This window comes from Serratia sp. (in: enterobacteria), assembly GCF_052400455.1.
Lineage (GTDB): Bacteria > Pseudomonadota > Gammaproteobacteria > Enterobacterales > Enterobacteriaceae > Serratia > Serratia ureilytica.
On sequence record NZ_CP185812.1, the window covers coordinates 3,293,966 to 3,350,222 of the forward strand.

Genomic DNA, 56,257 nt, shown 5'->3' on the forward strand with positions numbered 1-56,257 from the left:
TTTTCACCACCGCCACCCAGCTGGAAGCGGCATTTTGGCAAATGGGGCTGAACGCCTCATGACCTCCCCGCGCCTCCCGCCCGGCATCCAGGTGCGGGATCTCACTCTGCGCTTCGGTCAACAGACGATCTTTGAGCGGCTGAGCTTCGATATCGCCGGCGGCAGCTTCGTCTCCCTGCTCGGCGCCAGCGGCGCCGGCAAAACCAGCCTGCTGAAGATCATCGCCGGGCTGGCGCAGGCCAGCTCGGGCACGGTGAGCGGCAGCGACGGCCTGCCGATCGCCGGGCGCATCGCCTACATGGGGCAAAAAGACCTGCTCTATCCGTGGCTGAGCGTCGAAGACAATGTCGCCCTCGGCTCGCGGCTGCGCGGCGAAGCGCCGGATCGGGCATGGACCGCGCACCTGCTCGAACGCGTAGGCCTGGCCGCGCATAGCCGCAGCCTGCCCGCCGCGCTGTCCGGCGGCATGCGCCAGCGCGCCGCCATCGCCCGCACGCTCTACGAACGCCAGCCAATCGTGCTGATGGACGAACCCTTTTCCGCGCTGGACGCCATTACCCGCGCAGAGATCCAGAGCCTGGCCGCCGAGCTGCTGGCGCAAAACACCGTGCTGCTGATCACTCACGATCCGATGGAGGCTTGCCGCCTGAGCCACCGGCTGCTGGTGCTGTCGCCCTGGCCGCTGGGCCTCGACGATACCCACCGCATCAGCGGGCAACCGCCGCGCGCGCCGGATGACGCCGACCTGCTGAAAAGCCAGGCCGAGCTGCTGCTGCAAATGGTGAGGGCAGCGCAATGAATATCGCCAAAGAGCGCGGCTTCACCCGCCTGCGGCGTGGGTTGACGGTCTTCATCGGCCTGCTGCTGCTGTGGTGGCTGGCGGCGCAAAGCGGCATTCCGGCCTTTCTGCTGCCCACGCCGGGCGCGGTGGCGCAGGCGCTGTGGGACGGACGCGGCTATCTCGCCTGGCACACGCTGGTCACGGCTTCGGAGATCGTCAGCGGTCTCGCGCTCGGCGTGTTGCTCGGCGCGGCGCTGGCGCTGTGCATGATCTTCTCGCCGCGCCTGCAGCGCTGGCTGATGCCACTGGTGGTCACCAGCCAGGCGATACCGGTGTTCGCCCTGGCCCCATTGCTGGTGCTGTGGTTCGGCTTCGGCATGAGCGCCAAAGTGGCGATGGCGGTGCTGGTGATCTTCTTCCCGGTGGTGTCGGCCTTTTTCGACGGGCTGCGCCAGGTCAACAACGACTACCTCGATCTGGCGCGCACGATGCGCGCTTCGCGCTGGGCGCAGCTGCGGCACGTGCGGCTGATGGCGGCGCTACCGGCCTTCGGCTCCGGCCTGCGCATGGCCGCCGCCGTCGCGCCGATCGGCGCCATTATCGGCGAATGGGTCGGCTCGGCCGAAGGGCTGGGCTACGTGATGCTGAACGCCAACGCGCGCATGCAGACCGACGTCTGCTTCGCCGCGCTGTTTATTTTGGTGCTGATGACCGTGCTGCTGTGGGCCGCGGTGGATGCGCTGCTGCGGCGCCTGATCGCCTGGGCGCCGGAAAACGACTGATGATTGCAACCATAACCAGGGATAAAGGAACGACCATGATCAAACAAACCGTTTGCGGGCTGCTGCTCGGCGCCGCCCTCACCGGCCAGGCCGGCGCGGCCGACAAGCTGACGCTGGTGCTCGACTGGTACATCAACCCCGATCACGCGCCGATTATGGTGGCCGAGCAGATCGGCGCCTTCAAGGCCGCAGGGCTGGACGTCAAGATCGTGCCGCCGTCCGATCCGGCGCTGCCGCCGCGGCTGGTGGCCGCCAAACAGGCCGACCTCGCCATCACCTATCAGCCGCAGCTGCATTTCTTCGCCGATCAGGGCCTGCCGCTGATGCGCGTCGGCACGCTGATCAACACGCCGCTGAATACGGTGATCGCGCTGGACAAAAACATCACGTCGCCGGCGGATCTCAAGGGCAAAACGGTGGGCTACTCGGTCAGCGGCATCGAACAGGCGACGCTGGCCACCATGGTCGAGCACGAGCACCTCAAGCCGCAGGACATCAAGCTCATCAACGTCAACTTCCAGCTGACCAGCGCCCTGCTGGCGGGCCAGGTCGATGCGGTGATCGGCGGCTATCGCAATATCGAAGCGCTGGAGCTGAAGCTGCAGGGCAAAAAGCCGGTGGTGTTCAACGTCGAAGACTACGGCGTGCCGGCCTACGACGAGCTGATTATCGTCGCCAACCGCGATGCGGTGAACGAGCCGAAAATCCGCAAATTCCTCGCCGCGCTGAAGCAAGGCAGCGACTACCTGCATGCACACCCGCAGGACACCTGGCTGGCGTTCGCCAAGGCGCACCCGGAGCTGAATACCGAGCTGAACAAACAGGCGTGGCAAGCCAGCCTGCCGCTGTTCGCGCGCGATCCGGCCAAGTTGGATCGGGCCCGCTATGAGGCTTACGAGCAATTCCTGTTCGACAACAAGCTGATCAAGAAAATCACCCCGGTAGACCAGTATGCGGTGGAGCTGAACTGATCACGCCGAGGCGGCCGGCGGCGCCACCGTCACCTCGCCCTGGCCGCTGCGCTGCAAGGCCGCCTTCACCAGCCCGTTGGCCTTGCAGCGTTCGATAAACGCGTTCACGTAGGCGGCGCCCTGCGTTTTTTGCCTCGGCACCGCCATCGCCTGGCGAATGGCGGTGAAATGCCCATCCAGCACTCGGTAGCCGGGATGGGCGGCCGCGGCGGCCAGCAGCGGTTGACGCACGCCGGCCGCCGCCTCCAGCCCGCGTTCGAAAAACAGCGCGATCGCCTCGGCGGAAGTAGCCGCTCGCACCAGCTGCGCCTGCTGCAGCGTGCGCGACAAAAACAGATCGTACGCGGCGCCCTGGCCGACCGCAATGCGCACCTCCGGCCTGTCGAGCTGCGCCACCTCAAAGTAAGGCGCGTCGTTCGCCACCAGGTAAGTCCCCTCAATGATCACGTAGGGTTCGCTGAAGGCAATTTGCGCCGCGCGCACCGGTTCGATGGCCATAAACGCCAGGTTCCAGGCGCCGCTGTCCAGGTCGGCGAACACCTTGCCGGCCGCGTCATAGGTCACCAGCTCCAGCGCCACGTCCAGTTCGCGAGCCAGCGCGGCGGCCAGCTCCACCGAAGCGCCTTGCGGTTTACCGCCGGGCCCGGCCTGCGCCAGCACCGGATTGCCGAGATTGATCGCCGCGCGCAACACGCCTTGCGGGGCCAGATCGTCGAGTACCGCTGCGGAAACCGTCTGCATACTTCCTCCTGAATGGCTGATGGACGCGCCGTCGTGGCGCTCATTAAGCGTAGAGCGAAACCTCCGACCAGCAAGATTTCGCCGCCGCGGCCGCCGCCGACGTGATTAACGTCACACTATTGTCATAAAAATGTACAATAGCCGCCGACCGTCGGCCGGAGCGGGACATCGCGCGTTGTTCCGCCGCCGACAATAGGCTATACCCTTCACTTTTCGCGCCGCGGCACGGTCGGCGGCGCAGACCAGGGCAGCAACGTTTTTTTCCAATCAGACAAGGTTTGGCGGATGGTTCTCGCAGTCGTTTCGTTTGTTCTTTTTTTGGCGTCGATTTTGATTTATCGCACCCGGGCCGCCGCCAACCGCTGGTGGTTCGCCATTCTGCTGACGCTGCTCGGCAGCTATCTGGTGCTGAACGTCATTCTGATCGCCAGCAACTACTTCACCGGCGACGGCATCACCGATGCGGTGATCTACACCGTCACCAGCAGCCTCAAAGGCGCGGGCATCAGCAAATACGTGCTGCCGTTCATCGGCCTGCTGGCGGCGCTGGGGCTTATCTTCGCGGTGCTGGCCCGCAGCCTGCTGCGCCGCAAGGCCAAAGGCAGCAGCGTGGCCTACAGCCTCGTCGCCGTGCTGCTGGCGCTGTTCTCGGTCGGCACCACCCCGGCGTTTCAGGACATCTCGCTGCTGGTCAAGAGCCAGATCGTCGGCGATACCGCCGATTTCACCACCTACTACAAGGCGCCGAAAAAGACCGTGCAGGGCAAACGGCCGAACCTGGTGTACATCTATGCCGAGAGCCTGGAGCGCACCTACTTCGATACCGAGCTGTTTCCCGGCCTGGCCGACGAGCTGAACGCCCTGCGCGCAGACAGCATCGATTTCAGCAACACCCAGCAGCTGCCGGGCACCGGTTACACCATCGCCGGCATGGTCGCCTCACAGTGCGGCATTCCGCTGTTCGCACCCTTCGACGGCAACGCCTCCAGCGCGGTCTCCACCTTCTACCCGGAGAACGTCTGCCTGGGCGACGTGCTGAAGGCCGCCGGCTACAGCAACTTTTTCTATCAGGGCGCCGAGCTGGCGTTCGCCGGTAAAGACACCTTCCTGAAATCCCACGGCTTCGACCACGTTTACGGTTTCAAAGAGCTGCGCGAACAGGTCGCCGATCCGAGCTACAAAAACGACTGGGGCTGGTACGACGACAGTGTGCTGGACGTGGTGTACGGCAAGTTCGTCGAGCTGTCCAAACAGCGCCAGCCGTTCTCGCTGTTTACCCTGACCGTCGATACCCATCACCCGGACGGTTTTATCTCCGCCGGCTGCAGCAAGAAAAGCTACGCCTGGCAGAACAAGGAAAACCGCTCGCTGAGCGCGGTAGCCTGCAGCCAGCAACACATCGCCGCGCTGATCGACAAAATCAAACGCTCGCCCTATTTCAGCAACACCGTGATCGTGGTGTCCTCCGATCATCTGGCGATGAACAACACCGCCTACGACATCCTGACCAAACAGAAGCGCCGCAACCTGTTCTTTATCATCGACGGCACCCGGCCGCAGGCGGAGCAGCGCAACGAGAAACGCAGCACGCTGGATAACGGCGCCACGGTGCTGGACGTGATGGGCGGTGACAACTATATCGGCCTCGGCCGCAGCAGCCTGTCGGCGCCGTCGCTGTCTACGGTGTTCCTGAATATCGAAGAGAAAATCAACGGCTGGAAACCGGCGGTGATCAATCAGTGGGGCCTGCCGAACCACATCAGCGACTACAGCGTGGACACGCGCCAGCGCAGCTTCAGCTTCTCCGGCGTCACCTACAAGGTGCCGTTCATTCTGCGGGTGGGCGACAACCGCATCGAACCGATGTTCAACGTCTACCTCTCCACCCCGCTGCGCAAGCAGCTGGCCGGGCTGGGGGCGGGGGAGAAATTCGTCTGGGTCGATAAATGCTACGAGATCGGCCGGGTCTGGGCGCCGCAGCTGGCGCTGAGCACCGACATCTGCGTGGCCGCCGGCACCCTGGCCTCGCCGCCGCAGATCGTGCAGGCCAGCGGCGAGCGCTTCCGCGGCAAGGTGAACTTTACCGGCCCGGCGGCGGACAGCGTCGCCGATTACCAAAACGCCGTCGCCCGCCTGCAGGTGGACGACGCGGCGATGAAGTACCGGGCGGACGCCATCGAGTTCATGCTGCCCGGCATGCCGGAACAGGTGAAAGCCATTACCGGCGTCTCCGCCGTCGAGGAGTGGGGCCGCTGGTCCGACGCCAACCTGGCGCCGGCGGTCGACATCGATTATGTCGATCCGCTGCCGAGAACCTTCGATCTGGTGCTGCGCGCCCGCGCTTACGGCAACAACATCGGCGAACCGATTTCGGTGCGCGTCGGCGACGAAGAGCGCTTCGTGTCGCTCGGCGAGCAGGACAGCACCGTCACCCTGCGCTTCGACAACCCGCGCGGCGCGCAGAAGATCAGCATTACCCCGCCGGCACCGACCGAGCCGAAAGAGAGCGCCAGCGGCGGCTTCACGCCGAAGAAGCTGGGCATCGGCCTGGTATCGCTGAAGGTCGAAGCGGCCGCTCCCGCCTCCTGATCCCCCCGCCTTCACGGGCGCGGTAATTTCTTTGCCGCGCCCGTCATTTCGACCAAGCTTTTACGCCCTGCTTCGGCTAACCTGTGACGGTGAAACGCCGCCAATCCCGCCACAGAGCCGGGACATCGAAGGAGAAAGTATGAGCTATGCCCCACCTCGCAGCGGCCTCAGCGCCGATCAGGCACTCGATCAACTGGAAGCCCTGTATGACGCCGCGGTAGATGCGCTGCGTCAGGCGGTCAGTGACTTTATCAGCCTCGGCACCCTGCCGGACCCGCAGGCGCGCGCCGCCGGGCTGTTCGTGTATCCCGAGCTGCGCGTCAGCTGGGACGGGCAGCAGTCCGGCCCGAACAAAACCCGCGCCTTCGGCCGCTTTACCCATCCCGGCAGCTACAGCACCACCGTGACCCGGCCGCAGCTGTTCCGCCACTATCTGGCCGAACAGCTGGCGATGCTGGAACACGACTACGCCGCCCATATCGAAGTGGCGCCGTCGCAGCAGGAGATCCCGTTCCCTTATGTGATCGACGGCTCCAGCCTGGCGCTCGACCGCTCAATGAGCGCCGGTATCGCGCAGCATTTCCCCACCACCGAGCTGGCGCAGATCGGTGACGAGACTGCCGACGGCCTGTATCACACCACCGACAACCATTTCCCGCTGTCGCATTTCGATGCGCTGCGCGCGGATTTCTCGCTGGCGCGTCTGCGGCACTACACCGGCACCCCGGTGGAGCATTTCCAGCCGTTCGTGCTGTTCACCAACTACACCCGCTATGTGGACGAGTTCGTGCGCTGGGCCTGCGCGCAGATCGCCGATCCGGCCAGCCCGTACATCGCGCTCTCCAGCGCCGGCGGTACCTACATCACGCCGGAAACCAGCGCGCCCGAACAGGCGGTGTCCGATCTGGCGTGGAAAAACCACCAGATGCCGGCCTATCACCTGATCTCGCGTACCGGCCAAGGGATCACGCTGATCAACATCGGCGTCGGCCCGTCCAACGCCAAAACCATCTGCGATCACCTGGCGGTGCTGCGCCCGAGCGCCTGGCTGATGATCGGCCACTGCGGCGGCCTGCGCGAAAGCCAGAAGATCGGCGATTACGTGCTGGCCCACGCCTATCTGCGCGACGATCACGTGCTGGATGCGGTGCTGCCGCCGGATATCCCGATCCCGAGCATCGCCGAGGTGCAGCGCGCCCTGTACGACGCCACCAAGATGGTCAGCGGCATGCCCGGTGAAGAGGTCAAACAGCGTTTGCGCACCGGCACGGTGGTCACCACCGACGATCGCAACTGGGAGCTGCGTTACTCCGCTTCGGCGCGGCGCTTCAACCTCAGCCGCGCGGTGGCGGTCGACATGGAGAGCGCCACCATCGCCGCTCAGGGTTACCGCTTCCGGGTGCCGTACGGCACGCTGCTGTGCGTCTCCGACAAACCGCTGCACGGTGAAATAAAACTGCCGGGCCAGGCCAACCGCTTCTATGAAGGGGCAATCTCCGAGCACCTGCAGATCGGCATCTGCGCCATCGATCTGTTGCGCGCCGAGGGCGATCGCCTGCACTCGCGCAAGCTGCGCACCTTCAACGAACCGCCGTTCCGATAACGGTGCTCAGGCCCGCTGCGGCGGGCCGTTTTTTCCTCAACGCACCAGCGCCAGCGCGCGCTTCTCCTGGCTGCGGCCGCCGGCGATCGACAGCAGCAGGTCTTTCACCAGCAGCGCCGGGGCGGACAGCGACTGTTGGCTCGACATGCACAGCGACAGCGGCACCGACATCGTCGGCGCATTGATGCGCGCCATCCAGGCCTTGGCCGGGCCGATCATCGCGCGCGCCACCGACTCCGGCAATACGGTCGCCCCCAACCCGCCGGCGATCGCAGCGCTCAGCGCGCCCGAGGATTCAATCTCCCCCACCACGTTGACAGCCAGCTTGCGCAGCGCCATCGCCTCCTCCAGTTGGTTGCGCACCGCATCCCCCTCGCGCGGCAGGAACAGGTTCAGCCGCGCCACGTCCAGCAGCTCGACGCTGTTGCCGGGATGCGGCACCGCGCGCGTCGCCACCAGATAGAGATCCTCCCGCATCAGCGCGACGGTGTGCAGACCGGCGGGCATTTTGGCGCCGTAGACCATCGCCATGTCCAGCGTCTGGTTGGCCACCTGTCCGGCCAGCGCCGCGCCGCTGTTTTCATGCAGGCTGAGCAAAATGCCTGGCTGCTGATCGCGCAGGGTTTGCAGCAGCGGCAGCGCCAGCTGCGCTGCGGTGCTCCCCGACGCCAACCCGAGAGACACCTGGCCGCTCATCGCCTGCCCGGCGCTGTTGACCGCGCTCTGCGCCTGCTCGCACTGGCGCAAAATGGTTTGCGCGTGGGCATACAGAATGTTGCCGGCCTCGGTCGGCTGCACCCCGCGCTTGGTGCGGATCAGCAGCTGTTGCTTCAGCTCCCCCTCCAGCGTCGCCAACTGCTGGCTGAGCGCCGGCTGGGCGATATGCAACACCTCCGCCGCCTGGGTCAGGCTGCCGACATCGACGATTTTCACGAAGTACTTCAGACGTCTGAGATTCATAGTGCCTCCAGCGAGCCGCTAAATTGAGAATGCCGAAATCCGGTCATGCAACCGCAGCAAGATCCAGGCCAGAGTCGTCAAAAGGCCAAAAACGGCGGCAAATGGCCGATTATCGGGCGAGGCGCGCCACAACGCAGGGCACGCGTTGCACCACCGGCAGGCAACGGCGCCGCCTCAGCGGGCAATCCGGCGGCGCTGCGCGTGAGATAAGCGATAAAAGCGAGAAAAAGCAGCAGGTTGGGCAATCTTACAGCAAACGCGCGCGCCGGGCGTTTTCGCGCTTTACAAGCCGCAACCGCCCCGCTATTATTCGCCCCGTTCACACGATTCCTCTGTAGTTCAGTCGGTAGAACGGCGGACTGTTAATCCGTATGTCACTGGTTCGAGTCCAGTCAGAGGAGCCATATTTAGAGAAGCCCGCTCAGGGAAACCCGAGCGGGCTTTTTGCCTTTCAGCCGCCGTCAAAAGCTGCGCTTCGCCACCAGATAGGCGCCCGCCACCAGCAACAAGGCGCCGAACAGCGCCGGCAGATTCTCGCGCAGCGCCGCCGGGCCGGCGCGGTAGACGTCCACCAACAGCCCCATGCACAGCTGGCTGGCGACCAGGATCGAGATGGTGGCCGCCGCGCCCAGTTTTTGGTAGCCCAGGATGCCGGCGAACACGAACAGCGATCCCAGCAGCCCTGGCAACAGCATCCACCATTTGGCGGCGCCGGTCACTTTCGCCACCGCGCCGAGGCCATTTTTGGCCAGCAGCAACCCCACCAGCAGCAGCAAACCGACGCTGGAGTTGATCACCAGCGTAATGAGGATGGTCGAGACGCTTTCGGTGATGCGCACCATCAGCAGATTCTGCACCACCAGCCCCATCCCGGCCGCGATCAGCAGTAACAGCATATTCATCGCCCTGTCTCCCGGGATCAGCGCGCGGGCGGCGTCGCCCGTTCGTCGAGCCTCAGTTGCAGGAACGTCAGATCCAGCCATTGGCCGAATTTAGCGCCCACCTGTTCCATGCGCCCCACGTCGCGGAAACCCAGCGCCAGATGCAGCTTAATCGAGGCCCGATTGCCGGATTCGATGCCGGCCACCATCACATGTTTGCCGATTTCCCGCGCCCGTGCGATCAGCGCCAGCAGCAGCGCCTTGCCAATCCCTGCGCCGCGATGCGCCTGATGGACATACACCGAATGTTCCACGGTGTGGCGATAGCCGTCCCAGGCGCGCCAGTCGCCGAACGACGCGTAGCCGATCGCTTCGTCCTCGGCGTTCACCGCCACCAGCACCGGGTAACCCGCCGCCTGCCGTTCGCCGATCCACGCCGCGCGATTGGCCGCATCCACGGTTTGTTCATTCCAGATGGCGGTGCTGTTCAACACCGCGTCGTTATAGATAGCGGCAATCGCCGCGCTATCGTTGAACGTCGCATTTCGTATAATCATGGTTTACCCCGGCCAATTGTCCACTATAATACTACGATATGAATATTAAATTAGACAATCTAAATCAGCTGATCGGCGCACGCATTCGCATTGAACGCGAGGCGCGCCACTGGTCGCTGTCCGATTTGGCCGAACGGGCGGGCGTCTCACGGGCGATGGTTCATAAGATCGAGCGCGGCGAGAGCAGCCCGACGGCGATGCTGTTGGGCAGACTGGCGGGCGCGTTCGGCCTCAGCATGTCCAAGCTGATCGCCCGAGCGGAAACGCAGGAAGGCCGGCTGCTGCGCCGGGAAGATCAACCGGTCTGGGTCGATCCCGAGAGCGGTTACGTGCGGCGCCACGTGTCGCCCCGCACCGATTTGCCGCTCGATCTGGTGCGCATCGAACTGCCGGCCGGCGCGGCTATCCCGATGCCGGCTTCGGTGTACGCGTTCAAACGTCAGCTGATCTGGGTCTTATCCGGCGCACTGGTCTTTATCGAGGGTGACGCGCGCCATGAGATGGCCGAGGGAGACTGCCTTGAGCTCGGCCCGCCGGCGGACTGCCGATTTGAAAATCAGAGCGACCAACCGTGCGTGTATATGGTGGCGGTGCTGAGCGCCGCCTGACGGCCGTCTGTCCTAACCCTGCGCCGGGCGGTTATAGCCGGCGCGGAAAAACTTCTCCGCCAACCGGCTGTCGCCGCCGGAGAAGAACTCGCTCATCGGCTCGCTGCCAAGCCCATAGGCGCGGCTGAGCTGCCCGGCCTCGAACGCCGCCCGGTTCTCGTCGCCGCAGCGCTGCGCCAAATGGTGCGCATAGCCGAGCACGAAACCGCGCTTGTAGTCGGAGCAAAAGCGCGACAGCTCCGCCTCCGGTTTCAGGTTGTCCGCTTTTAATCCCGCCAACAGCCCTTTGCCAAAATGATCCCCCATCGGTTCCTCCTTATCACGCAATCGCTATATAACAAAATATACAGCGAATAGGCGAACGCGAACATACTCCCAAAGTTTTACTCGCAGCATAAAAAAGGCCCGCCAAGCGGGCCTCGGCGAGAACGCGCGATCACAGCGTGAAATTCAGCCCTTCGCTGACGGTGTTGCCCAGCGGCAGGCGGCCCGACGGCGCCTCTTTTTCCTGCAGGAAATCCGGCAGGCGGGATTTGTCGCCCGGTTTGCCGATCGCCACCATGGCGTGCACCGCATAGTCGTCCGGCAGCTGCAGCGCCGCTTTGATCTTGTCGTGGTGAATGCCGCTCATGCAGTGGGTCAGCCAGCCTTTCAGGTGCGCCTGATGCGCCAGGTTGGCCCAGGCGGCGCCGGTGTCGAACGCGTGGGTCGGGTTGTCCACCAGCCGCTCGCCGTTCAGGCTGGTGGTTTTGGAGACGATCACCACCAGCGCCGAGGCGTGTTGCGCCCAGCCGCGGTTGAAGTCGATCAGGAACTCCAGGTAGTTCTCCCAGCTGTCGGAGCCATGCTTGCTGTAGGCAAAACGCCACGGCTGAATGTTGTAGGCCGAAGGCGACCAGCGCGCCGCTTCAAAGAAGCTCAGCAGCGTTTGATCGTCGATGGCGTCGTTGGTCATCGCGCGCGGCGACCAGCGCTCGATAAATTGCGCGTCAATCGGGTAATCGGAGATTCTTGGCTGGCTCATGATAGGTTCTCGCAGTGAAGTAAAAACAAAAGTTCGCTGATATTCCCACAGCTTAGGACGGTAAAACTTTTATTTCGTGCCATTGTCCTGCGGCAATTCCTGCTGCAGCCAGGCCAGAAACGCCCTGACCGGCGGATGCCGCTCGCGCCCCGGCGCGCACAGTACGCTGTATGCGGCGCCCGGTACGCGCACCTCGGGCCGGTACGCCGCCAGCAGGCCGTTGTCCACCATCTCGGACACCATCACCGAGCTGGCGAGCACCCACCCTTGCCCGGCCACCGCCGCCTGCAGGGCGTAATGCTCCTCGTGATAGCTGCGCATCGCCGCATGGCGCCGCCACCAATCGACCCCGGCGGCCCGGCACCAGTCATGCCAGCCGCTGTCGTACAGCGCCGAATCCCCCCACTTGACGGTGATCAGCACCGGATTTTCCGGCTCGGCAGCGGCCAGCCCCGGCGCGGCGTAGACGCCAAAGCTTTCCTCCAGCCGCGCCGCCTGATGCAGCGCGGGATAGTGCGCGCGGCTGTAGCGCACCGCCACGTCCACGCTGGCGTCTTGCTGCAGATCGATCACCTCGGCGCAGGCCTCCAGGCGCACCAGATAGTGCGGATACGCCTGATAGAAGCGCCCCAGGCGCGGCACCAGCCACAGCGCCGCGAACGAGTGCGTCACCGAAACGCACAGCGATCCTGCGCTGTGCTGCGGCCGCAGGCCTTCGAGCGTGGCGGCGACGTCCAGCAGCGCGCCGTGCACCCCGGCAAACAGCGTTTCCCCCTTCGGTGTCAGCCGCACGCCGCGCGGTACCCGCTCGAACAGCGCAAACCCCAACTGCTGCTCCAGCGCTTTGATCTGGTGTGATATCGCCGTCGGCGTCACCGCCAGTTCGGCCGCCGCCAGTTTGAAGCTGCGCAGGCGAGCGGCGGATTCGAAGGTGCGTAATGCGTTGACGGGCAGCGTAGCGAACATGGTGAAGCCTCTCCAGATGAGTTGAATTCATCCTGGCAGAAAAGCCGTCATTTGTCGCCCGCCGGGATTTGTTTCTAGAGTAAGGCTGAATTCATTTCACACAGAGGAATATGACATGAATGCAACTCATCAACCCAAGCGTTTGGCGGTGCTGGTCGGCAGCCCGCGCCGCGACGGCAACAGCGCCACGCTGGCACAGGCGATCATGGCGGGCGCCGCCGAAGCCGGCACCGTCGCCAGCCTGCATTTTCTCGACGATTACCTGAGCGGTTTTCTGAGCGATGAACGCCATACGCCTCCGCCGGCCGATCGCTACGCCGAGTTGTTCCTGGAGCACTTCCTGCCGGCCGACGGCGCGGTATTTTGCACGCCGATTTACTGGTACGGCATGTCGGCGCAAACCAAGGCCTTTTTCGATCGCTCATTCAGCTTCTATTCCAATGCCTACCCTCAGGCGGCGGACGTGCACCAACGCATGAGCGGCAAGCGCATCGGGCTGGCGGTGGCGTCGGAAGAGACCTACCCCGGCGCGGCGTTGGGCATCGTGCATCAGATCCAGGAGTTCAGCCGTTACACCCATTCCGCCTTCGTTGGGCTGGTGCACGGCGCCGGCAACCAGCGCGGCGAGATCGCCCGCGATCCGCGCAACCCGCTGCGGGCCGCCCGCGAGTTGGGGCGCGAGTTCTTCACCCGCCCCTATTCGGATTATCAGATGGACAGCCCGCGCAGCACGCAGGTGTGGGCGGACTGACGCTTGAGTCTGCCGGTAAATCGCACTGTCACCCTCCGGCGGCGATCGCCGCCAGCAGATGACGCGCGACGCTTTCGGCGTGTTCCGCCACCTGCGGCAGCCCCATCAGTTCGCCAAAGCGGCCGCGCGCCGCCGGGCCGGCCACCAGCAGGCGCGGGTTGGCCAGGCCGTCGCCGCCGATCGCCTGGCTGTCGGCATTGACCCACAGCCCCAGCCCCAGCGGATCGGCGCGCAGCGCCCCCTGCTCCGCCAGTGAACGGAGCAAGGGGCTGGCGGCGATCAGCCCGGCATGGGCCGGGCCCGTGGTGATCAGCAGCCGCTGCGCCTGCAGCGCCCGCTCTGCGCCTTGGCGCGGCAAAATCGTCAACCTTACGCCCTGCGGCGTTCGCTCCGCCCGCCGCAAACGAGCGGCCAATACCTGCAGCGTGCCCGCCGCCTGTTGCTCCGCCAGCAACGTGCTCACCTGCGGCGCAAGGCGATAGCGATGCACGTCCCAATAGGCGCGCAAATGCCGCAGAAAGCGCTGCTGTTCGGTCGGCGTCAACGCTTGCCACAGGCGCTGCCCCTGGGCGCGCACCGCGTCCAACACCGCCTGCCACGGCACCCGTTGCCGAGCGGCGCGCGCCACCTCAAGGCGCACCTGCCGCACCCCAGCGCGCAGTCCGGCGGACGGGGCAAACGACCATGTCGGGTACTCCCCTTCGGCATTGGGGCGCGGCAGCAGGCCGTGACGAGAGAAGGCGGTAATCGGCCCGCGATGCCCGCGGCGGTGCAACGCCGCCACCGTATCGGCCATCGTCAGCCCAGTGCCGACGATCGCCAACGCCTCACCGGGTTCAACTTCGTCCAGCGCCTCCGCCGCCCAGGGATTGGCGATCAGACGCGCATCGCGCGCCAGCTCCGGGGCGATCTGCCGCGGCAGCGCGGGCGGCGGATGGCTGGTCGCCAACACCACATAGTCGCCCCACAGCCGTTCGCCGCCGGCGGTGATGACGGTCGCGCCCTGCGCCTGCGGCTGCAGGTGCAGCGCCCGATCGCGCAGGTGCCGCAAGCGGGCCCGGCCCGACTGCGCCGCCTGATGGAAACGTTCCTCGACATAGCGGCCGAAGGCGCCGCGCTGCGGATAGGCTTTACCGTCGCGCCACAACGCCTGTGGATCGGCCACCAATCCGCCGCCCAGGCGATACCAGCGGTCAAAATCCCCCGCCGGCTCATCCGCCAGCTGCATCCGATCGGCCGGGACGTTGATGCGGTGGGTCGGTTCAGTGGTCGAGTAGGCCACGCCATAGCCCGGCGCCGCGCGCGGTTCGATCACCGTGACATCCACCGCTCCGCGCGCCAGCTGGATCGCCAGCGCCGCGCCGGTGAAACCGCCGCCGATAACGATAATATGGGCACGCTTCGCCATCAGCCCTCCCGCTGTACCGGGCCGGGACGACGATCGCCGCCGATGGTTTCGCCGAACGGGCCGGTATTGATCGTGCGGGCCGTCTGATGGGCCGGCTGCGCCAGCGGCAACAGCGGCATCACCAGTTCGGCGAAGCGGTGGGCCTCTTCCAGATGCGGATAGCCGGAAAGGATGAAATTGTCGATGCCCAGCGCCTGATACTCGCGTATGCGCGCCGCCACCTGCTGCGGATTGCCCACCAACGCGGTGCCGGCGCCGCCGCGCACCAGGCCGACGCCGGCCCACAGGTTGGGGCCGATGCGCAGACTCTCGCGCGAGCCGCCATGCAGCTCGCTCATGCGGCGCTGGCCGGTGGAGTCCATGCGCGCAAAGATCTGCTGCGCCGCCGCGATGGTGTCGTCATCCAGATGCGCGATCAGGCGCTCAGCCGCCGCCCAGGCTTCGTCTTCGGTTTCGCGCACGATAACGTGCAGGCGAATGCCGTAGCTGAGTTTACGTCCCTGCCGCTCGGCGCGCTGGCGCACCGCCGCCAGCTTTTCCGCCACCTGAGCCAGCGGCTCGCCCCAGGTCAGGTAGGTGTCGATCTGCCCGGCGGCGATGTCGATCGCTTCCGGCGAGGAGCCGCCGAAATAGAGCGGCGGGCCGTTTTCCTGCACCGGCGGGAACAGCAACTCGGCGCCTTCGACGCGAATATGCTTACCGCTGAAATCCACCTTCTCCCCTTGCAGCAGCCGTTGATACACCGTGAGAAATTCCTGTGTCACCTCGTAGCGTTCGGCATGGCTGAGGAAGATGCCATCCCCTTTGTTTTCCACCGGATCGCCGCCGGTCACCACGTTGATCAGCAGGCGCCCGTCCGACAACCGGTCCAGCGTCGCGGCCATGCGCGCCGCCAGGCTCGGCGGCTGCAGGCCGGGGCGCACCGCCACCAGATAGCGCAACCGACGGGTGAGCGGTGCCAGCGCCGCCGCCACCAACCAGGAATCCTCGCAGCTTTTACCGGTTGGGATCAGCACGCCGTAATAGCCGAGGTTATCGGCGGCCAGCGCCACTTGCTGCAAGTAAGGCAAGTCTACCGGGCGCCCGCCCTGCGCCGTGCCCAGATAGCGGCCATCGCCGTGGGTCGGCAGAAACCAGAAAACGTTGATGCGTTCTTTCGCTGACTCAGTCATTTATGCTTTTCCTATATAACTATTCTCAATATTTATCGATAGAAAAATCTTGCTTGGTTATAAAACGAAAAGCAGGATGCATGCCACAGTGGCGGATTTTAAAAATCAATATATATCAATACGTTGAAAAGATATCACCGCCCAAACGCTGCTGCATTGGCAGCAGGCGGCGGCGAAAAGCTGTTGCCAATGCAGCACCGTGCGCCTTTTACCCTCTCGCGGCCGCTCATGGGCTGGGATAAGATTTTTTTCCCCCTTCGCCGTCAGCCAGGAGACGCCCATGTACGATCCCCAACCGTTCGCCGCCGACAAACCGGTGCTGATCGATCCGGCGTCGCTCGCTCTGCAAAGCGTGCTCGATCGGCTGGCCCCCACCGATGCCACCGTACTGATCGTCGGCGAAACCGGCACCGGCAAAGAGGTGGTGGCGCGCTATCTGCACCACCACAGCGCGCGCCGCCATCGCCCTTTTTTGGCGGTCAACTGCGGCGCGCTGACGGAAAGCCTGGCGGAAGCCGAATTGTTCGGCCATGAGAAAGGCGCCTTCACCGGCGCCGTCGGCACCCATCAGGGCTGGTTCGAAGCGGCGGAAGGCGGCACCCTGCTGCTGGACGAGATCGGCGAACTCAACCTGTCGCTGCAGGTCAAGCTGCTGCGCGTGTTGCAGGAACGAGAAATCACCCGCGTCGGTTCGCGCAAACCGCTGAAGATCGATGTGCGGGTCATCGCCGCCACCCACGTCGATCTGGCCGGCGCAATCCGCCAACGGCGCTTCCGCGAAGATCTCTATTACCGGCTGAACGTCGCGGCGGTGACCTTACCCCCGTTGCGCCAGCGGCCGGAGGACATTCCGGCGCTGACCAGACACTTTCTTGCGCTGTACGCCCGCCGGCTGGGACGGCCGCCGCTGCAGTTGACGGTGGAGGCGCAGCAGGCGCTGCTGGACTACCCCTGGCCCGGCAACGTGCGCGAGCTGGAGAACACGCTGCATAATGCGGTCTTGCTGAGCCAGGAGGGGCCGATCGCCCCGCAGCAACTGCGGCTCACGCAACGCCTGACGGATCACGGCGGCGGCGGTGACGACGCCATCGATCGCTTCGTGCAGCAGCAGTTACAAGGCGACAGTACCCAGCTCTACCAACGGGTGCTGGATGCGCTGGTGCGCAACGCCTTCGAACGCAGCGGCGGCAACCAGCTGCAGGCGGCGGCCTTGCTCGGCGTCAGCCGCAATACCCTGCGCACCCATTTGGCGCATCTTGGCCTGATCAAACCGCGCCGCCGCAGCGCCCGCGCGCCCGCGCATTCGCCGGCCATCAGAGCAGCGCCGCTGCCCGAACGCGAACTGCGCATCGGCTATCAAAAATTTGGCAACCTCGGCGTGCTCAAGGCGCGGCAAAGCCTGGAACAGCACTTCGCCGCACAGCGCATCAGCGTACTGTGGAGCGAGTTTCCCGCCGGGCCGCAGCTGCTGCACGCGCTCGACGGCGATGAGATAGACTTCGGCACCACCGGCGAAGTGCCGCCGATCTTCGCGCAGGCGCAGGGCAACGCGCTGGTGTATGTCGGGTTTGAGCCGCCGGCGCCGCAAAGCGTGGCGATGGTGGTGCCGCAAGACAGCCCGATACGCAGCGCCGCCGATCTGCGCGGCAAACGCATCGCGCTCAACAAAGGCTCCAACGTGCACTATTTATTGCTGCAGATGTTGGACGAACAGGGACTGACGTTGAACGATGTGCGCATCGTCTATGCGCCGCCGAAGTATCCGCTGTCGGCGACCGACCTGCAGGCGGTGGACGCCTGGATGATGTGGGATCCGCTGCTCAGCGACGCGCAGCGCAGCGGGGAACTGCGCGTGATCGCCGACGGCACCCAACGGGTGCTCAATCAGCAATTCTATCTGGCGCGCCGCGAGTTCGCCGAACGCTCGGGCGATCTGTTGCAGCCGCTGATGCAAGCATTGCAGCACACCGGCCGCTACATTGCCGCGCAGCCGAGAGAAGCCGCTCGTCACCTTTCCGACGAACTGGGGCTGGCGAGCGCCTCGCTGGAACTCGCGCTGTCGCGCCGCAGCCACGAGATCCGCGCCATGGATTTGCAGGTGATCCGCCAGCAGCAAAGCATCGCCGACCGCTTCTACGCCCTGGGGCTGTTGCCCAAAGCGATCGCCGTGCGCGAGGCGGTTTGGCCGCTGGGATCTTAGCCTGGCTTCGGAGGGCGCAGCATCGGCCGCCCTTTCTCCTCTGCGCACAAACTCATATCGCCGTCGGAGCCGGGCGGTAATGCCAATGCCGCAAAGACATTTTTAGGTAAAATATACCGCCGATGTCAGTGCTAGGATTAATTCGCTATCATTTTATGTGCACTTTCAATTAACGTTACCCTGTTATTTTCGCATTCGCCGGTCGTCACGACCGGCTTTTTTATTTCCCCGCTTCCCTGCCAAAAATATCGTTTTTTGGTAAAAAAAAGCGCGCCAGGTAGGATTACATAGCAACTGCATGGCCTTATTTCCCGTGTAGGGCCGTGCATCTCAGAGAGATTGTCGATGTTTCATTGGCCGGCGTTAATCGCCGGCTTTTTTTATCTTCATTTCATGACGCCTGCGCGTCGCAGGCCTCACGTCTTATTGCCAAAGAGGATGCGCGCATGCCGAGTCCATTGTTCCGTGAGATAACACTTTTCGGTAAAGACAAAACCTCAACGCGCGCTATTATTTAATTGTAGTGTTGTCATACCTATTGAATACCCCATGCTTACCGACCCTCGCGGTCGGTTTTTTTTCTTCTTCACCAACCGTTCCGTTGGCGGCAACAGGCTTATGGGGCGTTGACGGGAGGGCGCCATCAAAATATCGATGGCATAACCCAAGCTTTCCGTTGTGATCAGGCAACCTGCTGCCGCGCGCGATAAACAGAGCTCATTTTATCGGGATGAAATACCACATGCTGACGTTTTCCTTTTCACCGGGGCAGTGATCGTGAATTTTAAAGATTACGCTTTGCGTGATGAAGATATCCAGGGAAGCCAACACCCCCTCATAGAGCGATAGGATGAACTCGTTTTCGCTCATCTTTTTTTCATTGCGTCTGATCGCAATGTACTTTGCCGATGCGTTGTACAGGCTACAGGTTATTGGATTCTTTACGTTTACCTTCATCTGCCCCCGGCTGATTACCGGCGAAAGCAGTTGCACGATCCTTTTATTCTCGTAATACTCATGCAAATTCAAATACACGATGCTGCTGGGGAAAGGCTCTTTATCGAAGCCAATAATCGGTTGATAATTGAGAAAAGGCCAATCGCGCAGGGTTCTGAATGTTCTCGGCGGGCAACCGAATTGATTTGAAAACGCACGGCTAAATGATTGCTGAGAACTAAACCCGGAGAGCAACGCGATTTCATAGATCTTCATATCGGTACATTTCAGCAATAACGTCGCGCGGCTTAGTCTGCGCTTTCTGATATAGGTCCCTATCTTCATCCCTTCGTACAAATAGAACATCCGCTGTAAATGCCCGATGGAATACCCTGACTTAATGGATAGCGCCCTTATTGATACATGGCTTTGTGTATCAATGGCTTTTTCAATGATAGCGATTATCTCATCTAAAATATTGCGTCTGAACTTGTTAGAACAATCCATAGTAAAGCCTGTCATCTTGCTATTTTTATTATTGAATGCATCTCTCTTCTTGCGGAACCAAAAGCTGTCCGGCTTGCTTTCTTTCGAAGAATGGCATTCCCATATCCGTTCAAATATATCCACGCATCACGTTGCACAAAAATCATTTCCAAGGCGAAAGATGCCGATTCCCCTCTCGCACAAGATGAGATTCACAAAGAAGTCGTGTGGAAAAACGCTGATAAACCACGGACGCCAAGACAGAAAACGCTCAGCGTTTATTCTGCCTCAAAAAACGCAGGCCACAGCCAGAAGATAAATAGCAAGCGATATTTTTCGTGAAAATACCCCCTCATACTCCTCCCTGAATGTCATTATCCTTGATACCCCCTTGGATTAACCATTATTTAATTTCGCAATCCCCTGCCTGGCCTATTTGCCGCTTAACCACCCACTCTTAAACATAGAATAGTTAATTATTTCGATTCGAAAAGATGTTACTGTCAATAAATTGACAGCCATATAGAGTTTTTATCTATCAATGAGCAAAAAATGTGCTCCCACCACCTTGATTCATTCATACAAACTCATGAAAATCAATAAATTAATACACTTAAAATGTATCCCTGCACTTTCTCCTTCTTCGCCATACGCTGCTATTTGGTAAATGACACTTTTAAGTACATTTTTTTTAATTTACCGCGTTAATATTGCAAGCGTTCTATACTCAGGATATTTCCTAAAAGAACGGATAAATTGGGGGCTTATCGCTGAATACCGATAACGCGTTATTTTACCCAACGCAACCATTAGGCAGATAACTAAAAGGGAGCTCCTGCATGTTTATAACCAAAGTCATTGAGGAGCTGCTCGCCTGGGTGGAAGAAAGTGGGTTCAATGAGAAGCTCACCGTTGAGATGCTGTCAGAAAAAAGCGGATATTCACGCGGGCATATCCAAAAAGCGTTTAAAGATGAAACAGGGATGACTTTCGGGAGCTATGTGAGGGGCAGAAAACTCATTCGCGCCGCATTTATGTTGAAAGCGACTAACCTCTCTATTTCCGATATCGTTAAAGCGCTGAACTTTCAGTCATATCAATCCTTTGAACGGGCGTTTCGCAAGCAATTCAGAACCTCGCCGATGCAGTATCGCAAAAGTAAATCGTGGGACGTGTCCTCCGCCATCCCATTGCTGTTTCTCGACGGCATTCCCGAGCATCGCTATGTGCACCTGCCAAAATTTTTCGACGATTCAGGGGATGGCGTTGATGCAGAGATAGATCACTTCCATCCTGCGGTTTCCGCGCTGCGATTGGCGGCAATTGATAACATGAAAAAAACGGACAGCGGCGTGATTAACTTTTTCAATTTTGGCGCGAGCATCAAGAAAGAAAATTACGTCAGCATCTATTTGAAGACCCTCTATATTTCTGAAGAAGACTGTCTTGGCAGCGTGCTTGCCTCTCTGGCCGACGCCCAGGGAAAAAAAGACATGCAACTTTATGCAGAGTTCAGTTATGACGGCGCAAGCGATGAGGCGCAAAAATTCACGCAAAGTATCTACACCAAATCATTCCCGATAAATAAAGTTGGCATGATCGATCGCTTTCTCATTGAAATTATCACCCCCAAAGGCGGCGATAGAATAGAGATGAAGACCTATATCCCCATTGTCTTCCCTATCAAGCACAGAGAGAAAGAGATAGCGCCAGGGCCAGCGCGGTAACCCTGTCACTATCGGCGTTGCTATTTATTAAAAAGGGTAATGATTTATATTAAACAATAAAGAGTTATGATGAATTTAGGCTCAAAACCACTCATTACCCACTCGCTGCAAAGCGCCAACTTTAAGACTTATCTAATTGGAAAACACATCAATATCGCCCTGAAGATCGCGCCAAGATGAGTTCTTCTCGCCCCCACAAGGAATCACCGCTTATCCGTTAAGCGTTGACTTCGATATGACTTACGTACCAAAACCTTAAATATCAATGTGTTACCCACATTTGCTTTTTGTGCGGCCGATTGGATAACTTATTGTTTTTATTCTATTTGCGCTAAATACCCCGCCTGAGCGCAACCGGCATTTTTCGCTTTATCCCGCCCGCACGCTTGTAGACATCCCCAGGTAGTGACGATATTTTATTTCTACGAGACTTATTTTTACGGGTGCTATCAATATGCCTTAAACAAGAATAAAGCGCGTCAGGAAAATAGAATTATGAGTATTCAAGTATGGTCTAAAAACCTAAAAAAACACTATCCTAATGTTAATGTTGAAAAAGTCACCGTCGGCGAACGCGGGAAAGGTTATATTGTCTATGTCGATGGGGAAAGAATGGCATTAAATCATTTTTTTCGCCGTTTCTATCGACACCGGCTTGATAAAGAATGACGTTTCACCCTGAACTCAACGCAGGGTAAACCTCTACGCAACCTCGTGATTAAAAGCAATTCCGCATTCATCATCACTCTAAATAATTAGTCCAGAGAGGCTCTTTCATTCAATGCGTTTATCACTGCAATAAAATATCGGATTGCCCAGCGCACCCAAAAAACCGTATCTCTGCGAGACGGTTACAACCCGGTATTAAATAAAAATGTTGATGGTTATTTTTATCGCGCGCGTTCTGTCATCGCCCAATAAAAACCCCTTATCTTGGTCTGGCGACTGATCCAAGCCGCAATGGCCACTGTTGAAATGGATATCAAAACGACAACTCAATGCCCCTAAAGCGTTAAAGAATAAAAAGTCTCAAGGCGGGAAATGCCTTGCCTTTCGCGCCGGCATTTTACGCGTTGGCAGCGATGGGATGGTGATCCAATGTGGATTTAAAAGTCAAAGGAAAACATATGATTAGAACATCGTTTGGTAAGAGAGCCGCAATAATCACGTTCTTTTGCTTGCTGGTTTTTTCTGGCGTCGCGTTAACCGTGGGGGGAATTTGGCTGATCGCCCTCGGCGGATCGTTCTACTATGCCATTACCGGGATAGGCTACATCGCCGCCGCAGTGCTGGTCCTCAAGCGCAGCAAATCGGCTTGTTACTTAACCGGCCTGCTGTTTTTGATGACGGTGCTGTGGGCGCTTTGGGAATCGGGGCTTAACTACTGGGCATTGTTCCCTCGTCTGCTGGTGCCCGCCGGCCTCTCTATTATCGCCGCGTTTTTACTTCCCTCGTACCTGCACGGCGCCAAGAGTCGAAAGCAGGCTTACATCGCCGGTTCGGCATTATCCGTGGCCTTTGTCGCTTTCTTTATCGGCGCCTTCTTTCCCCATGGCGAAATTACCCCTGCTGGCGACGTGACGTTTATCGAGAGCAAAAGCGACAATGCGCCTGCCGATTGGAGCGCCTATGGCCGCACGACGGAAGGAACGCGCTACGCGCCGTTCAATCAGGTGAACCGTTCAACCGTCAAAGATCTGAAACTCGCCTGGGTGTATCGCACCGGCGATTTCCGGCCGGGCGTGGACCAAAATACCCCGCTCGCGATTGATGATGTGGTGTATAGCTGCACGCCCAACGGCCTTATCACCGCTATCGATGCCGATACGGGTAAAGCGCGCTGGAAATTTGACTCGCATTCCACCTCCCCCGTTTGGCAACGCTGCCGCGGGCTTGGCTACTACAAAAATGAGGAGGTTGCGCCAGGCGCTCTGTGCGAGAAAACGATCGTTCACACCACGATCGATGCCCGCCTCATTGCGCTGGATGCCAAAACGGGCCAGAAATGCCCCGCCTTCGGTCAAAACGGTGAGGTGAATCTCGGCCAGCATATGGGGGAAGTCAAACCGGGTTATTACTTCCAAACCTCGGCGCCGACCATCGCCAGAGGGAAGATTATCGTCGGCGGCTGGGTTATCGATAACGTAATGAAAGGCGAGCCTTCCGGCGTCATCAGGGCGTTCGACGCCAAAACCGGCGAGTTGGACTGGGCATGGGACTTAGGCAATCCGGGCATCACCAAGGCTCCGCCGGCCGGAAGCACCTATACCCGCGGCACGCCGAATATGTGGACCACCGCCGCCTATGACGACAAATTAGGCTTGTTGTATGCGCCGCTTGGCAATGCAACGCCCGACTATTACGGCATGAATCGCCCGGAAAATTCGGATGAGTACAACTCTGCCCTGGTCGCCATTGATATTGAAACAGGCCGTGAGCGCTGGAAATTCCAAACCACGCATCACGACATTTGGGATTATGACCTCGCGTCCCAACCCGCGCTGGTAGACGGTTTTGATGAGCAACATCGCCCGGTGCCCGCCCTTTTGCTCGGCACCAAACGCGGGCAGATTTTCTACCTGAACCGGGAGACCGGCAAGCCGCTGGCGCAGGTTGAAGAGAAAGCCGTGCCGACCCAAGGCGCCGCAGAGGAAGAGCGCCTCTCGCCAACCCAACCGTTCTCCGTCGGCATGCCGACCATTGGCGCCGAACGCCTGACCGAAGAAAAAATGTGGGGCACCACCCTGTTTGACCAGATGGCCTGCCGCATCCTGTTCAAACAGATGAATTACCAGGGCGACATGACCCCGATCGGCACCCGCCCAACGCTCGAGCAGCCCGGCAATTTAGGCGGACTCAACTGGGGGAGCATGTCGATTGATCCTGTAAACCATATGGCTTACATGAACGATGTGCGCATCCCGAATGTGTTTTGGTTAGTGGCGCGCGACAGCTATGAACGCGTCGCGAAGCAGTACCCGCAAAAAGTGATCGATGGCCACGGGCCTTCTCCCATGATCGGCACGCCATACGGCATGATCACGTTGATGTGGATGTCGCCGCTCGAAGTGCCTTGCAACCAACCCCCTTACGGCACGATCACCGCCGTCGATTACAAAAACAAAAAGATCGCCTGGCAGATACCGGCCGGCACCGCCGAAAAAATGGGGCCGCTGGGCATCAGATCGCACCTGCCGATGCCGGTTGGCATGCCCACCTACGCGGGCACCATGACGACCGCCGGCGGCCTGGTCTTCTTCGCCGGCTTCCAGGACTATTATCTGCGCGCCTATAACAGCAGCACCGGCAAAGAAGTCTGGAAATATGCGCTGCCGGTCGGCGCGAGCGCGACGCCGATGAGCTACGTTTCGCCTAAAACCGGCAAGCAATACATCGTTATTGTGGTCGGCGGCGCCGCGCATTCGTCAGAAACCGGCGATTACGTGATGGCGTTTGCGCTGCCTTAACCCTTTGCCCCGTTTGCCTGCGCCATCACACAGGCAAGCGGGGGCGAAGACCGGCCTTGCTCAACTGCGCTTTCTTTATCGACAGCGGCCGCCGTGGCCGCTGTTCAGCCTTGGCCGACGAGCCCGCCTGAGGGGCGGCATGCAGAAAAACCGTTTGATAACGGCGAGAAAAATTAAATCCACAAAAGGTTCACGATGGAAACATTCTTCACCATATTGATCTTATTGCTCACCGTCTCGTTGTCCGGCGTCGTGACGCGCATATTGCCCTTCCAGATCCCGCTTCCGCTGATGCAAATCATCGTTGGCGCCGTGTTGGCCTGGCCGCAGTTTGGGTTGCATATCGACTTCAATCCCGAGCTTTTCTTGATGCTGTTTATTCCCCCGTTGCTGTTCGCCGACGGTTGGAAAACGCCGGCGCAAGAGTTCATCCATTACGGCAGAGAAATCCTTTGTCTGGCCCTGGTGCTGGTGATCATCACGGTCGTCGGGGTGGGTTATCTGATTCACTTCCTGCTCCCGTCAATCCCCCTCGCCGCCGCGTTTGCCCTGGCCGCCGTTCTGTCGCCAACGGACGCCGTGGCGCTGTCCGGCATCGTCGGTAAAGGACGCATGCCCAAACCCGTGATGAGCGTAATTGAAGGGGAGGCGCTGATGAACGACGCCTCCGGGTTGGTTTCCCTCAACTTCTCCATCGCTGTCGCGCTCGGCGCGATGGCGTTTACCCTGGAGAGCGCCTTTCTGACCTTTCTTCAGGTATCGATTGGCGGGGTGCTGTGCGGCATCATTATTGTCTTTCTCTATAATCAAATGGTTAAGTTCATCCATAAATGGATGTATAACGATTCCGCCACCCAGATTATTTTCTCGCTGTTACTGCCCTTTTCCTGCTATCTGATTGCGGAAAGAATCGGCGTATCCGGCATCCTGGCCGCCGTCAGCGCCGGCATGATGATTGGCCAATCCAAAGTGAATCGCAGCATGCCGCTGGTGCGTTTACGCACCAATAATATTTGGGAAATGCTCGAGTTCGTGTTTAACGGCATGGTGTTTATTCTGCTTGGGCTGCAGCTGCCGGGCATCTTGAACTTCACCGTGGCGCAAACCGGTATCGATCATTCCATCAGCCTGGAGACACTGCTGGCTTACGTGGTGATCATCTATTTTAGTTTGATCGCCGTGCGTTTGATTTGGCTGTGGCTGATGAAGGTCGGCAGCGCGACCCTGATGCGCAAAGATCCGCTGTTATTTTCGAAATTCAGCACGCGCGATCTGTTCGTCGCCGCCTTTGCCGGGGTGCGAGGGGCGGTGACCCTGGCGGGCGTGCTGTCAATTCCGCTGTTTCTATTGGATGGCTCGCCATTTCCGGGGCGGTATCAGCTGGTGTTTATCGCCTCGGGAGTCATCTTGCTGTCGATCGTCGTCGGCATCGTCACGCTGCCCTTCCTGTTGCGCGGCAATCTGCCGCCGGAAGAAGATCAGGAAGAGGCTTTCTCCGTTTCAGAAGCCTTGGCGAGCGCGGCGACCAAGGCCGTCAACGAAACCAAGGAAAAGCTGCTCGTCGCCCCGCCGGACGACGCCACGCCGGAACTGATTGAAGAAACGACGCGGCGGATGCTGGACGTGCTGCAACGTAAAATTCTCACTAAAGAAGACGTTAAGAATATCGTGGCGCTGAAGCGGCTGGAAAAGCAGCTGTACTTAGCCTCGTTGCACGCGGAAAGAGAAGAGCTGTACCGGCTGCGCCGCATGAAGAAAATCAGCCATGAGAAACAGAGAAAGCTGCTGCATCGCATTGATATTACTGAGGTGCTGATCGCTGAAGACAGCGTTTAAACGAGGAGATGAAGGCGGTTCGCCCCCCGCCTTCGGCGCGCGATTGCCGGCCCAACGCCGCAATCGCGCGCCGCAATCGAACGGGAGCTCACGCCACGCCCGCCGTTCGGCTATCTGTGGTACCACGCCTTGAAATACTTCAAAAAGCTGTAGGACACCGCGTAAACGCCGGTCACGGCCCCGACCCGGCCCGCTTTCCAGGCGCCGCTGAAAATGTACCACTTGAAAAATGCGCCGATGGCGCTAATCACCCCTCGGAGAATCGATGGCCTTATCGCCTTGTATTTCACCACGCGCGCCGTATAGCTGTTCAGCTTGGCAAACACTTCCTCGATTGAGAAAAAAGTGTCGTGTTTAACGTGCCCGGCCAGTATCAAGGTGGATGCGCCCCCTTCCGCCGCATCATCTACCGGCGCATCATTGAACTTCACCACCTGGCGATGAAAAAAGCGAATGGGGTAATCCGGTGACGAGACGGGATAAAGCGTTCTGACCGCCTGTCCCAACACAAACCAATCGCGACGAATGCGATAGGCGTTGTTTTTGTCAGGGCCTGGGGTGCGCTTGAAAAGCCGCATCGCGTCGACCGCTTCATCATCCATGATCTCATCGCTGTCCAGGCACAAAACCCAGTCATGCCGCGCGCAGGATATGGCGTAATTCATTTGCCGGCCATGGGTTTCAAACGGGTGATAAAGAGGCTTGATATTGAAGTCGTCGCAAATGGCCAACGTGCCGTCAGTACTGCCCGAATCCACCACGATGATTTCATCGGCGAACGCCGCCACAGGTTGCAACACGTCACGCAGCAGGCGCGATGAATTAAACGTCAATAAACACACGGAAATCCGGTTACAAAAATCCATTTTACATTCCACGACACTGAAAAAATGCAGTCCATGCCAAAACGGCGGGCGCGCCGTGCAAAAGCGCACGCCCAAAGCGCTTCTCCTGCCCAGAGCGCCTCTTCGATTAAGTATTTAGAATATTGGCTGCCCTGTCATGCCCTGGATGATGGCATCTGACTATTTCATCAATTTCAATGAAATCAAATAGAAAGGCGGATTAAACGCGGGCGTTCACCGCACCGGCTCACGCGCTGGCGGGCGCCGAGCGCGAGCGCGGCGCTTGGCTGCGCCTTGGTTTTGTTATAACGTATCAAAAAACAAGTAAAGGGAAGACGACGATGAAAATCCAGCTGTCGCTGTTGTTTCTCAGCCTGCTGGCCGGCAAGGCCGCAGCGTTTCAGTCGAAAGTGCCCGAACCGCGCCCGGAGCAGGCGCGGGCGGCGGAACAAAACATCGAAAATCTGTTTTACGGCTTTCACGCCATGGACGCCCAGCCGGTGAGCATCGGCAGTTGCGCGGCGGTGCCGGTAGCGGGATGCCAATGCGCGTTCTGCACCCAGCTGCGGCAGGCCGGGCGCTGAGCCGCCCCCCTCATTCAACCCAGCTCATATTGCACGTTCAACTGCCCTTTCTTCATCTTTAGGCCGGTAATCGCGATCGCGCCCACCTCGCCCAGCGCGGCGACATGGGTGCCGCCACAGCCGTAGGCGGGCAACTCGCCGAAACCGACCTGGCGCAAACCGTCCACCGCCTGCTGGCGGCGCGGCAGATCGGCGGCGATCAAGCGCGCCAGCTCCGCGTGTAAAAACGCCGCCTCCAGCGTCTGTACGTCCGGCCCCGGCGCGAAAGTGATGCGCCCTTCACCCGGCCAATGATGCGCCTTGACCGGCCGCCAGCCCCGGGTTTCGCCCAACCAACCGATCAGATGCCCAGCGGAGTGCCAGCGGGCGTGCAGCCGGCGCTGCGCTTCATCGATTTGCATCGTAACCGGCCCGTTCGGCAGCGGCGCGGCGGTAAAGTGCACCACGGTATCCCCCTGCTGCTGCACCCGCAGCACGGTGACGCCGCCTAACGACCCCACATCGGACGGCTGGCCGCCGCCCTGCGGGTGGAACAGCGTGGCGTCCAGCTCCACGGCGTAAGCGCCCGCCTCGGCCGGCTCACAGCTCAATACCTGCGCCTGGCCCTGTAAATCGTCGCTGTAGTAATAACGTCGCTCGGTCATCATTTTTCTCCTCGGTTCGAAGAGCCATTATATTCATGTCATAATCTGAGCATAATCCGTCGCCATCACAATGGACCTTTGCGTCATGAGCACAAATCTTTCTTACACGCTGTTGGCCGAAATGGCCGTTTTCGTCCAGGTCGTGGAGAGCGGCAGCTTTTCCGCCGCCGCCCGCAAACTGGGCGCTTCACCTTCCGCCGTCAGCCGCAGCGTGGCGAAGCTCGAACAGGCGCTGGCGCTGCAGCTGCTGCACCGCACCACCCGTAAACTGCGGCTGAGTGAAAGCGGCGAAGAGGCGTTTGCGCACTGCCGCACCCTGCTGGCGGCGGCCGACGCGGTGATGGCGATCGGCGGGCGCGGCGCCGCAGAGCCCGAAGGGCTGGTCAGCGTCAGCGTGCCCAAGGCGGTAGGCCGTTTCGTACTGCATCCGCACATGCCGGAGTTCCTGCGCCGCTACCCGAAGGTGGACGTGAGGCTGCGGCTGGAAGATCGTTATATGGATCTGATCGACGACCGCGTCGATCTGGCGCTGCGCATTACCGATCGCCCGTCGCCGGGCTTGATCGGCCGTCAGCTGATGCGAATAGACCACCTGCTGTGCGCCACGCCGCACTATCTGGCGCAGCACGGCGCGCCGCAGCACCCGCACGATCTGGCGGCGCACAGCTGCATCTATCTGGGAGAAACGCCGAGCGACGCGCAATGGAAGTTCCGCCGCAGCGGCAAAACGGTGACGGTCAACGTGCGCGGCCGCTACGCCGCCAACCACACCGGCGTGCGGCTGGACGCGGTGAAACGGCATATCGGCATCGGCAGCCTACCGTACTTTACCGCCCGCCAGGCGCTCGACGAGGGCGAGATCGTGCAGGTGTTGCCGGAATGGGATTTCCTCAGCAGCTATCACGGTGGCCTGTGGTTGCTTTACGCGCCTAACCAGTATCTGCCGCCCAAACTGCGGGTGTTTATCGACTATCTCGTCGCCTGCCTGGCGCAGGAGCCGCAGCTAAAGCGCCTTGCGTAGCGTGATGTTGATGCGGTGCGGCCCCACCAGCGAGTGGTAGCCTTCTTTGACCGGCAGGATGCCGTGGAAACAGAGCCGCGACGGGCCGCCCCACACCACCACGTCGCCGTGCGCCAATGGGATGCGCCGCGCCCGATCGCTGCGCTGCAGGCCGCCGAACTGAAACACTGCCGGCAACCCGAGCGACACCGAGACGATCGGCGCGCCGAAGTCGTGCTCGTCTTTATCCTGATGCAGCGACAGCTTGCTGCCCGGATCGTAACGGTTCATCAAACAGGAATCCGGCACGAAGGGGCCAAAGCCCGCCTGCTGCGCGGCTTCGTCCGCCAACGCCATCAGAATAGGCGGGATCGGCGGCCAGCGTTTGCCGCTGCGCGCGTCGCGTTCCGAGTAACGGTAGCCGCGGCTGTCGCTGGTCCAGCCGTTGCCGCACCAGCTCATCGCCACCGACATCACGTGCCCGCCGGGGGTGGTCAAATGCTGCCACGGCACCTGCGCCACCACGCCCCGCACCGCCGCCAGCAGTGCCGGCCCGTGATCGCGCACAAAGCCGTGCATCACCACCGCGCCGGGGGCGATCTCTTCACGCCACGGCGGCGGCAGCGCGTCTTCAAAAAGATCGATTGTCATCGCCAAAACCTGTATGAATACACAGTATCCATTGTAACCCGCCGCCGCCGATTGTCCAGCGCCCGGCTGCGCCATTGTCGTTGGCGGCAAATTTCTCTACAGTAGCCGCCATAAAATCAATCACTCACCAGGAATGCGTGTGATTAAGGGCATCACTCTTTCGGTCGTCGCCTCCATCTTGTTCGGCGCGATGTATTACTTCACCTCTACCCTCACCCCGCTGAACGGCGAACAGGTCTACGGCTGGCGCACGCTGCTGACGCTGCCGTTCCTGACGCTGTTCATGGCGCTGTCCGGCGATTGGCGCAAGGTGAGCGACACGCTGGTCGGGATCGGCCAACGGCCGCCGCGTCTGCTGGGCCTGCTGCTCACCTCGGCGCTGCTGGGAGTGCAGCTGTGGCTGTTCCTGTGGGCGCCGCTGCACGGCAAGGCGCTCGACGTGTCGCTCGGCTATTTTCTGCTGCCGCTGACCATGGTGCTGGCGGGCCGTTTGATCTACCGCGATCGGCTGTCGCTGCTGCAAAAACTGGCGGTGGCGTGCGCCGTGGCGGGGGTGGGCAATGAGCTGTATCAGGCGGGCGGCGTATCGTGGCCGACGCTGGTGGTGGCGCTGGGGTATCCGCTCTACTTTATTTTGCGGCGGCGTTTCGGCACCGACAATCTCGGCGGCCTGTGGTGCGAGCTGACGCTGATGCTGCCGGCGGCGGCCTGGTTCGCCTTCGGCGACGGCGGCGCAGCGGCGCTGCCGATCAATGCCGAGCTGTATTGGCGCATTCCGCTGCTCGGGGTCATCAGCGCCGTGGCATTGGTGTGTTACATCCTCGCCAGCCGCATGCTGCCGTTCAGCCTGTTCGGCCTGCTGAGCTATGTGGAACCGGTGCTGCTGGTGCTTGTCGCGCTGCTGCTCGGCGAGAGCATCAGCCAAAGCGAATGGCCGACCTATCTGGCGATCTGGCTGGCGGTGCTGCTGCTGGCGGCGGAAGGCGCGCGGCACCTGCTGCGCCGCCAGCGGGTCTGACTCAGGCGGCCAGCGTGGCGCCGCCGTCGATCACGATGTCCTGCATGGTGATGTGGCTGGCCAAATCCGAGGCCAGGAACAGCACCGCGTTGGCGATCTCGTCCGGACGCGCGATTTTACCCAGCGGGATCCCCAGCTTGAACATCTCGGGGAAGCCGGCGATGGTGCGTTGCTGCGCATCGTCGGTCTGCCACATGCCGCGCTGCATCGGCGTGTCGGTCGAGCCCGGCGACACCAGATTGCACCGCACGCCGAACGGCGCCATCTCCAACCCCACGCAGTGGTTCAGGCTGGTCAGCGCCGCCTTGGAGGCGCAGTAGGCCGCCATCTGCGCGCGCGGCACGTGCGCGGCGTTGGAGCCGATGCTGACGATCGCCCCGCTGCGCTGCGCCTTGAAGTGCGGCAGCACGGCGCGGAACAGGTAAAACGCCCCCGAGGCGTTGACGTTGATGCACTGGTGCCAGTCATCCACGCTCAGATCTTCGGTATTGCCCATGCGCAGAATGCCGGCGGCGTTGACCAACACGTCCAGTCGCGGGTTCTCCGCCAGCTGTTGGCGGCACACCGCCTCCACCTGCTCCGGCCGGCTGATGTCCAACGTCACGCAGGGGTAAGGCAGATCCGGATTGGCGAATTCTCGGTCAAACCCCACCACCTCGGCGCCCTGGGTTAAAAAGTGGCGGGCGATCTGCTCGCCGATGCCGCGCGCCGCGCCGGTCACCCACACGCGTTTGCCGGTGAAATCCATCTGAATGCTCATGCGCGCACCGCCATCCGGGCGCACCGCCGGGTCATGTTGTTGTTCATCGTTGTCTCCTGCGAAAGGCTATGACGCGGCGCGGACTGCGCCGCAAAGAGGCCTACAGCGCGCCGCTGTTCAGGCCGAAAGCGTTGAGCATGGTGCCCAGTTTGGCGGTGGTTTCCATCCACTCGGACTGCGGCGTCGAGGCGGCGACGATGCCCGCGCCGGCGAACAGCCGCACCCGGTTGCCGCGCAGCAGCCCGCTGCGGATGACGATCGCCCACTCGCCGTCGCCGTTGGCGTCGCACCAGCCGACAATGCCGCTGAACAAGCCGCGATCGTGCGGTTCCAGAGCGGCGATCAGCTGGCGGGCGCTTTCGGTCGGGAAGCCGCACAGCGCCGGCGTCGGATGCAGCAGGCAGGCCAGCTGCATCACGTTGAGATCCGGATTCAGCAACTCGCCGCGAATGCGGGTGGACAGGTGCCACATGGTGCCGGTGCTGAGCAGCGACGGGCCGCTGGGCACGCTCAGGGTGGCGCACAGCGGCGTCAGATGCCGACGAATATCGTCGATCACCAGCTTGTGTTCGTATTTGTCTTTGGTCGAGCGCATCAGGCGCTCGCTGCCGAGGCGATCCTGCTGCGGATCGTCCTGCCGGCGCGCCGAGCCCGCCAGCGGATTGGTGTGGATCTCGCCGCCCTGCTTGCGGATCAGCAGTTCAGGGCTGGCGCCGATCAACACGCTGCCATCGGCCAGCGGCAGGGAGAAGTGGTAACCGGTCGGGTTCTGCACCATCAGGTTATTGAGGATCCGGTGGCCGGCCACCGGCTGCTCCAGTTCGATATCGAGGATGCGCGACAGCACCGCCTTGTCCAGCTTGCCTTGTTTAAAGCGGCTGACTGCTTCCGCGACCGCGTGTTTGAATCGCGGTTCGTCCGGAATACTGGTGCAGGCGACCAGGCGATGCGGCTGTTGCAGCATCGGGCGCGCGGCACGGATAAAGCTGTCGTTGGCGACGAATCGGCTTTCTTCAGGTATATACAGGCAGGAAGGCCAGCGCGTGTCGAACGGAATGGCGCCCACCACCACCGGGGCCGCCTGGCCGGCGGCTTTGGCGCGCGCCAGCGCCTGGCGAATATGTTGCGCCAGCGCGCTGCCTTCCTGCTCGCCGCCGAACGCCGGCGTCTCGATACGCTCAAACACGCCGTGGGCGGAGAGGGAACGGAATTCTGACCGGTACAAAAAGGTCGATTGTTCGGCGTACTCAAACCCGGAGAAGGTTTGGTTTTCTGTCGTCAGTGTCGCCACAAGACCACTCCTTTGTTGCGCCTCACCAATGATAATGTTTATGCGAATAATTATCATTAGCTGTAAAGGGTGGGTAAATTACACCGGATCCCCACCGTCGGTCAATCTCCGATGAATGAATCTTTCCGCACGCCGCGGCAAATTCGCGTTACGCCCCAACAAGAAATAACACACTGTTATTATTGTGTTTTAGCAAAAAATAAAAGTCGTGACATCGTCACCTTCGCGCCAAAACCGCCCGGCGAAACGCCGTCCGGCGCAGCAATGCGGCGTCAACGTGGTGAGCAGCGCCAATTCGAACGTCTGCCGCTGCGCATCCACCGCCACCATCCGCGCATCAAGAAAATCGAAATATCGGCGCACCTGCGGGTAAAGCGCTTTGAACAGGCTCTCTTTGGCGGAAAACGTCAGCGTCAGCAGCTCGTTGAACGGCAGCGTTTCGCCCAGCAACGTCTCGCGCTCCGCCGGTGAAACGATCGCGCTCCACAGCTCCTCCGCTCGCGCCACGGACAGCAGCGTCTCCACATCCAGCCCAACGCCGCCCAGCCCGCGCTCAGGGTGTACGGCGCACAGCGCGGTATGCGAATTATGGCTCAGCGCCCCGGCGATGCCCGGCGGCCACTGCGGCGCGCGATCTTCGCCGCGCGCCAGGGTGAAATCGGCGAAACCGAGCGGCGCCAGCAGCTGCCGCGCCAGCACACGCCCGGCCAGATACTCCGCACGGCGTTTCGGCACCGCGCGCGCCAGATGGTCCGGCAGCGCAAATCCCGCCTCGGGAAAACTGTCGTCGCGATACTCCGCCAGCGCAAACTGGCAGCGCGCCACCTGGCCCGGATAGCCGTCCGGCGTGAAAAATTCGATATTGCGGATAAAAGTGGGCAACGGCGGTATCCATGATAAGCAGGCAGGCTGAAGATGTTAGCCCCCGAAACGGCCTGCAACAATGACCCAGGGCAAAATAAATGGCGTTAAGTCCCGCGCGGAGGCGCGTTGGGCGAAGTGGGAAAAGGCCTCTCTCCCGCATTCGGGAGAGAGGCCGGGCATTACAAGATGCCTTTCATGGTCTTCTCGAAATCGCTCCAGGCGCAGAAGCCGTCTTTATCGATCGGGCAGCCTTTCAGCGCCAGCGTCACGCGCTGCGGCGGGGTTTGCAGCGTCAGCGGCGTCGCCTTGCGCAGCTGTTCGGTGGACTGATAGACGTACTCGATCTTCAGCAATTCACGGTCGTTCTGCGCGTCGCGCCAGCGCTGGAATACCAGTTTGCCGCCGATCGGCGTTTTCTCGTACTGCTGCGGCAGCTGATACGGCTGGAACTGCATGGCCGACAGCAGCGAGGCGATATTGGAGTCGTGGCCCACCAGCACCGTCAGCTTCGGCGCGTCCGGTTTACGCTCGCCCAGCAGCGCGTTGTTGATGTAGGTCAGCAGCGGCTTGGCGACGTTCTGCGCCACCACCGGCGAGGTGAACAGCGAATCCTGATAGCCGTCTTTCAACTGCGCCAGCTGCTGCCACTGGTGCGGCGTGGCGATTTTGCCCCAGGCCACCTCTTTCATCGGGAAACCTTCGTAGTACTGCAGCATAAAGGCGTCCACCAGCGAGTTGCCCACCCGCAGCGGGCCGGAGACGCCCGGCTCTTTGCCCGGCACCGCGCTCATCACGCTGGCTTCTTTGGTCAGGTCGCAGTGTTTGTCGGTCTTGCAGGCGGCGGAATCCTTGTAGTCGATGATCTTCGCCAACTGCTGATAAGAGGCGTCCAGCTTCAGCGATCCCAGCGCGGCGTTCATCGCCGCCAGCGCCTGCTGGTTGAAGGCTTCGCTGGTGTCGGTGATGATCGGGTTGAAAGTCGGATCCATCTCGCCCATCTTGTCCTGATGGTGCACGCTGACGTCGCAGCCCGGGAACGCGCCATTGCTGAAGAACTGCGCGGTGGCCACCGTGCGCTGCAGGCTGTTGGCGTAGACGTACACGCTGCCGGCGGTCGGACAGCCCTCTTGCGGCAACAGGCCGGTCTGCTTCAGCCAGGCGTTGAAATAGTGCCCCATATACACTTCCAGCACCCCGCCCTTGGTGGTCAGCTGGCCGCCCGGCGTTTCCCAGGCCGGCCAGGCCTTCGGCGTGGACTGCGCCAGCACGCTGCCGTTGTTGGCCAGCGGCGCGCGCAGGTTATGGCGGCTCATCACCAGCACCTGTTCCAGTTGATAACCGCCGGCGTCCGCCAGCGCGTTCCCGGTGAATAACAAAGGCAGGCACAGCAATAACGTTTTTTTTCTCATCCGCAGAGGCTCCCGGAAAATGATTATTTTTAAGGTGTTAGCGTTTGTCTGCGTATGATGGCGGGGTTAGTGTGACAAGTGTGTGACAGGGTTCACGGGAAAAGATCGTACCAGCGGCCACCGGGCGGCGACCGCTGTGCGTCAACTCAGTACCACAGGCTCATGATTGGCCAACCGATCAGCAACAGCGCGGCGATGTACACCACGCCGAGAATGCCGCCCAGGCGCCAGTAGTCTTTCGACTTCACATAGCCGCAGCCGTAGATAATCACCCCCGGCCCGGTGGCGTACGGCGTCAGCACGCCCATGATGCCGATCGACAGCACCAGCAGCATCGACAGCTGCTCCATCGGCACGCCCGGCAACCCTTTGCCGACCGCCAGGATCACCGGCAGCATGGTGGCGGTGTGCGCCGACAGGCTGGCGAACAGGTAGTGGGCGAAGTAGAACACCAGCACCAGCGCCACTACCGTCATGTTCGGCGAGAAGCCGTCCAGGTGGGTGCTCATGGTCTGGGCGAACCAGTCGATAAAGCCGGAGCGCGTCAGGCCGTTGGCCATCACCACCAGCGTCGCCAGGTTAACCAGCGTATTCCAGGCGCTGGAGTATTTGGTAATGTCTTTCCACGACACCACGTGCAGCGCCAGCATCAGCGACACCGCCAACAGGCACACCGCGGTGGCGTCCAGCACCTTGCCGCCGAACACCCACAGGCACAGGCTGAGCAGCACCAGGCCGATCAGGGTGTACTCCTTGCGCGTCAGCTTACCCATTTCCCCCAGCGCGGTATTCGCCCAGGCGGCCACTTCGCTGCTGTGGGTCACGCCCGGTTTGTAGAGGTAGTAGGAGATCAACGGCGCGATGATCAGCAGCAGCAGGCCAACTGGCAGGAACGCCAGGAACCACTGCATCCAGCTGATGTGCACCCCGGCTATCTTGCCGACGAACTCGATGCCCAGCACGTTCGGCGCGGCGCCGGTGACGAACATCGAAGAGCTGATGCTGGTGCCGACCACCATCATCCACATCAGGTAGCCGCCGATGCGGCGCGAAGAGGGATCGTTAGGGAAGGAATCGAACAGCGGCGGCAGGTTTTTCACCACCGGGAACACCGTGCCGCCGGTGCGCGCGGTGTTGGACGGCGTGAACGGCGCCAGCAGGATATCGATGATCACCACCGCATAGCCCAGCGTCAGCGTGCGCTTGCCCATGAATTTCACCAGGAACAGCGCGATGCGCCGCCCCAGCCCGGTGGCTTCGTAGCCCAGCGCGAAGATAAAGGCGCCGAACACCAGCCAGACGGTGGTGCTGGAGAAGCCCGCCAGCCCCCATTTCAGCGCCTCTTTACCGGCCTTGGAAGCCCGGCTCCGCCAGTTCCTGCGCGCCGAACAGCACCCAGTTGGCGCTCAGCACGCTGACGGTCACCGCGATAAAGCTGATGGCAGTGGCCGGGATCGGCTCCAGAATCATGCCGACGATCATCGCCACAAAGATGGCGAAATAGTGCCACGCCTGCGGCGGCATGCCGTCGGGCACCGGTATCAATAACAGGATCGCGAGCACCGCCAGCGGCGCTATCGCTTTCCAGATCTTTTCCTGGGTTTGGGACATAGGGACTCTCCTGAAGGCTTGGTTATTATTCTTGGGCACCCAGCTGCGCCAGCAGCCAGGTCACTATCAACAAGTCGGCGCTGCCGCCGGGGCTGAGGTTGCGGGCAATGCAGTCGGCATCGAAGCGCCGCAGGCGCGCCAGGCCCGCCTCCCCCGCCGAGCCGCCCTGCGCCAGCAGCAAAGCCGCCCGGCGCCGCAGCCAGCGCAGCCCGCGCAGGCCGCCACGCGAGGCGACGTTGGTGTCATCGTTGTGGGCCATCAGCCACAGCAGGCTGTCCAGCAGCGCTCGCTGTTCGTCGCCGCCGGCGGCCAGCCGTTGCCGATACAGCGGCAGCGCGCCGTCAAGCACCAACCGAAAACCGGATTCCGCCTCGCCGCGCGCGCCGCTGAGGCCATACGCAGCGAACAAGCGCTGGCCGGCGGTCTGCCCGGCGTTGTTGCATCGCAGTTCGCTGTCCACCAGCCCTCGGCACATCGCCGCCACTTCGGCGCATAACGATGCGGCGCTGATGGCCCGGCCCTGCTGCTGCAGGCGGCCGAAGGCGGCGCACAGCAACCCGAGTGAGAACACGCTCCCCTTATGGGTGTTAATGCCGCCGGTGGCGCGAAACATCTGGTTTTCGCAGGCCAGGCCGAGCGGCCGCAGCCGCGCCAGCTGCCGCTCGGCCGGCAAAGCCGCGTCTTCCCGTCCGCGCTGGATAAAACGCGGCAGCCACACGCCGATGGCGCGGGCGCTGCGGTAGAAATGCCCAAGATCCATGTCGCGATGGGCGCCGGTGTTATGGCGATCCACCAGCCCCGGTTTGGGCGTGAGGTTGACCTCCACCAACAGCGCGCGAAAGGCGGCGCGGGCGAAGTCGCATGCCGGCTCGGCTCGGCGGGCGGGTGGATTAATCGGCAGAGATCGCATCGTTGAACATCCTTTCCATTTCTTGCAGCAGCTGCTCGCTGCCATGCCGCCGCTGGCGGGCGCAGATCTTGGCCGGTTGGCCGCACAGCAGGCAGCGCCGCGCCGGCAGGCCGATGTCGCGGCGCGACAGGATTCGTCCCTGCGCATCCAGCACGTCGATATCCCACAGCCGGCCGATCGGGCGGCTCACCTCCAGCTGCATGGCGCAATCTTTTACCCGTTGGGCGTCGGCGCGCAGCGCCACAAACCCTTCGCAGCCGGTGGCGAGCGCCAGCGCCTCGGCCTGCGGGCTCGGCCAGCCCTGTTCGGCGCACAGCCGCAGCAGCGCCGCCCACCCGAGGTTGAAGATGCCGCGCGTCAACGCGCTGTCCTTCACCGGGCCGGGCACCACCAGCGTCAGCACCAGCAGCGTGCACTCGTGCTGCGCCAGCCACGCCTGCTGGCGCGCCTGACGGCATTCGCGGCTGGTGAGCAGCTCAGGCAGGCTGACCGCACGTTCGGCGGCCAGTTGAGGATCGACGGCGGCCATCGTTTACTCCGCCACCTGATGCACCACGTCGATCACCGAGCCGTCGCGGTAGCGCACCACCGCCACCACCTTGTCGGTAAACGCGATCGGCTGCGGTTCGCCGGTCAGCTGCAGCGCGCGGGCGCGCAGCCAGTCGATGCTCACCACCTCAAGCCCGGCCTCCCGCAGGCGCTGCGCCAGCTCCGGCCGCGCCGGGTTGACGGCGATGCCGTGGTCGGTCACCAGAATGTCGATGCTGGAGCCCGGCGTGACGCAGGTGGTCACCTGCTCCACCAGCGTCGGGATGCGCCCGCGCACCAACGGCGCGACGATGATCGCCAGCCGCGCGGCGGCGGCGGTGTCGCAGTGGCCGCCGGACGCGCCGCGCAGCACGCCGTCGGAGCCGGTCAGCACGTTAACGTTGAAGCCGGTGTCGATTTCCAGCGCGCTCAGCACCACCACGTCGAGCCGATCGACCGACGCGCCCTTGGAGCTGAAGTTGGCGTACTGGTTGGCGCTGATTTCGATATGGCGCGGGTTGCGCGCCAGCGAGGTCGCCGCCGCCCGATCGAAGCTCTGCACGTCCAGCAGCTTGCCGATCAACCCTTTCTCGTGCAGATCCACCATGGTCGAGGTGATGCCGCCGAGGGCGAACGCGGCGCGAATGCCGCGGGCGCGCATCTTGTCCTCCAGGAACCGGGTCACCGCCAGCGAGGCACCGCCGGTGCCGGTTTGCAGCGAGAACCCTTCGGTGAAGTAGCCGGAACCGGCGATCACCTCGGCGGCGCGGCGGGCGATCAACAGCTCGCGCGGGTTCGAGGTCATGCGCGTGGCGTCGGCGCCGATCTTGTCGGCGTCGCCCACCCGCTCCAACTGCACGATCAGATCCACCCGATCCTGCGCCAGGCTGGCGGGATGATGCGGATACGGCACCAGCTGCTCGGTCAGCAACACCACGGTGCCCGCCGCCTCGGCGTCCACCCGCGCATAGCCGAGCGAGCCGCAGCAGGCTTCACCGCTGTAGCCGTTGGCGTTGCCGAACTCATCGCAGGCCGGCACGCCGAGGAAGGCCACGTCTATCTTCAGCTCGCCGGATTCGATCAGATTGACCCGGCCGCCGTGCGAGTGAATTTGCACCGGCTCCGCCAGCAGCCCGCGCGATACGGCGTCCGCCAGCGGGCCGCGCAGCCCGGAGGTGTAAATGCGGCTCACCACGCCGTGGCGGATATGCTCAACCAACGGCGCATGGCAGTCGGTCAGCGAGCTGGAGGCCAGCGTCAGGTTGCGGAACCCCATCGCCGCCAGCGTCTCCATCACCTGATTGAGCGCCAGATCGCCGCCGCGAAACGCATGGTGGAAGGAGATGGTCATGCCGTCCTGCAGCCCGCTGCGGCGCACCGCTTCCTGCAAGGAGTCGCACAGCTTGAGATCGCGCGGTTTACGCGCCTGCAGGTTGGCTTTGGACACGTCCTGATAGCCCGGCAGATCCGCCGGGTTGGCGAAGGTCATCAATCGTTGTTGGCGGTTCATCATGCTTCCTCCCCGTGCTGCGCCGGTTCTTCCCGTAAGCCGGACAGCGCGGCGCGCTCCAGCACCAGCCGGGCGCGTTCAATCACCGGGCTGTCGACCATTTTTCCGTTGAGCGACACCACGCCGCGCCCTTCCCGCTCCGCCGCTTCGGCGGCGTCCACCACCCGCTGCGCGTGCGCCACCTCTTTGGCGGTCGGCGCGTACAGGTTGTGCAGTAGCTCAATCTGGCGCGGGTTGATCAGCGATTTGCCGTCGAAGCCGAGCTGTTTGATCAGCGCCGCTTCCTGCAGGAAGCCGGCCTCGTTGTTGGCGTCGGAATACACGGTGTCGAACGCCTGAATGCCGGCGGCGCGCGCCGCCTGCAGCAGCGAGCAGCGGGCGAACAGCAGCTCAATGCCCTCCGGCGAGCGTTCGGTGCGCAGGTTGCGCACATAGTCTTCCGCCCCCAGCGCGATGCCGATAAGCCGCGGCGAAGCGTGCGCGATCGCCACCGCGTTGGTGATGCCCTGCGCCGATTCGATCGCCGCCAGCAGCCCGGTGCTGCCGACCGGCCGGCCGCAGGCCGCCTCGATGGCGGCGATCTCGCGTTCCATGTCAACAACGTCCTGCGCGCTGTCGGTCTTCGGCAGGCGCACGATGTCCGCGCCGCCGCGCACCACCGCCTGCAGGTCCGCCAGGCCGTAGGCGGAGTCGAGCGCATTGACGCGCACGATGGTTTCCACCTCCTGGTACAGCGGATGCTGCAACGCGTGGTACACCAGCCGGCGCGCCGCGTCTTTTTCACGCAGGATCACCGAGTCTTCCAGATCGAACATAAGCGCGTCGGCCTGGTAGATAAAGGCATTGCTGACCATCGCCGCGTTGGCGCCGGGAACGAACAGCATGCTGCGGCGCAGCCGGGTTTTATTCAGCGTTTTCATCTTTCGCCTCCCACGGCAGTTGGCCGCTCTCGCAGGCGCGCATCAGCGCGGTTTCCAGCCGGGCGCGCAGCACGCAGTCCAGCGCCCCTTTGTCGTCGACGATCACCTGCACCGGTTCCACCTCATAACGCTGCAGCACCTCCAGCAGGGTGCGGCGGATCGCCGCGCCGAACTGTTTTTCCACGCTGCTGGCGATCAACAGATCGTGCTGCGGCCCCTCGGCGGGCGCGATGCGCACCATGACATCGCTGGATTCCAGCGTGCCGGCCATTGCTTCTCGGATAATTTTCATCATTCACCTGATTGTGCGGACTCAAAAGGATGCGGGGCCGCCTTGGCCCGGCGCTGCGTTTGCAGATCCTGCAGGTAGTACAGGGTGTCCGGCGGCACCAGCGGCGCGGCGGCGTGGAAGTCCCCCGCCGCCAGCAGCTTGCGCACCCAGGAGGCGGAGATCGCCGTGCCCTGATATTGCAAACGCTCGATTTCCACCAGCGCGATCGGCGGGCTGGGCAGCGCCGGCGTTTCCAGCCAGTAGCGCATGTCGCGGTTGTATTTCGCGGTCACCGCGCAGAACGGCTCGTTGCCGACGAAGCGGTGGGTGATGCCCAGCGCGGGCGCCAGATACTGGCGGAAGATCTTCAGATCGATTTCGGTGTAACAGTCGTCGGCCACGCCCTGGTCCTTGATGAAGTAACAGGGGAAGGTGGCGCGCGAGATCACGTACTGCGAGCCTTCGTGTACCGTGAGGTTGGAGATGTCGGCGGTGCCGGCCAGCACCAGCCGGCGTCGATCTTCATAGCTGAAGCGCGAGGTGTTTTCCTTCACCAGAAACAGGTGCAGCCAGTCGCAGCGCTTGGCCGCCTGACGCACCAGATACTGATGCCCGCGGGTGAAGGGGTTGGCGTTCATCACGATACTGCCGATGGTCTCGCCCGGCCGGCGCTGGCTCGCCAGCTGGGCGGCGTAGCGCTTCAGGCGGCACGGGCTGTTTTCCATCAGCACCACGATGCCCGGCACGGTGGCGATCGGGTAGAAACCGCACTGGCGGAACAGCGGCTCGTTCTGCACCTTGGTGTAGATAAACAGCTGGGTGTGGTGGCGCTCGTAGGCCAGGTTCACCAGCTCGGTCGCCAGCGCCAGCGCCAACCCTTCGCCGCGCATCAGCGGGCTGATGGCGACGCATTTGATAATATTGTCGGCGATGCCGCCGCAGGCGACCAATTTGTCGTGCTGGGTAACGGTAATAAATATTTCAACCGTGGTGTCGATATTCAGATCGTTACTGCGCAAGAAGGCGCTTATTTCCGAAATCGCTTTATGATCCGATCGCTTTACCCGATTAAATACGGCATCGCCTAACATAACACGCTCTCTGGGTTAACTGGCAAACAACAAATGAAATACAAAAAGGCATTTTAATTAACATCAGAAATGGCAATTAAAACCTTAAAAACCATGAAGATAAAATCATCCTCTCGTTCGATAAACCCATGGTAAGCAGAAAAAAAACGCGGATTATTGACCTATTTCACAAACCGATCCCGGTTAATAAGTTATTTAATGTTCTTTATTTGCTTAATTAATCTTATGGTGTTTATTATTGAGATAATCTTTATTTGGCGCCGCAATTCACTTACATTCACTTAGCATTTTTATTGCTATTACGGGTCGCACTATGGAATGGCTGAACATCCTGATCGTTGAAGACGAAACGCCGCTGGCGGAGATGCACGCGGAGTTTATCCGCCAGAACGGCGGCTGCCGCCAGATTTGGCTGGCCGGCACGCTGGCGCAGGCGCGCGCCATGACCGAACGCTTCAAGCCGGATCTGATCCTGCTGGACAACTTTCTGCCGGACGGCCAGGGCATCACCCTGCTGCGCGAACTGACGCTGAGCGGGTATCGCGGCGGCATCGTGTTCATCACCGCCGCCAGCGACATGGCCACCGTGGCCGAGGCGTTGCGCTACGGCGTGTTCGACTACCTGATCAAACCGCTGGCCTATGACCGGCTGAGCCAGACGCTGCTGCGCTTCAGCCAGCGCCGCGAAGCGTTGAAGGACAAAGCGCGCCTCAACCAGCGCCGCATCGACGAGATGTTCAATACCTACGCCCGCGGCGAGCAGCAGGCGGCGCTGCCCGCCGGCATCGACGAGCTGACGCTGGGCAAGGTCCGCGCGCTGTTCGCCGAACCCGCCGCGCGGCACACCGCTGAAAGCGTTGCGCAAAAAATGGGGCTCAGCCGCACCACCGCTCGCCGTTATCTGGAATTTTGCACCGCCGCGCAGCAGCTGCGCGCCGAGATCATTTACGGCAAGGTAGGCCGCCCACAGCGGATCTATCGCGCCGGCGAGCCGCATTAACGGTTATTTGATCGCCCTTGCAAGGTTGCGTGTAACCGCTTTACTTTTTATGCGCCGGTCAGCATCTTGGTGAGCATCACCTAGCCGACTGGACGATCGCCGATGCCTGCTGCGCCCCTAGCTTCCCTGACCGAGATCCTCGCCCGCCGTGACTGGCAAAACCCGGCCTGCACCCACTACCGCCGGCTGGACGCCCACCCGCCGTTCGCCAGCTGGCGCACGGTGGAAGACGCGCGCGACGACGCCCCCAGCGCCAGCCGCCGATCGCTGAACGGCGAGTGGCGCTTCAACTATTTCCCGCGCCCAGAGGCGGCACCGGAGAGCTGGCTGCAGCAGGATCTGCCGGACGCCGCCCCGCTGGCGGTGCCGGGCAACTGGCAGCTCGCCGGCTACGACGCGCCGATCTACACCAACGTGCGCTACCCGTTCCCGGTCGATCCGCCGCGCGTGCCGGAAGACAATCCGACCGGCTGCTACTCGCGCGCCTTCAGCGTCGATCCGGCCTGGCTGGCCGCCGGCCAGACGCGCGTCATCTTCGACGGCGTCAACTCGGCGTTCTATTTATGGTGCAACGGCCACTGGGTCGGCTATTCGCAGGACAGCCGCCTGCCGGCGGAGTTCGATCTCAGCCCGTGGCTGCGGCCGGGTGAAAACCGGCTGGCGGTGATGGTGCTGCGCTGGTGCGACGGCAGCTACCTGGAAGATCAGGACATGTGGCGCATGAGCGGCATCTTCCGCGACGTCAGCCTGCTGCACAAACCCGCCGCGCACCTGAGCGATGTGCGCATCACCACGCCGCTGCATGACAGCTTTACCCGCGGCGAACTGGTGGTGACGGCGCGCGCCAGCCGGCCCGGCCCGCTGCAGGTGCAGATTCAGCTGTGGCGCGACGGCGCGCGAGTGGCCGAACGCACCCAGCCGCTCGGCAGCGAGATCGTGGACGAGCGCGGCGCCTATGACGATCGCGTCACGCTGCGGCTGCCGGTGGAACGCCCGGCGCTGTGGAGCGCCGAAACGCCCGCGCTGTATCGCGCCACCGTCGCCCTGCTCTCGCCCGAAGGGGAGATTATCGAGGTGGAGGCCTATGACGTCGGCTTCCGTCAGGTAGAGATCAGCGGCGGGCTGTTGAAGCTCAACGGGCAGCCGCTGCTGATCCGCGGCGTTAACCGCCACGAGCATCATCCGCGCCACGGCCAGGTGATGGACGAGGCGACGATGCGCCACGATATCCTGCTGATGAAGCAGCACAACTTCAACGCGGTGCGCTGCTCGCATTACCCCAACCACCCGCTGTGGTACCGGTTGTGCGACCGCTACGGGCTGTACGTGGTGGACGAAGCCAATATCGAGACCCACGGCATGCAGCCGATGAACCGCCTGGCTGACGATCCGCTGTGGCTGCCGGCGATGAGCGAGCGCGTCACCCGCATGGTGCAACGCGATCGCAACCACCCTTGCATCATTATCTGGTCGCTGGGCAACGAGTCCGGCCACGGCGCGAACCACGACGCGCTGTACCGCTGGGTGAAAAGCCAGGATCCGACCCGCCCGGTGCAATATGAAGGCGGCGGCGCCGACACCGCCGCCACCGACATCATCTGCCCGATGTATGCGCGAGTGGATCAGGATCAGCCGTTCCCGGCAGTGCCCAAATGGGCGATCGGCAAGTGGATCGGCCTGCCGGAGGAGCCGCGCCCGCTGATCCTGTGCGAATACGCCCACGCGATGGGCAACAGTTTCGGCGGTTTCGAGCGCTACTGGCGCGCGTTCCACGCACATCCGCGCCTGCAGGGCGGCTTTGTCTGGGACTGGGTCGATCAGGCGCTGATCAAACGCGACGATCGCGGCGAAGAGTTCTGGGCCTACGGCGGCGACTTCGGCGACACCCCCAACGATCGCCAGTTCTGCCTGAACGGGCTGGTGTTCGCGGATCGCACCCCGCACCCGGCGCTGTTCGAAGCGCAGCGGGCACAGCAGCTGTTCCGCTTCGCCTTCGACGCCGCCTCGCTGACGCTGACCGTCACCAGCGATTACCTGTTCCGCCACACCGACAACGAACAGCTCAACTGGCGGCTGGAGCTGGACGGCGTGGAACGCGCCAGCGGCAGCTTCGATCTGGCGCTGCCGCCGCAGGGCAGCACTCGCTTCACCCTGCTCGACCGCCTGCCGATGCTGCATCAGCCCGGCGAGCTGTGGCTGAACGTGGAGGTGGTGCAGCCGCAGGCCACCGACTGGTCTGAAGCACACCACCGCTGCGCCTGGGATCAGTGGCGGGTGCCGCGCGCGCTGCATCCCGCGCCGCCGCCGGCGCAGGGCGTGCCGCCAATGCTGATTGAAGATGATGAAGGGCTGACCCTCACCCACGGCGACCAGCGTTGGCGCATCGAGCGCAGCAGCGGCCACCTGACGCAGTGGTGGCAGAATGAGCAGCCGCAGCTGCTGACGCCGCTGCGCGACGGTTTTGCGCGCGCGCCGATCGATAACGACATCGGCGTCAGCGAAGCGGACCATATCGATCCCAACGCCTGGGTCGAACGCTGGAAGCTGGCGGGCCTGTACCGGCTGGAAGAGCGCTGCTCGCAGTTGCAGGCCGATGCGCTGCAAAACGGCGTGCGGGTGGTGAGTGAACACCAGTTCGGCGTGGACGGGCAGATTTTGCTGATCAGCCGCAAGCAGTGGCTGTTCGACGCGCTGGGCGCGGTGAGCGTGAACGTGGAGGTCGAGGTGGCCGACGCCCTGCCGCCGCCGGCACGCATCGGCCTGCACTGCCAACTGGCGACGGTACAACCGCAGGCGGAATGGCTGGGTCTGGGCCCGCACGAGAACTATCCGGATCGCCGCCTGGCCGCGCAGCACGGGCGCTGGCGCCTGCCGCTGGCAGATCTGCACACGCCGTATATTTTCCCCGGCGAGAATGGCCTGCGCTGCGACACCCGCAGCCTGCGCTACGGCGGCTGGCGCATCGACGGCCGCTTCCACTTCTCGCTCAGCCGCTACGGCCTGCAACAGCTGATGGCCTGCAGCCACCAGCATCTGCTGCAGCCGGAAGCAGGCACCTGGCTGCATCTGGACGGTTTCCATATGGGGGTGGGCGGCGACGACTCCTGGAGCCCGAGCGTGCACCGGGATTACCTGCTCACCGCCGGTGTTTACCGCTATCAGCTGCGCTTGCAGCGGGCGCCCGAGGGCTAAATCTGCCAAAAAACTCAACGGGTTGCGCATTCTGTAAGCAAACAGTCACAGAATGTGTAATCCGCCTTTGACATGCCGACGGCGCCTCGCTATTATTCGCCCCGTTCACACGATTCCTCTGTAGTTCAGTCGGTAGAACGGCGGACTGTTAATCCGTATGTCACTGGTTCGAGTCCAGTCAGAGGAGCCATATTTAGAGAAGCCCGCTTAAGGAAACTTAAGCGGGCTTTTTGCTGTTGGCGGGTTTGGGCTGCGGCAGGCAACCGGCTGTCTGAATGCCAACCGTATTGACAGCGAAAATACCCTTGCCCGACGAACGCCTGCGCCGCCGGCTATCACCCCGGCCCTTCACTGCCCGCCGCCAGCAGCGGCACCAGGATATCGCTAATCGGCGTAGGGATGCCCTGCAAGCGCCCATAACGCTGCACGACACCGTTGCGTATGTCCCACTCCAGTGGCCGGTTGGCCTGCCGGTCGGCAAGAATAGAGGTGCCCAAATCCGCGGGCGCACGCTGAAAGCCGTCCACGATCGCCTCCGGCACGTTATCGTGAAGCACCGCACCCTGCGCGCGCGCGACGGCCAGGCATTCACGCAGATAAGCCAGGGCCAGTTGCGTTATGTCGGCGCGCGAAAACATGCCTGCGCGGCGATTGGCCAGCACCATCAGCCCCGCAGCCGCATTCTGCAACAGCTTACGCCAGGCAATCGAGAGAAAATCCGATGACAGCTCAACCGCACAGCGTGAACCGCTGAGCGCGTCGGCGATCGCTTGCGCCTGTGGCGCATCCGGCAGTGTCAGGCGCGGCGTGGCGCGTAGCCTGACGGACGCATCTTGCTCGCGCTGCGCCGGAAACCACACCACGGAGGGCAGCACCGTCGCCCCATTGACGTAAGGCGCCAGCAGAGATTGCTGCTCGACGCCGTTTTGCAGCGCACACACGACGGTGTTTTTATTGCACAACGCCGCCAGCCAGCCCGCGCTGTCGGTTACCTGCGTGGTTTTTACGGCGACAAAAACCAGATCGTAGGGATGGGCGACGGTACGCGGATCGCTTAAAACCGGCCCCGGCACCACCACTTCTCCCTCATCGTGGCGCAGAATTAATTGCGGATGGGCCGTACGCCCGCAAAGCAGCGGCGTGCGGCCCACTTCATGAAGCGCCGCAGCGATGGCGGTGCCGATGGCGCCGGGGCCAATAAGCGCAATAGTAGGGCGATCGGACATAGCGAGTCCTCCAGGTTGGATTAACCGTTCATCAGCCCGCGGTTTCTGTTACGCGCTAATGCTGATGCAGGATAAGCGGGCGCCAAGGTAAATGATACGGCGGCAAGGAGATAAACGCAGCTGTCGGAAACTATCCGGCCCCTTCCCCCAGCGAAACCCACTCTTTTACCTAAGAAGATTCCTAACCAAGCTGACGGAAATGCCTTCCTGACGCCAATACGCGGATTTACCCGCCGATTTACAGCAATAATCCTGAAAAAACAATCGATAAGCCAATCTCTCTCGCTCAGCAAGTTGCGTCTATCCTTTCGCTATGGGCGCCTGCCGCCCATCGTTCGCTGCAGATCGCGGCATGCGCGTTTCTGGCTGTTCGGGTTTCGGTTTTATTCCATCGCGCGCTTCCATTCATCATGTTGAATTTCACAGCAATCTCTCAGCAACAAGGAGTGTTTATATGGCTTACGTCATTACCGACCGAGAAAAACTGCAAGCGATTTGGGAGGCCGCCAAAGCTGGCGACTGGCCAGCGGTATATGCCGCCTCCGTCGATGCGCTCACCGATCCCAACCATGCCAACCAACCCATTGAGGGCGTGGATATCGCGGTGTATACCTGGATCAAAGGCGCCTATGGCGTGAACTCGAATCAGGGGGCGTTTGCCCATTACATTCGCGACCAAACCAAGCTGCAGTATGAGCTGCGCACCGGGCATGTGCCCGATGACTGGGAGGCGCGCATTCAGAATGCCTCCGACAACATCGCCAAAAACTTCGCCAAAACGCTGTTTGGCGTCGATCTGAGCAGCGATCCCAACGCGCCGCTGCCGGATGCCCCGCCCAGCAGCGCCAAAGTGCCGGACATTCACGAGGTCGGCCTGATCGACGCCGGCGCGGCGGCGTCCGAAGTGTTCACCGACGCCTCCTCGACCGGCGCCCCCAACTATTCCCCCTGGGCCGGCACCACGCTGTTCTCTTATTTAGGCGATACCTCGTTCTTTACCGAATGGGTGGCGACCAACGACACCTCGGCCTTTAAGGTGGAAGGCGGGACTTACGATCTGATTGCCGCGGCGCAGGTCTCCATGCAGATGAAAAACCTCAGTTACGTGGTTGAAACGCTGCTGGCGGGCGAAGTGCCCACCTATTTGACCACCCTGGGCATTGGCCACGAGACCATCCGCCTCGCCGCCGAAGCGGCGCGTGATTTCTACACCGAATCCTACGGCAGCAGCGTGACCGGCGGCGGCAGCCTCATTCCCGGCAAGCTGGATATCGGCTCGGCGATTTTCAACGACATTGCCGACGTGCTGTCTACGCCGAATCTGTACCGCGTCGGTACGCTGCATGACGACGATTTCACGCTGGCGTTCGGCAATATCGCCGTTAACACCGGCAGCGGCGACGACACCATCAGCGTGCCGCGCGGCTGGCAAAACAACGCCGGCAACTACGGCTGGACGGTGATCGACGGCGGCAGCGGCCACGATACGGTCGATTATTCCAGCCTGTCGCACGGGGTAAACCTGAAGTTTGACGCCCAGGGCAGCTACGGCGGACGCGGGGTGATCGAGAAAAACGGCATCGGGCTGTATGGCTTTAAGGACGGGCTGTACAACATCGAAGCGGTGAAACTGACCGACTTTAAGGACAACGTCACCTTTAACGATCGGGTGCTGACGCCGGCCAACGGCCTGGAGGTCAGCCTGGGCAAAGGCTCCAGCGAGATTCGTTTCGAGCACGGTTATACCACTGCGCCGGGAGGGAGCGCGCCGCAGGATTATCTCGGCGTGAACCTGAGCATGCTGTCCAACGATGTGCCTTTCCCCAACAGCCTGCTGAATATTCCCGTGAAGCAGACCCACAATATCTACATCGACGACAGCTTCGAGCTGGGCTTTTTACAGGCCTCCTCCCTGTCTATCGACAACCACCTGCTGGCCTTCGGCGCCGAAGGATCAAACAGCAGCTTCTCACTGAACTACAATGCGCAAACCCATACGCAGGATCTGTCGATATTCATGCAGGGCGAAAGCGCGCTCAATCAGCACGTCGTCAATATCTACAATTGGGATCAAGGATACTTTGGCATCAATCTGGAGCAGCCGGCCATTCAGCTTGTCGGTTTGCAAACCGTTACGCCGCAAGAACTGGCGGCCGCCTAAGCGAAGCCCGCCGGTTTACCGGCGGGTTGTTTACCTGCGGCGCGACGGCTCAGGCCCCATCCCGTTCCGCCACCCGCGCCAGCAACGCCCCCAGCAACGCCAGGTCGACCAGCAACGCCAGCGCGAAACAGCTCCCCCTCACGCCCGGCGCGGCGTAGGCTTGCACCAGCGAAGCGGCAATCACTACGGCCACGATAGTCACCACCGTCGTCAACCTGCACGCCACGGTGAACGCCGCTTTCACCTCCACCGCCGTGCGGTAGGCAACACCCTGCCCCAGGCCGCCGAGGGCGAGGCCCGCCAGCAGAGCCGGCCAGTCATGGCCGCCGAACAGCATCAGCAATGTGAATAGCCATCCCACCGCCGCCAGCAAAAAGCCGTGGCGGAGAATCGCCAGCGCAGGCCGGTTCCGCAGCGGCTGCCAGCGGGCCAGTGCGGCGCCGCCGAGAAACGCCAGCGCCAATGCCGTCAGCAGCATCAGGGTCGCGCCGATGCCCTGCAGGCTCTCCGCCTCCAGCAGCAAAGCGCCCGCCGCGACCGGCACGCTGAGCGCCAGGGCGCTCGCCGCCGTTCCCGTGTGTGTCATGGCGCCCAGGGCGCCGTTGTTGATAGAAAGGCTCATCGCTCACTCCCGATAGGGTGGAAATGATGAAATAAATTCATTTCCCTGTTCACATATCAGTAGCCTATCTCTTGTATAATCGGTCAGACAAACTCATAGTTTTCAGCCTTAGATGAGAATAACTCAGCAATGAGAAAACCCCGTTTGCCGCCGCTGGGCGCGCTGCGCGCTTTCCACGCCGTGGCCGGCTGCCGCAGCTTCAAACTGGCCGCCGAGGCGCTGGGCGTGAGCGCGACGGCGGTCAGCCACCAGATCAAACTGCTGGAATCGGTGCTGGAATGCCGGGTGTGCGAGCGCAGCGCGCAGGGCGTCAGCCTGACCGAGACCGGCGAGATCCTGTATGCCGGCACCCAGCGCGCCTTTGCCGCGCTGGAACAGTCCGTCGCCCAAATCACCCGCGCCCGGCAGCCGCCGGCGCTGACCGTCACCACCACCTCCAATTTTCTCACCCACTGGCTGGTGCCGCGCCTGGCGGATTTCAAGGCGGAGTTTCCCGCCATCGATCTGCGCCTGCACACCAGCGTCGAGCGGGTCGATCTCAGCCAACGCACCGTGGACGTCGCCATCCGCTACCGTGAAACGCCGGAAACCGATCTGCACTGCACCCTGCTGCATGAGGATCGCTTTATCGTGGTCGCCAGCCCGGCGCTGGCGCTGGCGCACATCGAGGATTTACAGCGGGTGACGCTGTTTCACGTGGCGCATCGGCAGGTGCCCGCCGACTCGCCGACCTGGGAGAACTGGCGACGGCGCTACGGGCCGGAAGGGTTGAACGTGGAAGCCGGGCTGACCTTCAGCGACGAAACCCATGCGCTGCAGGCGGCGGTGGCCGGCCAGGGGGTGGTGATCGCCAGCCGGCTGCTGGCGCGCGATTTGTTGCAGCGCGGCGTGCTGGCCGCGCCGTTCGAGATGGCGTTACCCGGCGCCAACTACTATCTGGTGGCCACCGAAGAGACCGCGCAGCGCCCCGATATCATTGCGCTGCGCGAGTGGCTGCTGCGGCAAATGGCGGCAGGCTAACGGCTCTCGGGGGCAATTTCGCCCAGGCGGATCGCCACGCTGATCGCCTGCGCGGTGGTGGCGGCGCCAAGGCGCCGGCGAATGCGGCGCAGGTGGTTTTCCACCGTGCGTTCAGACAGGCCGAGCATCGCGGCGATATCCGCCTGTCGTCGGCCGATGGCGGTCCAGCTCAGCACCTCACGTTCGCGCGCCGACAGCCGGCCTTCTTCTTTGCCGGCCGCCGGTTCGAACAACCGCCGCGCCGCCAAAAAGGCCGCCGTGCCCACAAGCGACAGCGCCAACCGCACCGGCGGCGAGGCGTCGATGCGCTCGCCTCCCAGGCTGACGGCACCCTCCAGGCCGGCGGGGCCGAACACCGGGATTTGCACGCCGTGCAGGCCGCGCCGCGCGGCGTGCGCACAATCCGGTAGCGCTCTCCCTGCTGCGCCCGGGTCTTGGTCCAGAAGAACGGCTCGCTGGCCCGCAGCATGTGGCGAGTCACCGGGCAGTGCCGCACGTAGGTCAGCGCATCGACCGCCTCCCCCTCGCCGAACCAGTCGCCTTCGACCCAATAGATATGCTCGATCCCCGCCTCCGCCGTGGCGGAAGCGGAAAACAGCACAAAGCGATCGAAGCCGAACGGCGCGGCGAAGGCGCGAACCCGCCCCTGAATGGCGGACAGGGTTCGCTCGTGGTCCATCGCCAACGCCGTCTGGAAAGCGCGCTGCGCGATCTCATCGCTCATCGCGCGGCGACGTCGGCCAGCAGCGTCTCCGCCGCCAGTTTGCCGAGGTTGTTGGAAGCCAGCGGGCTGTCGCCGGTCAGCAGGCGCCGATCTTTATGCACCTTGCCGGTGATGTCGGCATTGACGATCTTCACGCCCAGCTCACGCAGGCGTTCGCCCACCAGCCAGGGCATCGGGCCGGGGATATAGCCGATGTCGATGTTGGCGCCGGTATCGAGAGCATCCGGGAACACGCACATCTCATAGCCGCGATAGAGGAAATCGTCTTTGCTCTCGCCAATGCCCGCCGCCAGCAAACCGGCGGGCCCGTGGCACAGCGAGATCACGTAGCGATCGTTGTCATGGGCCCAGTGCAGCGTCTTTTTCACCTCTTCACTGAACGGGATATCATTGAGCACGCCGTGGCCACCGGGAATGAAAACGCCAAGGTAGTTGCCGCCATCCAGATCCTTCACGACTTCCGTCAGCTTTTTCGGCTGCTTGAGTTGGCTGCGGTACTTCTCATAGGTGGCCTTGACCGCTGGGTCTTCATGCGGGAACGCCCACATCTCCAGCTTCACCGGATCGCCGGACGGCGTGGCGATGTCGATCTCGAAACCGGCCAGATCCAGGTGATACATCGGCAGCAGCATCTCGACCGGATGGTTGCCGGTGGAGAAGAACTTGCCGTTTTGCATCAGCAGGTAGCGCTCCTGCGAGGCGATCATCAGCACCTTCCACTTGCCGCCGCGATAGGCGTTCGGGTAGCTGGCGCCCGTGAAGTCGGTTTTGGACGAGGTGTACTGGCTGAGGGAGTAAGGTGATGGGAAGAACGCGTTGTCTTCCGCCACATCCGGGGTGGGATTACGATCGTTGGATACTGAATCAGTCATGATTATCTCCATATTCACCGTTGCATTTCTCTTTCAGCTTAAATAACCGCCGGCGGGGCCGCAATGAGGGATATCCCTCAATCGCCCTCGCACTGGCGGCGCTCAAGCGGGGTGCCGTAGCGCGACAATGAACGTTTCTTCGCTGACGCCGGCATATTCGTACCGGCACTTTCTCACCGGCACCTGGAAGTAGCGCTCCAGGATATCCTCTTGCAGCAAGGCGTTTTTATCGCCAAACACGCACTGTCGCTTATTCATCAGCAGGCACTTGTCGGAGATGCGATCGGCGTAATGCAGAAAATGCGTATTCAGCACGATCGTCATCTGCCGCTCTTTGGCGAGGCGCCAGAGCATCTCGATCATTTTAGCCTGATTGTAAAAATCCAGGTTCGACTCCGGTTCGTCGAGGATCATGACGTCGGGGTCCGCCGCCAGCGCCTTGGCGAAATAACACATCTGCAGTTCCCCGCCGCTGATCTGATTGATGTTTTTCTGCGCCAGCGGCGCGATCTCCAGCGCGTGCAACACCGCCTGCGCCTTGGCGAAATCTTGCCGCCGCGGCCCGGCGAACCACCCCGCCTGGCGAGCGCAGCCGAAAGTGACAAAATCGAGCACGCCATACGCGAAATGCGGCGTTTTCGCCTGCGGTACATAGGCCAGTCGGGCGGGCCGATTGTCGATATGGCCGATCTGGCACACGCCTGACAAGGGCCGGCACAGGCCCGCGACATGTCTCAGCAGCGTGGTTTTACCGGCGCCGTTCGGCCCGAGCACGCTGAGGATCTCACCGCGTTTCAGATGAAAACTGACGTTGTCGAGAATGGGCTCGCACCCTTTGAACCCCAGGGTCAACTGGCTAACGGTGATCATGTTTGCTGCTCATAATAAAAAGGAGGGCGAAAAGCGGCGCGCCGATCAGCGCGGTCAGGATGCCGATCGGGATTTCAGCGTAGGTGGCGCCTCTGGCGATATTGTCGATCACCAGCAAAAACAGCGCCCCGCTCAGCGCCGAAGCCGGGATCAGGCGACCGTGGTTATACCCCAATACGCTTCGCACCAAATGCGGGATCACCAAGCCGACCCACCCCACCACGCCGGCCAAGCTCACCGAGGCGGAAACCAGCAGAGAGGCGGCGATCAGCAACAGGATCTTCAGCCGAGGCGGATTCAGACCGGCGATGCGCGCCTCGTCGTCCCCAAGAGAGAGAATGTTCATATTCCACCTGAGCCGGTAGATAGTCAGGTAACACGCCGCAAACAGCGGGATCAGCCAATAAACCTGCGCTTTCGCTACCGAAGCGAAGCTGCCCATCAGCCAGAAGACGATCGCCGGCAAGGTATCCTGCGGATCGGCGACATATTTTATGACCGAGACAAACGCGATAAACAGCGACGCGATAATCATGCCGGACAAAAGCGTGGTGAGCGCATCCTGCCGGCGTTTGAGGCGGCAGATGCCGAGCACCAGCAACAGGCTCACCACGCCGAAAAGAAACGACAGCAGCGAACTCAGGGCAAAAGGCAAACTCAATAGAATGCCCAGCGCAGCGCCAAAGGCGGAGGCGGAAGACGTACCCAGCACGTCCGGGCTGGCCAATGCGTTTTTCAGCACCGCCTGAAAGGTCGCGCCGGCGACCGCCAACCCGCCGCCCACCAGCATCACCGCCACTACCCGCGGCGCGCGCAGGTTAAAAATCACCGAATAGCGGGCCTGGTTTTCCCCCGGCATGTTCCCCTGCCATAAAATCTGCGCCACATCATGGGCCGACAAGGCGTAGCGGCCGGCAAACAGCGATGCGAAGGCGACTGCACACAGCGAAATGAACAATCCCGCCATGATCGCCGCATATTTTCCTCTGCCCGGCATCCCCAAGCTCCTCCAATGGATTAACGCTATTCAACCGTGGCGCTAGCGTTGCGCCAGCACCTCATCCAGCAACCGGTCCGGGATCGCGTAGGAGAACATCGTCTGATAATAACGACGCGTCTCCTGCCGCAGCGTCTTGTCGCTAATGTCTTCGGGCGCGTATCGGTTGATCATGAACAGCGGCAACAGTGACGTTTCCGCCGACAGGCCCCCCCAGTTGTGAATGCCCACCGGCGTCGAGAAAACCTTGCCGTTTTTCACCGCCCTGAGCGTCTCCCACGCCTGGCCGGGGATCCCCCCGTGCAGCAGCGCTTTTGCGCTGCCGAACACCACGAAAATCACATCCGGATCCCAGGCCATGATCTGCTCCATCGACACGTTGATGTATCTGCCGGCATCGCCCTTCACCGGCAAATCCCCGGCGACGTTATCCATGCCGGCCATTTTCAGATAGGTGTCGCCGTAGGTGTGCGGGCCGCTCACCTTCAACTGCCTGCCGTCGCTTTCTTCCAGATATAACGCCCTGACGTGCTGCGCGCGGATGGCTGCGGCATAGGGGCGGATCTGCTTCAGGGTCCTTTCCCAGGCGTCTTTGAATTTATGCGTGCGCGGCAGGCCGAGGGTGTCGGCGAAGGTATTTTCCCAATACACCTGGGTGACCATCGGCTGGTATTTGGTCTTCCCGCCGGCGTCCAGATCGACCGTCATCACGCCCGCCCTTTCCAGCCGATCGTCCTGGCTTTTGCCGTAGTAATAAATGATGTCGGGCCGCAGATTCATTAACGACTCCATGTTGACCCGATAGTCCTTATTGATGAAATCGGACGTGATCCTGCCGATGTCAGGCTTCATGTCTTTCAACACATGCATATCGGCATGCATGAATGCCCAGGGGCCGACGCCGACGACGTGCCGATAGGCCGCCTCGTTGGCCAGGATCACGCCGAAGGGGCAGTTGCCGGTGATAACGATCCGCGGATAGCTGCCGGGCAGCGTTTGCGCCGCCGCGCTCTGCGGCAGCGCGGCCGCTTCCGGCTGGCTGGCGCCGGCGCAAGGCAGCATCGGCAAAGCGGCTATCGCCAGCAAGGCGGTGGCGATGAATGTCAGTTTTACGGCCATGAGGCCTCCTGCGCGCATGCGCAATGGCGCGCGTCGATGAATGGTGTCAGGCCGAGGCGGCGATGCCGGCGGCCATGATGGTGATCCCGGCAACGAAAACG

Annotated in this window: 51 protein-coding genes, 2 tRNA genes and 2 pseudogenes (2 of these 55 cut by a window edge); 22 read left to right on the forward strand and 33 right to left on the reverse strand. The window is 61.9% G+C overall.

Annotated features, from left to right (window positions below; all coding sequences use genetic code 11):
• The 4 genes in view from ACORQT_RS16010 to ACORQT_RS16025 are tightly spaced (at most 35 nt apart) and all read left to right on the forward strand, a layout consistent with a single transcriptional unit that may run on beyond the window.
• On the forward strand, positions 1 to 62 hold the final stretch of the coding sequence (locus ACORQT_RS16010; RefSeq protein ID WP_099782194.1) for a TenA family protein. 622 nt of this gene lie to the left of the window's left edge; only the last 62 of its 684 coding nucleotides appear in the window; the start codon falls outside the window, past its left edge; its stop codon occupies positions 60 to 62.
• Positions 59 to 799: an ABC transporter ATP-binding protein gene (locus ACORQT_RS16015; RefSeq protein ID WP_033651821.1), complete on the forward strand. Its 741-nt coding sequence runs from the start codon at positions 59 to 61 to the stop codon at positions 797 to 799. The genes ACORQT_RS16010 and ACORQT_RS16015 overlap by 4 nt, the downstream gene beginning before the upstream one ends.
• Complete coding sequence (locus ACORQT_RS16020; protein WP_164057584.1) at positions 796 to 1,563, forward strand: ABC transporter permease; 768 nt, start codon at positions 796 to 798, stop codon at positions 1,561 to 1,563. The genes ACORQT_RS16015 and ACORQT_RS16020 overlap by 4 nt, the downstream gene beginning before the upstream one ends.
• Before the next feature lie 35 nt (positions 1,564 to 1,598).
• A complete protein-coding gene (locus tag ACORQT_RS16025) occupies positions 1,599 to 2,534 on the forward strand; it encodes an ABC transporter substrate-binding protein (RefSeq protein WP_108681406.1) in 936 nt (311 codons plus the stop codon).
• On the opposite strand, the gene ACORQT_RS16030 is transcribed toward ACORQT_RS16025, so the two are convergent.
• Positions 2,535 to 3,275 carry a transporter substrate-binding domain-containing protein gene (locus tag ACORQT_RS16030; RefSeq protein ID WP_108681408.1) on the reverse strand — a complete coding sequence of 247 codons (741 nt, stop codon included), beginning with the start codon at positions 3,273 to 3,275 and terminating at the stop codon, positions 2,535 to 2,537.
• Between the two features lie 285 nt (positions 3,276 to 3,560).
• Between ACORQT_RS16030 and opgB the strand changes: the two genes are divergently transcribed.
• Positions 3,561 to 5,864: a phosphatidylglycerol--membrane-oligosaccharide glycerophosphotransferase gene (gene opgB, locus ACORQT_RS16035; RefSeq protein ID WP_164057585.1), complete on the forward strand. Its 2,304-nt coding sequence runs from the start codon at positions 3,561 to 3,563 to the stop codon at positions 5,862 to 5,864.
• A gap of 139 nt (positions 5,865 to 6,003) precedes the next feature.
• On the forward strand, positions 6,004 to 7,467 hold the full coding sequence (locus ACORQT_RS16040; RefSeq protein ID WP_164057586.1) for an AMP nucleosidase: 1,464 nt from the start codon (positions 6,004 to 6,006) through the stop codon (positions 7,465 to 7,467).
• Positions 7,468 to 7,503: 36 nt separating this feature from the next.
• On the opposite strand, the gene nac is transcribed toward ACORQT_RS16040, so the two are convergent.
• On the reverse strand, positions 7,504 to 8,427 hold the full coding sequence (gene nac / locus ACORQT_RS16045; protein WP_164057587.1) for a nitrogen assimilation transcriptional regulator NAC: 924 nt from the start codon (positions 8,425 to 8,427) through the stop codon (positions 7,504 to 7,506).
• Between the two features lie 328 nt (positions 8,428 to 8,755).
• Between nac and ACORQT_RS16050 the strand changes: the two genes are divergently transcribed.
• A tRNA-Asn gene (locus tag ACORQT_RS16050) sits at positions 8,756 to 8,831 on the forward strand.
• 57 nt (positions 8,832 to 8,888) lie between these two features.
• Here the strand turns inward: ACORQT_RS16050 and ACORQT_RS16055 are convergent.
• Positions 8,889 to 9,329 (reverse strand): DMT family transporter, encoded by a 441-nt coding sequence (locus ACORQT_RS16055; RefSeq protein WP_164057588.1) that lies wholly within the window; start codon positions 9,327 to 9,329, stop codon positions 8,889 to 8,891.
• Between the two features lie 17 nt (positions 9,330 to 9,346).
• Positions 9,347 to 9,865, reverse strand: a complete 519-nt coding sequence (locus tag ACORQT_RS16060) for a GNAT family N-acetyltransferase (protein WP_033651829.1) — start codon at positions 9,863 to 9,865, stop codon at positions 9,347 to 9,349.
• Between the two features lie 38 nt (positions 9,866 to 9,903).
• On the opposite strand from ACORQT_RS16060, the gene ACORQT_RS16065 reads away from it, so the two are divergent.
• Positions 9,904 to 10,473, forward strand: a complete 570-nt coding sequence (locus ACORQT_RS16065) for a helix-turn-helix domain-containing protein (protein WP_033643689.1) — start codon at positions 9,904 to 9,906, stop codon at positions 10,471 to 10,473.
• Positions 10,474 to 10,485: 12 nt separating this feature from the next.
• On the opposite strand, the gene ACORQT_RS16070 is transcribed toward ACORQT_RS16065, so the two are convergent.
• The 3 genes from ACORQT_RS16070 to ACORQT_RS16080 form a co-directional block, all read right to left on the reverse strand.
• Positions 10,486 to 10,779: a DUF2623 family protein gene (locus ACORQT_RS16070; protein WP_033643690.1), complete on the reverse strand. Its 294-nt coding sequence runs from the start codon at positions 10,777 to 10,779 to the stop codon at positions 10,486 to 10,488.
• A gap of 130 nt (positions 10,780 to 10,909) precedes the next feature.
• The gene (locus ACORQT_RS16075) at positions 10,910 to 11,497 is read right to left on the reverse strand and encodes a nitroreductase family protein (RefSeq protein WP_033643691.1); all 588 of its coding nucleotides are present in this window, start codon (positions 11,495 to 11,497) and stop codon (positions 10,910 to 10,912) included.
• Positions 11,498 to 11,566: 69 nt separating this feature from the next.
• Positions 11,567 to 12,463, reverse strand: coding sequence for a LysR substrate-binding domain-containing protein (locus ACORQT_RS16080; RefSeq protein WP_089191983.1), 897 nt, complete (start codon positions 12,461 to 12,463; stop codon positions 11,567 to 11,569).
• 115 nt (positions 12,464 to 12,578) lie between these two features.
• Between ACORQT_RS16080 and ACORQT_RS16085 the strand changes: the two genes are divergently transcribed.
• A complete protein-coding gene (locus tag ACORQT_RS16085) occupies positions 12,579 to 13,214 on the forward strand; it encodes a flavodoxin family protein (RefSeq protein WP_042784975.1) in 636 nt (211 codons plus the stop codon).
• A 28-nt stretch (positions 13,215 to 13,242) separates the two neighbouring features.
• Here ACORQT_RS16085 and ACORQT_RS16090 read toward each other — a convergent pair whose 3' ends face one another.
• A complete protein-coding gene (locus ACORQT_RS16090; protein ID WP_089191984.1) occupies positions 13,243 to 14,622 on the reverse strand; it encodes an FAD/NAD(P)-binding protein in 1,380 nt (459 codons plus the stop codon).
• Positions 14,622 to 15,794: an FMNH2-dependent alkanesulfonate monooxygenase gene (ssuD, locus tag ACORQT_RS16095; RefSeq protein WP_089191985.1), complete on the reverse strand. Its 1,173-nt coding sequence runs from the start codon at positions 15,792 to 15,794 to the stop codon at positions 14,622 to 14,624. The genes ACORQT_RS16090 and ssuD overlap by 1 nt, the downstream gene beginning before the upstream one ends.
• A 280-nt stretch (positions 15,795 to 16,074) precedes the next feature.
• Here ssuD and ACORQT_RS16100 point away from each other — a divergent pair, with 280 nt between their 5' ends.
• Entirely contained in the window at positions 16,075 to 17,994 is a 1,920-nt protein-coding gene (locus tag ACORQT_RS16100; RefSeq protein WP_089191986.1) for a sigma-54-dependent Fis family transcriptional regulator, read from the forward strand.
• 717 nt (positions 17,995 to 18,711) lie between these two features.
• Here the strand turns inward: ACORQT_RS16100 and ACORQT_RS16105 are convergent.
• Positions 18,712 to 19,560, reverse strand: coding sequence for a helix-turn-helix domain-containing protein (locus ACORQT_RS16105; RefSeq protein ID WP_223524802.1), 849 nt, complete (start codon positions 19,558 to 19,560; stop codon positions 18,712 to 18,714).
• A 695-nt stretch (positions 19,561 to 20,255) separates the two neighbouring features.
• Here ACORQT_RS16105 and ACORQT_RS16110 point away from each other — a divergent pair.
• The 4 genes from ACORQT_RS16110 to ACORQT_RS16125 all read left to right on the forward strand — a co-directional run bounded on the left by ACORQT_RS16110 (position 20,256) and on the right by ACORQT_RS16125 (position 26,446).
• A complete protein-coding gene (locus ACORQT_RS16110; RefSeq protein ID WP_164057590.1) occupies positions 20,256 to 21,143 on the forward strand; it encodes a helix-turn-helix domain-containing protein in 888 nt (295 codons plus the stop codon).
• A 495-nt stretch (positions 21,144 to 21,638) separates the two neighbouring features.
• A complete protein-coding gene (locus ACORQT_RS16115) occupies positions 21,639 to 21,812 on the forward strand; it encodes a hypothetical protein (protein WP_154219870.1) in 174 nt (57 codons plus the stop codon).
• A 458-nt stretch (positions 21,813 to 22,270) separates the two neighbouring features.
• Entirely contained in the window at positions 22,271 to 24,610 is a 2,340-nt protein-coding gene (locus tag ACORQT_RS16120; RefSeq protein WP_049866695.1) for a membrane-bound PQQ-dependent dehydrogenase, glucose/quinate/shikimate family, read from the forward strand.
• A gap of 195 nt (positions 24,611 to 24,805) precedes the next feature.
• Complete coding sequence (locus tag ACORQT_RS16125) at positions 24,806 to 26,446, forward strand: Na+/H+ antiporter (RefSeq protein ID WP_016927100.1); 1,641 nt, start codon at positions 24,806 to 24,808, stop codon at positions 26,444 to 26,446.
• Positions 26,447 to 26,556: 110 nt separating this feature from the next.
• Here the strand turns inward: ACORQT_RS16125 and ACORQT_RS16130 are convergent, their stop codons facing one another.
• Complete coding sequence (locus ACORQT_RS16130) at positions 26,557 to 27,312, reverse strand: glycosyltransferase family 2 protein (protein ID WP_016927099.1); 756 nt, start codon at positions 27,310 to 27,312, stop codon at positions 26,557 to 26,559.
• Positions 27,313 to 27,632: 320 nt separating this feature from the next.
• Between ACORQT_RS16130 and ACORQT_RS16135 the strand changes: the two genes are divergently transcribed.
• Positions 27,633 to 27,875, forward strand: a complete 243-nt coding sequence (locus tag ACORQT_RS16135) for a hypothetical protein (RefSeq protein ID WP_016927098.1) — start codon at positions 27,633 to 27,635, stop codon at positions 27,873 to 27,875.
• Positions 27,876 to 27,889: 14 nt separating this feature from the next.
• Here the strand turns inward: ACORQT_RS16135 and ACORQT_RS16140 are convergent, their stop codons facing one another.
• Complete coding sequence (locus ACORQT_RS16140; RefSeq protein ID WP_108681422.1) at positions 27,890 to 28,519, reverse strand: hypothetical protein; 630 nt, start codon at positions 28,517 to 28,519, stop codon at positions 27,890 to 27,892.
• 85 nt (positions 28,520 to 28,604) lie between these two features.
• On the opposite strand from ACORQT_RS16140, the gene ACORQT_RS16145 reads away from it, so the two are divergent.
• Positions 28,605 to 29,540, forward strand: coding sequence for a LysR family transcriptional regulator (locus ACORQT_RS16145; protein WP_108681424.1), 936 nt, complete (start codon positions 28,605 to 28,607; stop codon positions 29,538 to 29,540).
• Here the strand turns inward: ACORQT_RS16145 and alkB are convergent.
• Positions 29,523 to 30,170: a DNA oxidative demethylase AlkB gene (alkB, locus tag ACORQT_RS16150; RefSeq protein WP_069099988.1), complete on the reverse strand. Its 648-nt coding sequence runs from the start codon at positions 30,168 to 30,170 to the stop codon at positions 29,523 to 29,525. The genes ACORQT_RS16145 and alkB overlap by 18 nt on opposite strands.
• Before the next feature lie 139 nt (positions 30,171 to 30,309).
• On the opposite strand from alkB, the gene rarD reads away from it, so the two are divergent.
• Complete coding sequence (rarD, locus tag ACORQT_RS16155) at positions 30,310 to 31,188, forward strand: EamA family transporter RarD (protein ID WP_444859238.1); 879 nt, start codon at positions 30,310 to 30,312, stop codon at positions 31,186 to 31,188.
• A 1-nt stretch (position 31,189) separates the two neighbouring features.
• Here rarD and dhbA read toward each other — a convergent pair whose 3' ends face one another.
• From dhbA to citC, 11 genes and pseudogenes are all read right to left on the reverse strand, one after another.
• Positions 31,190 to 31,948 (reverse strand): 2,3-dihydro-2,3-dihydroxybenzoate dehydrogenase, encoded by a 759-nt coding sequence (gene dhbA, locus ACORQT_RS16160; RefSeq protein ID WP_039565253.1) that lies wholly within the window; start codon positions 31,946 to 31,948, stop codon positions 31,190 to 31,192.
• A gap of 100 nt (positions 31,949 to 32,048) precedes the next feature.
• The gene (locus tag ACORQT_RS16165) at positions 32,049 to 33,239 is read right to left on the reverse strand and encodes an isochorismate synthase (protein WP_164057592.1); all 1,191 of its coding nucleotides are present in this window, start codon (positions 33,237 to 33,239) and stop codon (positions 32,049 to 32,051) included.
• A gap of 189 nt (positions 33,240 to 33,428) precedes the next feature.
• Positions 33,429 to 34,121: a 4'-phosphopantetheinyl transferase family protein gene (locus ACORQT_RS16170; protein ID WP_164057593.1), complete on the reverse strand. Its 693-nt coding sequence runs from the start codon at positions 34,119 to 34,121 to the stop codon at positions 33,429 to 33,431.
• Between the two features lie 161 nt (positions 34,122 to 34,282).
• The gene (gene agp / locus ACORQT_RS16175) at positions 34,283 to 35,512 is read right to left on the reverse strand and encodes a bifunctional glucose-1-phosphatase/inositol phosphatase (RefSeq protein ID WP_043143150.1); all 1,230 of its coding nucleotides are present in this window, start codon (positions 35,510 to 35,512) and stop codon (positions 34,283 to 34,285) included.
• Between the two features lie 146 nt (positions 35,513 to 35,658).
• Positions 35,659 to 37,123, reverse strand: a pseudogene (locus ACORQT_RS16180) (anion permease).
• A gap of 25 nt (positions 37,124 to 37,148) precedes the next feature.
• Positions 37,149 to 38,033, reverse strand: coding sequence for a triphosphoribosyl-dephospho-CoA synthase CitG (gene citG, locus ACORQT_RS16185; protein ID WP_089191993.1), 885 nt, complete (start codon positions 38,031 to 38,033; stop codon positions 37,149 to 37,151).
• Positions 38,014 to 38,562 carry a citrate lyase holo-[acyl-carrier protein] synthase gene (gene citX, locus ACORQT_RS16190; protein ID WP_033651845.1) on the reverse strand — a complete coding sequence of 183 codons (549 nt, stop codon included), beginning with the start codon at positions 38,560 to 38,562 and terminating at the stop codon, positions 38,014 to 38,016. Before citX ends, citG begins: the two co-directional genes overlap by 20 nt.
• Before the next feature lie 3 nt (positions 38,563 to 38,565).
• Positions 38,566 to 40,071, reverse strand: a complete 1,506-nt coding sequence (gene citF / locus ACORQT_RS16195) for a citrate lyase subunit alpha (protein WP_028130661.1) — start codon at positions 40,069 to 40,071, stop codon at positions 38,566 to 38,568.
• The gene (gene citE / locus ACORQT_RS16200; RefSeq protein ID WP_016927085.1) at positions 40,071 to 40,991 is read right to left on the reverse strand and encodes a citrate (pro-3S)-lyase subunit beta; all 921 of its coding nucleotides are present in this window, start codon (positions 40,989 to 40,991) and stop codon (positions 40,071 to 40,073) included. Before citE ends, citF begins: the two co-directional genes overlap by 1 nt.
• Positions 40,975 to 41,283, reverse strand: coding sequence for a citrate lyase acyl carrier protein (citD, locus tag ACORQT_RS16205; RefSeq protein ID WP_046687418.1), 309 nt, complete (start codon positions 41,281 to 41,283; stop codon positions 40,975 to 40,977). The genes citE and citD overlap by 17 nt, the downstream gene beginning before the upstream one ends.
• A complete protein-coding gene (citC, locus tag ACORQT_RS16210; RefSeq protein WP_147838504.1) occupies positions 41,283 to 42,353 on the reverse strand; it encodes a [citrate (pro-3S)-lyase] ligase in 1,071 nt (356 codons plus the stop codon). The genes citD and citC overlap by 1 nt, the downstream gene beginning before the upstream one ends.
• A gap of 313 nt (positions 42,354 to 42,666) precedes the next feature.
• Between citC and dpiA the strand changes: the two genes are divergently transcribed.
• From dpiA to ACORQT_RS16225, 3 genes are all read left to right on the forward strand, one after another.
• Positions 42,667 to 43,353 (forward strand): two-component response regulator DpiA, encoded by a 687-nt coding sequence (dpiA, locus tag ACORQT_RS16215; RefSeq protein ID WP_033654924.1) that lies wholly within the window; start codon positions 42,667 to 42,669, stop codon positions 43,351 to 43,353.
• A 102-nt stretch (positions 43,354 to 43,455) separates the two neighbouring features.
• Complete coding sequence (locus ACORQT_RS16220; RefSeq protein ID WP_444859239.1) at positions 43,456 to 46,545, forward strand: beta-galactosidase; 3,090 nt, start codon at positions 43,456 to 43,458, stop codon at positions 46,543 to 46,545.
• A 114-nt stretch (positions 46,546 to 46,659) separates the two neighbouring features.
• Positions 46,660 to 46,735 (forward strand) — tRNA-Asn (locus ACORQT_RS16225).
• 145 nt (positions 46,736 to 46,880) lie between these two features.
• Here ACORQT_RS16225 and ACORQT_RS16230 read toward each other — a convergent pair.
• Positions 46,881 to 47,771, reverse strand: coding sequence for an oxidoreductase (locus ACORQT_RS16230; protein ID WP_089191996.1), 891 nt, complete (start codon positions 47,769 to 47,771; stop codon positions 46,881 to 46,883).
• A 454-nt stretch (positions 47,772 to 48,225) separates the two neighbouring features.
• Between ACORQT_RS16230 and ACORQT_RS16235 the strand changes: the two genes are divergently transcribed.
• Positions 48,226 to 49,932, forward strand: coding sequence for a hemolysin (locus tag ACORQT_RS16235; protein WP_069100334.1), 1,707 nt, complete (start codon positions 48,226 to 48,228; stop codon positions 49,930 to 49,932).
• Between the two features lie 49 nt (positions 49,933 to 49,981).
• On the opposite strand, the gene ACORQT_RS16240 is transcribed toward ACORQT_RS16235, so the two are convergent.
• Positions 49,982 to 50,554, reverse strand: a complete 573-nt coding sequence (locus tag ACORQT_RS16240) for a hypothetical protein (protein WP_108681436.1) — start codon at positions 50,552 to 50,554, stop codon at positions 49,982 to 49,984.
• Positions 50,555 to 50,683: 129 nt separating this feature from the next.
• Between ACORQT_RS16240 and ACORQT_RS16245 the strand changes: the two genes are divergently transcribed.
• Entirely contained in the window at positions 50,684 to 51,574 is an 891-nt protein-coding gene (locus ACORQT_RS16245; RefSeq protein WP_164057595.1) for a LysR substrate-binding domain-containing protein, read from the forward strand.
• Here ACORQT_RS16245 and ACORQT_RS16250 read toward each other — a convergent pair.
• The 7 genes and pseudogenes from ACORQT_RS16250 to ACORQT_RS16280 all read right to left on the reverse strand — a co-directional run.
• Complete coding sequence (locus ACORQT_RS16250; protein ID WP_444859240.1) at positions 51,571 to 51,942, reverse strand: LuxR C-terminal-related transcriptional regulator; 372 nt, start codon at positions 51,940 to 51,942, stop codon at positions 51,571 to 51,573. The two genes, ACORQT_RS16245 and ACORQT_RS16250, sit on opposite strands and share 4 nt — an antisense overlap.
• Positions 51,943 to 52,049: 107 nt before the next feature.
• Positions 52,050 to 52,298: pseudogene (locus ACORQT_RS16255) on the reverse strand (PA1136 family autoinducer-binding transcriptional regulator); the annotation flags it as partial.
• Positions 52,295 to 53,170 (reverse strand): glyoxalase III HchA, encoded by an 876-nt coding sequence (hchA, locus tag ACORQT_RS16260; protein ID WP_033643728.1) that lies wholly within the window; start codon positions 53,168 to 53,170, stop codon positions 52,295 to 52,297. The gene hchA and the pseudogene ACORQT_RS16255, both read right to left, overlap by 4 nt.
• 102 nt (positions 53,171 to 53,272) lie before the next feature.
• Positions 53,273 to 54,040 (reverse strand): ABC transporter ATP-binding protein, encoded by a 768-nt coding sequence (locus tag ACORQT_RS16265; protein ID WP_108681440.1) that lies wholly within the window; start codon positions 54,038 to 54,040, stop codon positions 53,273 to 53,275.
• A complete protein-coding gene (locus tag ACORQT_RS16270) occupies positions 54,027 to 55,037 on the reverse strand; it encodes a FecCD family ABC transporter permease (protein ID WP_033643730.1) in 1,011 nt (336 codons plus the stop codon). Before ACORQT_RS16270 ends, ACORQT_RS16265 begins: the two co-directional genes overlap by 14 nt.
• Before the next feature lie 42 nt (positions 55,038 to 55,079).
• On the reverse strand, positions 55,080 to 56,156 hold the full coding sequence (locus ACORQT_RS16275; RefSeq protein ID WP_223524790.1) for an ABC transporter substrate-binding protein: 1,077 nt from the start codon (positions 56,154 to 56,156) through the stop codon (positions 55,080 to 55,082).
• Between the two features lie 46 nt (positions 56,157 to 56,202).
• On the reverse strand, positions 56,203 to 56,257 hold the 3' end of the coding sequence (locus ACORQT_RS16280; RefSeq protein ID WP_223524788.1) for a hypothetical protein. The gene runs 344 nt beyond the window's last position; the window shows 55 of its 399 coding nt (coding positions 345-399); its start codon lies off the right edge, out of view; its stop codon occupies positions 56,203 to 56,205.

What these genes read in the sequence shown, in the direction of transcription:
- ACORQT_RS16015 (WP_033651821.1), top strand. Translation starts at nt 59, where the DNA reads ATGACCTCCCCGCGCCTCCCGCCCGGCATCCAGGTGCGGGATCTCACT.
- ACORQT_RS16020 (WP_164057584.1), top strand. Translation starts at nt 796, where the DNA reads ATGAATATCGCCAAAGAGCGCGGCTTCACCCGCCTGCGGCGTGGGTTG.
- ACORQT_RS16025 (WP_108681406.1), top strand. Translation starts at nt 1,599, where the DNA reads ATGATCAAACAAACCGTTTGCGGGCTGCTGCTCGGCGCCGCCCTCACC.
- ACORQT_RS16030 (WP_108681408.1), bottom strand. Translation starts at nt 3,275, where the DNA reads ATGCAGACGGTTTCCGCAGCGGTACTCGACGATCTGGCCCCGCAAGGC.
- opgB (WP_164057585.1), top strand. Translation starts at nt 3,561, where the DNA reads ATGGTTCTCGCAGTCGTTTCGTTTGTTCTTTTTTTGGCGTCGATTTTG.
- ACORQT_RS16040 (WP_164057586.1), top strand. Translation starts at nt 6,004, where the DNA reads ATGAGCTATGCCCCACCTCGCAGCGGCCTCAGCGCCGATCAGGCACTC.
- nac (WP_164057587.1), bottom strand. Translation starts at nt 8,427, where the DNA reads ATGAATCTCAGACGTCTGAAGTACTTCGTGAAAATCGTCGATGTCGGC.
- ACORQT_RS16055 (WP_164057588.1), bottom strand. Translation starts at nt 9,329, where the DNA reads ATGAATATGCTGTTACTGCTGATCGCGGCCGGGATGGGGCTGGTGGTG.
- ACORQT_RS16060 (WP_033651829.1), bottom strand. Translation starts at nt 9,865, where the DNA reads ATGATTATACGAAATGCGACGTTCAACGATAGCGCGGCGATTGCCGCT.
- ACORQT_RS16065 (WP_033643689.1), top strand. Translation starts at nt 9,904, where the DNA reads ATGAATATTAAATTAGACAATCTAAATCAGCTGATCGGCGCACGCATT.
- ACORQT_RS16070 (WP_033643690.1), bottom strand. Translation starts at nt 10,779, where the DNA reads ATGGGGGATCATTTTGGCAAAGGGCTGTTGGCGGGATTAAAAGCGGAC.
- ACORQT_RS16075 (WP_033643691.1), bottom strand. Translation starts at nt 11,497, where the DNA reads ATGAGCCAGCCAAGAATCTCCGATTACCCGATTGACGCGCAATTTATC.
- ACORQT_RS16080 (WP_089191983.1), bottom strand. Translation starts at nt 12,463, where the DNA reads ATGTTCGCTACGCTGCCCGTCAACGCATTACGCACCTTCGAATCCGCC.
- ACORQT_RS16085 (WP_042784975.1), top strand. Translation starts at nt 12,579, where the DNA reads ATGAATGCAACTCATCAACCCAAGCGTTTGGCGGTGCTGGTCGGCAGC.
- ACORQT_RS16090 (WP_089191984.1), bottom strand. Translation starts at nt 14,622, where the DNA reads ATGGCGAAGCGTGCCCATATTATCGTTATCGGCGGCGGTTTCACCGGC.
- ssuD (WP_089191985.1), bottom strand. Translation starts at nt 15,794, where the DNA reads ATGACTGAGTCAGCGAAAGAACGCATCAACGTTTTCTGGTTTCTGCCG.
- ACORQT_RS16100 (WP_089191986.1), top strand. Translation starts at nt 16,075, where the DNA reads ATGTACGATCCCCAACCGTTCGCCGCCGACAAACCGGTGCTGATCGAT.
- ACORQT_RS16110 (WP_164057590.1), top strand. Translation starts at nt 20,256, where the DNA reads ATGTTTATAACCAAAGTCATTGAGGAGCTGCTCGCCTGGGTGGAAGAA.
- ACORQT_RS16115 (WP_154219870.1), top strand. Translation starts at nt 21,639, where the DNA reads ATGAGTATTCAAGTATGGTCTAAAAACCTAAAAAAACACTATCCTAAT.
- ACORQT_RS16120 (WP_049866695.1), top strand. Translation starts at nt 22,271, where the DNA reads ATGATTAGAACATCGTTTGGTAAGAGAGCCGCAATAATCACGTTCTTT.
- ACORQT_RS16125 (WP_016927100.1), top strand. Translation starts at nt 24,806, where the DNA reads ATGGAAACATTCTTCACCATATTGATCTTATTGCTCACCGTCTCGTTG.
- ACORQT_RS16130 (WP_016927099.1), bottom strand. Translation starts at nt 27,312, where the DNA reads ATGGATTTTTGTAACCGGATTTCCGTGTGTTTATTGACGTTTAATTCA.
- ACORQT_RS16135 (WP_016927098.1), top strand. Translation starts at nt 27,633, where the DNA reads ATGAAAATCCAGCTGTCGCTGTTGTTTCTCAGCCTGCTGGCCGGCAAG.
- ACORQT_RS16140 (WP_108681422.1), bottom strand. Translation starts at nt 28,519, where the DNA reads ATGACCGAGCGACGTTATTACTACAGCGACGATTTACAGGGCCAGGCG.
- ACORQT_RS16145 (WP_108681424.1), top strand. Translation starts at nt 28,605, where the DNA reads ATGAGCACAAATCTTTCTTACACGCTGTTGGCCGAAATGGCCGTTTTC.
- alkB (WP_069099988.1), bottom strand. Translation starts at nt 30,170, where the DNA reads ATGACAATCGATCTTTTTGAAGACGCGCTGCCGCCGCCGTGGCGTGAA.
- dhbA (WP_039565253.1), bottom strand. Translation starts at nt 31,948, where the DNA reads ATGAGCATTCAGATGGATTTCACCGGCAAACGCGTGTGGGTGACCGGC.
- agp (WP_043143150.1), bottom strand. Translation starts at nt 35,512, where the DNA reads ATGAGAAAAAAAACGTTATTGCTGTGCCTGCCTTTGTTATTCACCGGG.
- citG (WP_089191993.1), bottom strand. Translation starts at nt 38,033, where the DNA reads ATGCGATCTCTGCCGATTAATCCACCCGCCCGCCGAGCCGAGCCGGCA.
- citX (WP_033651845.1), bottom strand. Translation starts at nt 38,562, where the DNA reads ATGGCCGCCGTCGATCCTCAACTGGCCGCCGAACGTGCGGTCAGCCTG.
- citF (WP_028130661.1), bottom strand. Translation starts at nt 40,071, where the DNA reads ATGAACCGCCAACAACGATTGATGACCTTCGCCAACCCGGCGGATCTG.
- citE (WP_016927085.1), bottom strand. Translation starts at nt 40,991, where the DNA reads ATGAAAACGCTGAATAAAACCCGGCTGCGCCGCAGCATGCTGTTCGTT.
- citD (WP_046687418.1), bottom strand. Translation starts at nt 41,283, where the DNA reads ATGAAAATTATCCGAGAAGCAATGGCCGGCACGCTGGAATCCAGCGAT.
- citC (WP_147838504.1), bottom strand. Translation starts at nt 42,353, where the DNA reads ATGTTAGGCGATGCCGTATTTAATCGGGTAAAGCGATCGGATCATAAA.
- dpiA (WP_033654924.1), top strand. Translation starts at nt 42,667, where the DNA reads ATGGAATGGCTGAACATCCTGATCGTTGAAGACGAAACGCCGCTGGCG.
- ACORQT_RS16220 (WP_444859239.1), top strand. Translation starts at nt 43,456, where the DNA reads ATGCCTGCTGCGCCCCTAGCTTCCCTGACCGAGATCCTCGCCCGCCGT.
- ACORQT_RS16230 (WP_089191996.1), bottom strand. Translation starts at nt 47,771, where the DNA reads ATGTCCGATCGCCCTACTATTGCGCTTATTGGCCCCGGCGCCATCGGC.
- ACORQT_RS16235 (WP_069100334.1), top strand. Translation starts at nt 48,226, where the DNA reads ATGGCTTACGTCATTACCGACCGAGAAAAACTGCAAGCGATTTGGGAG.
- ACORQT_RS16240 (WP_108681436.1), bottom strand. Translation starts at nt 50,554, where the DNA reads ATGAGCCTTTCTATCAACAACGGCGCCCTGGGCGCCATGACACACACG.
- ACORQT_RS16245 (WP_164057595.1), top strand. Translation starts at nt 50,684, where the DNA reads ATGAGAAAACCCCGTTTGCCGCCGCTGGGCGCGCTGCGCGCTTTCCAC.
- hchA (WP_033643728.1), bottom strand. Translation starts at nt 53,170, where the DNA reads ATGACTGATTCAGTATCCAACGATCGTAATCCCACCCCGGATGTGGCG.
- ACORQT_RS16265 (WP_108681440.1), bottom strand. Translation starts at nt 54,040, where the DNA reads ATGATCACCGTTAGCCAGTTGACCCTGGGGTTCAAAGGGTGCGAGCCC.
- ACORQT_RS16270 (WP_033643730.1), bottom strand. Translation starts at nt 55,037, where the DNA reads ATGCCGGGCAGAGGAAAATATGCGGCGATCATGGCGGGATTGTTCATT.
- ACORQT_RS16275 (WP_223524790.1), bottom strand. Translation starts at nt 56,156, where the DNA reads ATGGCCGTAAAACTGACATTCATCGCCACCGCCTTGCTGGCGATAGCC.